General features: G+C 60.0%; 54 protein-coding genes and 2 pseudogenes (2 of these 56 only partly in view). 19 read left to right on the top strand and 37 right to left on the bottom strand.

Features of this window, described 5'->3' with window-relative positions; all coding sequences use genetic code 11:
- On the top strand, positions 1–551 hold the 3' portion of the coding sequence (locus ACZ5IU_RS13400; protein WP_464418145.1) for a SpoIIE family protein phosphatase. It extends 676 nt beyond the left edge of the window; the window shows 551 of its 1227 coding nt (coding positions 677–1227); its start codon lies off the left edge, out of view; it ends in the stop codon at positions 549–551.
- 22 nt (positions 552–573) lie between these two features.
- Here the strand turns inward: ACZ5IU_RS13400 and ACZ5IU_RS13395 are convergent, their stop codons facing one another.
- The 6 genes from ACZ5IU_RS13395 to ACZ5IU_RS13370 all read right to left on the bottom strand — a co-directional run bounded on the left by ACZ5IU_RS13395 (position 574) and on the right by ACZ5IU_RS13370 (position 6899).
- On the bottom strand, positions 574–1401 hold the full coding sequence (locus ACZ5IU_RS13395; protein WP_464418143.1) for a formate/nitrite transporter family protein: 828 nt from the start codon (positions 1399–1401) through the stop codon (positions 574–576).
- 136 nt (positions 1402–1537) lie between these two features.
- Entirely contained in the window at positions 1538–2818 is a 1281-nt protein-coding gene (locus ACZ5IU_RS13390) for a TRAP transporter large permease (RefSeq protein ID WP_464418141.1), read from the bottom strand.
- A complete protein-coding gene (locus ACZ5IU_RS13385) occupies positions 2815–3291 on the bottom strand; it encodes a TRAP transporter small permease (protein WP_464418139.1) in 477 nt (158 codons plus the stop codon). Before ACZ5IU_RS13385 ends, ACZ5IU_RS13390 begins: the two co-directional genes overlap by 4 nt.
- A gap of 81 nt (positions 3292–3372) precedes the next feature.
- Positions 3373–4347: a TRAP transporter substrate-binding protein gene (locus ACZ5IU_RS13380; protein WP_464418137.1), complete on the bottom strand. Its 975-nt coding sequence runs from the start codon at positions 4345–4347 to the stop codon at positions 3373–3375.
- A 213-nt stretch (positions 4348–4560) separates the two neighbouring features.
- Positions 4561–5286: a response regulator gene (locus ACZ5IU_RS13375; protein WP_464418135.1), complete on the bottom strand. Its 726-nt coding sequence runs from the start codon at positions 5284–5286 to the stop codon at positions 4561–4563.
- Entirely contained in the window at positions 5283–6899 is a 1617-nt protein-coding gene (locus ACZ5IU_RS13370) for an ATP-binding protein (protein WP_464418133.1), read from the bottom strand. The genes ACZ5IU_RS13375 and ACZ5IU_RS13370 overlap by 4 nt, the downstream gene beginning before the upstream one ends.
- A 160-nt stretch (positions 6900–7059) precedes the next feature.
- Between ACZ5IU_RS13370 and ACZ5IU_RS13365 the strand changes: the two genes are divergently transcribed.
- Positions 7060–8787 carry a [Fe-Fe] hydrogenase large subunit C-terminal domain-containing protein gene (locus ACZ5IU_RS13365; RefSeq protein ID WP_464418131.1) on the top strand — a complete coding sequence of 576 codons (1728 nt, stop codon included), beginning with the start codon at positions 7060–7062 and terminating at the stop codon, positions 8785–8787.
- Positions 8788–8834: 47 nt separating this feature from the next.
- Here the strand turns inward: ACZ5IU_RS13365 and ACZ5IU_RS13360 are convergent, their stop codons facing one another.
- The 4 genes from ACZ5IU_RS13360 to ACZ5IU_RS13345 all read right to left on the bottom strand — a co-directional run bounded on the left by ACZ5IU_RS13360 (position 8835) and on the right by ACZ5IU_RS13345 (position 13852).
- Positions 8835–11003: a Tex family protein gene (locus ACZ5IU_RS13360; RefSeq protein WP_464418129.1), complete on the bottom strand. Its 2169-nt coding sequence runs from the start codon at positions 11001–11003 to the stop codon at positions 8835–8837.
- Between the two features lie 132 nt (positions 11004–11135).
- Positions 11136–12410 (bottom strand): TRAP transporter large permease, encoded by a 1275-nt coding sequence (locus ACZ5IU_RS13355; RefSeq protein WP_464418127.1) that lies wholly within the window; start codon positions 12408–12410, stop codon positions 11136–11138.
- Complete coding sequence (locus ACZ5IU_RS13350; protein ID WP_464418125.1) at positions 12407–12874, bottom strand: TRAP transporter small permease; 468 nt, start codon at positions 12872–12874, stop codon at positions 12407–12409. The genes ACZ5IU_RS13355 and ACZ5IU_RS13350 overlap by 4 nt, the downstream gene beginning before the upstream one ends.
- 3 nt (positions 12875–12877) lie before the next feature.
- On the bottom strand, positions 12878–13852 hold the full coding sequence (locus ACZ5IU_RS13345; protein ID WP_464418123.1) for a TRAP transporter substrate-binding protein: 975 nt from the start codon (positions 13850–13852) through the stop codon (positions 12878–12880).
- Between the two features lie 295 nt (positions 13853–14147).
- On the opposite strand from ACZ5IU_RS13345, the gene ACZ5IU_RS13340 reads away from it, so the two are divergent.
- Positions 14148–14576 carry an FKBP-type peptidyl-prolyl cis-trans isomerase gene (locus ACZ5IU_RS13340; RefSeq protein ID WP_464418121.1) on the top strand — a complete coding sequence of 143 codons (429 nt, stop codon included), beginning with the start codon at positions 14148–14150 and terminating at the stop codon, positions 14574–14576.
- 85 nt (positions 14577–14661) lie between these two features.
- Here ACZ5IU_RS13340 and ACZ5IU_RS13335 read toward each other — a convergent pair whose 3' ends face one another.
- The 3 genes from ACZ5IU_RS13335 to ACZ5IU_RS13325 all read right to left on the bottom strand — a co-directional run bounded on the left by ACZ5IU_RS13335 (position 14662) and on the right by ACZ5IU_RS13325 (position 17646).
- Positions 14662–16131, bottom strand: coding sequence for a tripartite tricarboxylate transporter permease (locus ACZ5IU_RS13335; protein WP_464418119.1), 1470 nt, complete (start codon positions 16129–16131; stop codon positions 14662–14664).
- A gap of 14 nt (positions 16132–16145) precedes the next feature.
- Positions 16146–16613, bottom strand: a complete 468-nt coding sequence (locus tag ACZ5IU_RS13330; RefSeq protein WP_464418117.1) for a tripartite tricarboxylate transporter TctB family protein — start codon at positions 16611–16613, stop codon at positions 16146–16148.
- An 85-nt stretch (positions 16614–16698) separates the two neighbouring features.
- Entirely contained in the window at positions 16699–17646 is a 948-nt protein-coding gene (locus ACZ5IU_RS13325) for a tripartite tricarboxylate transporter substrate binding protein (RefSeq protein WP_464418115.1), read from the bottom strand.
- 269 nt (positions 17647–17915) lie between these two features.
- Between ACZ5IU_RS13325 and ACZ5IU_RS13320 the strand changes: the two genes are divergently transcribed.
- Positions 17916–19103: an IS110 family RNA-guided transposase gene (locus tag ACZ5IU_RS13320; RefSeq protein WP_464416206.1), complete on the top strand. Its 1188-nt coding sequence runs from the start codon at positions 17916–17918 to the stop codon at positions 19101–19103.
- A 298-nt stretch (positions 19104–19401) separates the two neighbouring features.
- On the opposite strand, the gene kduD is transcribed toward ACZ5IU_RS13320, so the two are convergent.
- From kduD to ACZ5IU_RS13295, 5 genes are read right to left on the bottom strand one after another with little or no spacing between them, the layout of a single operon-like run.
- Positions 19402–20163 carry a 2-dehydro-3-deoxy-D-gluconate 5-dehydrogenase KduD gene (kduD, locus tag ACZ5IU_RS13315; RefSeq protein WP_464418113.1) on the bottom strand — a complete coding sequence of 254 codons (762 nt, stop codon included), beginning with the start codon at positions 20161–20163 and terminating at the stop codon, positions 19402–19404.
- Between the two features lie 47 nt (positions 20164–20210).
- Positions 20211–20903 (bottom strand): RraA family protein, encoded by a 693-nt coding sequence (locus ACZ5IU_RS13310; RefSeq protein WP_464418111.1) that lies wholly within the window; start codon positions 20901–20903, stop codon positions 20211–20213.
- A gap of 36 nt (positions 20904–20939) precedes the next feature.
- Positions 20940–21068 (bottom strand): hypothetical protein, encoded by a 129-nt coding sequence (locus ACZ5IU_RS13305; protein ID WP_464418109.1) that lies wholly within the window; start codon positions 21066–21068, stop codon positions 20940–20942.
- The gene (locus ACZ5IU_RS13300) at positions 21065–21367 is read right to left on the bottom strand and encodes a hypothetical protein (protein WP_464421992.1); all 303 of its coding nucleotides are present in this window, start codon (positions 21365–21367) and stop codon (positions 21065–21067) included. Before ACZ5IU_RS13300 ends, ACZ5IU_RS13305 begins: the two co-directional genes overlap by 4 nt.
- On the bottom strand, positions 21289–21921 hold the full coding sequence (locus ACZ5IU_RS13295; protein ID WP_464418107.1) for an IclR family transcriptional regulator: 633 nt from the start codon (positions 21919–21921) through the stop codon (positions 21289–21291). The genes ACZ5IU_RS13300 and ACZ5IU_RS13295 overlap by 79 nt, the downstream gene beginning before the upstream one ends.
- A gap of 328 nt (positions 21922–22249) precedes the next feature.
- On the opposite strand from ACZ5IU_RS13295, the gene ACZ5IU_RS13290 reads away from it, so the two are divergent.
- Complete coding sequence (locus tag ACZ5IU_RS13290; protein ID WP_464418105.1) at positions 22250–23737, top strand: UxaA family hydrolase; 1488 nt, start codon at positions 22250–22252, stop codon at positions 23735–23737.
- A gap of 41 nt (positions 23738–23778) precedes the next feature.
- Complete coding sequence (locus ACZ5IU_RS13285; protein ID WP_464418103.1) at positions 23779–25080, top strand: mannitol dehydrogenase family protein; 1302 nt, start codon at positions 23779–23781, stop codon at positions 25078–25080.
- A 282-nt stretch (positions 25081–25362) separates the two neighbouring features.
- Here ACZ5IU_RS13285 and ACZ5IU_RS13280 read toward each other — a convergent pair.
- The 9 genes and pseudogenes from ACZ5IU_RS13280 to ACZ5IU_RS13240 form a co-directional block, all read right to left on the bottom strand.
- A pseudogene (locus ACZ5IU_RS13280) lies at positions 25363–25959 on the bottom strand (TRAP transporter large permease subunit); the annotation flags it as partial.
- Entirely contained in the window at positions 25952–26473 is a 522-nt protein-coding gene (locus ACZ5IU_RS13275) for a TRAP transporter small permease (RefSeq protein WP_464418101.1), read from the bottom strand. The gene ACZ5IU_RS13275 and the pseudogene ACZ5IU_RS13280, both read right to left, overlap by 8 nt.
- Positions 26474–26542: 69 nt before the next feature.
- The gene (locus ACZ5IU_RS13270; protein WP_464418099.1) at positions 26543–26695 is read right to left on the bottom strand and encodes a hypothetical protein; all 153 of its coding nucleotides are present in this window, start codon (positions 26693–26695) and stop codon (positions 26543–26545) included.
- Complete coding sequence (gene dctP, locus ACZ5IU_RS13265; RefSeq protein ID WP_464418097.1) at positions 26647–27177, bottom strand: TRAP transporter substrate-binding protein DctP; 531 nt, start codon at positions 27175–27177, stop codon at positions 26647–26649. Before dctP ends, ACZ5IU_RS13270 begins: the two co-directional genes overlap by 49 nt.
- A 140-nt stretch (positions 27178–27317) precedes the next feature.
- Positions 27318–27533, bottom strand: a complete 216-nt coding sequence (locus ACZ5IU_RS13260; protein ID WP_464418095.1) for a hypothetical protein — start codon at positions 27531–27533, stop codon at positions 27318–27320.
- Positions 27534–27647: 114 nt separating this feature from the next.
- A pseudogene (uxaC, locus tag ACZ5IU_RS13255) lies at positions 27648–29047 on the bottom strand (glucuronate isomerase).
- Positions 29048–29283: 236 nt separating this feature from the next.
- A complete protein-coding gene (locus tag ACZ5IU_RS13250; RefSeq protein WP_464418093.1) occupies positions 29284–29691 on the bottom strand; it encodes a DUF2000 domain-containing protein in 408 nt (135 codons plus the stop codon).
- 72 nt (positions 29692–29763) lie between these two features.
- The gene (locus ACZ5IU_RS13245) at positions 29764–30567 is read right to left on the bottom strand and encodes a helix-turn-helix domain-containing protein (protein WP_464418091.1); all 804 of its coding nucleotides are present in this window, start codon (positions 30565–30567) and stop codon (positions 29764–29766) included.
- A gap of 24 nt (positions 30568–30591) precedes the next feature.
- The gene (locus ACZ5IU_RS13240; RefSeq protein WP_464418089.1) at positions 30592–31521 is read right to left on the bottom strand and encodes a ribokinase; all 930 of its coding nucleotides are present in this window, start codon (positions 31519–31521) and stop codon (positions 30592–30594) included.
- A gap of 116 nt (positions 31522–31637) precedes the next feature.
- Here ACZ5IU_RS13240 and ACZ5IU_RS13235 point away from each other — a divergent pair, with 116 nt between their 5' ends.
- From ACZ5IU_RS13235 to ACZ5IU_RS13220, 4 genes are all read left to right on the top strand, one after another.
- Positions 31638–32657, top strand: a complete 1020-nt coding sequence (locus tag ACZ5IU_RS13235; protein WP_464421925.1) for a LacI family DNA-binding transcriptional regulator — start codon at positions 31638–31640, stop codon at positions 32655–32657.
- A 155-nt stretch (positions 32658–32812) separates the two neighbouring features.
- Positions 32813–33751: a substrate-binding domain-containing protein gene (locus tag ACZ5IU_RS13230; protein ID WP_464418087.1), complete on the top strand. Its 939-nt coding sequence runs from the start codon at positions 32813–32815 to the stop codon at positions 33749–33751.
- Positions 33752–33882: 131 nt separating this feature from the next.
- Entirely contained in the window at positions 33883–35415 is a 1533-nt protein-coding gene (locus ACZ5IU_RS13225; RefSeq protein ID WP_464418085.1) for a sugar ABC transporter ATP-binding protein, read from the top strand.
- Between the two features lie 20 nt (positions 35416–35435).
- Complete coding sequence (locus ACZ5IU_RS13220; protein ID WP_464418083.1) at positions 35436–36476, top strand: ABC transporter permease; 1041 nt, start codon at positions 35436–35438, stop codon at positions 36474–36476.
- A 17-nt stretch (positions 36477–36493) separates the two neighbouring features.
- On the opposite strand, the gene preA is transcribed toward ACZ5IU_RS13220, so the two are convergent.
- A complete protein-coding gene (gene preA, locus ACZ5IU_RS13215) occupies positions 36494–37687 on the bottom strand; it encodes an NAD-dependent dihydropyrimidine dehydrogenase subunit PreA (RefSeq protein ID WP_464418081.1) in 1194 nt (397 codons plus the stop codon).
- 231 nt (positions 37688–37918) lie between these two features.
- Here preA and ACZ5IU_RS13210 point away from each other — a divergent pair, with 231 nt between their 5' ends.
- Positions 37919–38635 carry a hypothetical protein gene (locus tag ACZ5IU_RS13210; RefSeq protein ID WP_464418079.1) on the top strand — a complete coding sequence of 239 codons (717 nt, stop codon included), beginning with the start codon at positions 37919–37921 and terminating at the stop codon, positions 38633–38635.
- Here ACZ5IU_RS13210 and ACZ5IU_RS13205 read toward each other — a convergent pair.
- Complete coding sequence (locus ACZ5IU_RS13205; RefSeq protein WP_464418077.1) at positions 38604–39284, bottom strand: EamA family transporter; 681 nt, start codon at positions 39282–39284, stop codon at positions 38604–38606. The two genes, ACZ5IU_RS13210 and ACZ5IU_RS13205, sit on opposite strands and share 32 nt — an antisense overlap.
- A gap of 78 nt (positions 39285–39362) precedes the next feature.
- On the opposite strand from ACZ5IU_RS13205, the gene ACZ5IU_RS13200 reads away from it, so the two are divergent.
- Genes ACZ5IU_RS13200 through ACZ5IU_RS13180 form a run of 5 tightly spaced genes read left to right on the top strand, consistent with a single transcriptional unit; the run spans position 39363 to position 43922 of the window.
- Entirely contained in the window at positions 39363–39995 is a 633-nt protein-coding gene (locus ACZ5IU_RS13200) for an NAD(P)H-dependent oxidoreductase (protein ID WP_464418075.1), read from the top strand.
- Between the two features lie 27 nt (positions 39996–40022).
- Positions 40023–40739: a glycerophosphodiester phosphodiesterase gene (locus ACZ5IU_RS13195; RefSeq protein WP_464418073.1), complete on the top strand. Its 717-nt coding sequence runs from the start codon at positions 40023–40025 to the stop codon at positions 40737–40739.
- Positions 40740–40795: 56 nt separating this feature from the next.
- Positions 40796–42280, top strand: a complete 1485-nt coding sequence (locus ACZ5IU_RS13190) for an FAD-dependent oxidoreductase (RefSeq protein WP_464418071.1) — start codon at positions 40796–40798, stop codon at positions 42278–42280.
- Positions 42277–43533, top strand: a complete 1257-nt coding sequence (locus ACZ5IU_RS13185; RefSeq protein ID WP_464418069.1) for an NAD(P)/FAD-dependent oxidoreductase — start codon at positions 42277–42279, stop codon at positions 43531–43533. The genes ACZ5IU_RS13190 and ACZ5IU_RS13185 overlap by 4 nt, the downstream gene beginning before the upstream one ends.
- 5 nt (positions 43534–43538) lie before the next feature.
- Complete coding sequence (locus tag ACZ5IU_RS13180) at positions 43539–43922, top strand: DUF1667 domain-containing protein (RefSeq protein WP_464418067.1); 384 nt, start codon at positions 43539–43541, stop codon at positions 43920–43922.
- A 27-nt stretch (positions 43923–43949) separates the two neighbouring features.
- Here the strand turns inward: ACZ5IU_RS13180 and ACZ5IU_RS13175 are convergent, their stop codons facing one another.
- The 6 genes from ACZ5IU_RS13175 to ACZ5IU_RS13150 all read right to left on the bottom strand — a co-directional run bounded on the left by ACZ5IU_RS13175 (position 43950) and on the right by ACZ5IU_RS13150 (position 51913).
- A complete protein-coding gene (locus tag ACZ5IU_RS13175; RefSeq protein ID WP_464418065.1) occupies positions 43950–44807 on the bottom strand; it encodes an ABC transporter permease in 858 nt (285 codons plus the stop codon).
- A complete protein-coding gene (locus ACZ5IU_RS13170; protein WP_464418063.1) occupies positions 44804–45658 on the bottom strand; it encodes an ABC transporter permease in 855 nt (284 codons plus the stop codon). The genes ACZ5IU_RS13175 and ACZ5IU_RS13170 overlap by 4 nt, the downstream gene beginning before the upstream one ends.
- Positions 45648–46760, bottom strand: a complete 1113-nt coding sequence (locus ACZ5IU_RS13165) for an ABC transporter ATP-binding protein (protein ID WP_464418061.1) — start codon at positions 46758–46760, stop codon at positions 45648–45650. The genes ACZ5IU_RS13170 and ACZ5IU_RS13165 overlap by 11 nt, the downstream gene beginning before the upstream one ends.
- 92 nt (positions 46761–46852) lie before the next feature.
- A complete protein-coding gene (locus tag ACZ5IU_RS13160; protein WP_464418059.1) occupies positions 46853–47935 on the bottom strand; it encodes an extracellular solute-binding protein in 1083 nt (360 codons plus the stop codon).
- A gap of 121 nt (positions 47936–48056) precedes the next feature.
- On the bottom strand, positions 48057–50831 hold the full coding sequence (locus ACZ5IU_RS13155) for an AAA family ATPase (RefSeq protein ID WP_464418057.1): 2775 nt from the start codon (positions 50829–50831) through the stop codon (positions 48057–48059).
- Positions 50828–51913, bottom strand: coding sequence for a metallophosphoesterase family protein (locus tag ACZ5IU_RS13150; protein ID WP_464418055.1), 1086 nt, complete (start codon positions 51911–51913; stop codon positions 50828–50830). The genes ACZ5IU_RS13155 and ACZ5IU_RS13150 overlap by 4 nt, the downstream gene beginning before the upstream one ends.
- Positions 51914–52242: 329 nt before the next feature.
- Here ACZ5IU_RS13150 and ACZ5IU_RS13145 point away from each other — a divergent pair, with 329 nt between their 5' ends.
- The 3 genes from ACZ5IU_RS13145 to ACZ5IU_RS13135 are packed head-to-tail and all read left to right on the top strand — an operon-like array spanning position 52243 to position 55081.
- On the top strand, positions 52243–52365 hold the full coding sequence (locus ACZ5IU_RS13145; protein WP_464418053.1) for a hypothetical protein: 123 nt from the start codon (positions 52243–52245) through the stop codon (positions 52363–52365).
- A gap of 12 nt (positions 52366–52377) precedes the next feature.
- Positions 52378–54321, top strand: a complete 1944-nt coding sequence (locus tag ACZ5IU_RS13140) for an oxidoreductase (protein ID WP_464418051.1) — start codon at positions 52378–52380, stop codon at positions 54319–54321.
- A 13-nt stretch (positions 54322–54334) separates the two neighbouring features.
- Entirely contained in the window at positions 54335–55081 is a 747-nt protein-coding gene (locus ACZ5IU_RS13135) for a cyclase family protein (protein ID WP_464418049.1), read from the top strand.
- Between the two features lie 813 nt (positions 55082–55894).
- On the opposite strand, the gene ACZ5IU_RS13130 is transcribed toward ACZ5IU_RS13135, so the two are convergent.
- Both ACZ5IU_RS13130 and ACZ5IU_RS13125 read right to left on the bottom strand, forming a co-directional pair.
- Complete coding sequence (locus ACZ5IU_RS13130) at positions 55895–56419, bottom strand: hypothetical protein (RefSeq protein ID WP_464418047.1); 525 nt, start codon at positions 56417–56419, stop codon at positions 55895–55897.
- Positions 56420–56451: 32 nt separating this feature from the next.
- On the bottom strand, positions 56452–57129 hold the end of the coding sequence (locus ACZ5IU_RS13125) for an ATP-dependent helicase (protein ID WP_464418045.1). It continues 1242 nt past the right edge of the window; the window shows 678 of its 1920 coding nt (coding positions 1243–1920); its start codon lies beyond the right edge, outside the window; the stop codon is at positions 56452–56454.

The raw sequence follows: 57129 nt of genomic DNA, 5'->3' as shown, positions 1-57129 counted from the left end.
CGCTTCTGCACGAGCCGCACGGTCTGCCCGGCGACGACATGACCTGTGCCGTCATGTTCTTCCGACGTCCGAGACGTCTCCTTCTTCTCTCCGGGCCTCCCTACGACAAGGGGAAAGACGCCGAATACGCGATGATTCTCGGCGGTTTCAAAGGGAAAAAGGTCATCTGTGGCGGAACGACCGCGGATATTGTCGCGCGCGAACTGAAACGAACGATCCGCATGGACCTCCGGAGCGCGCGGAGGGGATATCCACCCGAATCATCCATGGACGGTGTCGATCTCGTAACGGAGGGAATTCTGACCCTGACGCGCGCGTGCAAGATCATCGAACGCTTGGAGGATGGAGCACCGGTCGATCCGGCATCGCGTCTCGTCGAACTCTTCATGGAGAGCGACCGGATAACGTTCGTCGTCGGGACGCGCATCAACGAGGCGCACCAGGATCCATCCCTTCCCGTGGAACTCGAGATCAGGCGGAATATCGTCCGGAATCTGGCGCATCTCCTCGAGACGCGTCACCTCAAGGAAACTGAAATCCGGTACATCTGAAAGGACGGGGAGCCCCCTTCCGCTATTCGATCTTTCCGGGATTCGGGCGATACGCGAGAAAATAGAGGCACGCGACGAAAAACATGCCGCCGACGATATTCCCGAGCGTTACCGGGATGATGTTCCCGAAATATCCCCCGATCGTAACGTTGTTCATAAGCGCGGGATCGATCTTCGCGGCCTCGGTGACGGCGTTGTTCCCACTGACGAGGAGTCCGATCTCGAGAAAGAACATATTCGCTATGCTGTGCTCGAACCCGCACGCAACGAACGTCATTATCAGGAAAAACGCTGAAAAGAGCTTTCCGGTGACGTCGAGAGCGGCCATACTCATCCAGACGGCGAGGACGACGATCCAGTTGCAGAGGATCCCCCGGACGAACGCCTCCCAGAACGGAATGCTCATCTTCGTCGCCGCGATCCGCAACGCGTTGACACCCACGGCCCCCCTCCAGAGCCCCGATTCGTAGACCAGAAACGCGACGATCAGCGTTCCGAGAAGATTCGCGATGTACACCCAGAACCAGTTCCGGAGAACACCTTTCCACGGTGCGCAACCGGCCAGCGTCCCGAGCGGCATCATGCAGTTCCCCGTGAACAGTTCCGCTCCGGCAACGACGACGATCATCAATCCTATCGAGAAGACCGCTCCGCCGATGAGTTTCGTGAAGCCGACTCCCATATGCTGTGCCATGTCCTGCGTCACGACGATGTTGAGATATCCGCCGAATGAGATGTACGCTCCGGCGAGCGTTCCGAGAACCATCATCTCACGGATCGTCAGGGTACTCTTGATTTTTGCGGATACGCATGCTGCCTTTGCCAGTTCCAACGGGGTCCTGAAGTTCATGAAGCACATTACCTCCCTGATACCAGGCTTTCCGGCACGCCATCCGCAAAAACACTTCGGACCGGACGACGGAACCGGTCCGGAGTATTATATCCAAAGTCCTCATCATTTGTCGCCACGCTCACGTCCTTTCCGTTTATCCCCCGAGCGACCGCGGAATGACGAGGATGATATCCTGGAAGTACGTGATGACGAGAAGGTCCGCGAGAAGCGCCAGAAGATATGGCGTGACCTCCCTCGTGACCGTCTCGATCGGGATCTTCGTGATCGCCGACACGACGAAGAGGTCGAGACCGACCGGCGGCGTAATGCATCCTATCGCGAGGTTCACGACCATCATGACGCCGAAGAAGAGCGGGTCGATTCCCATCGAGAGCGCGACCGGCAGAAGGATCGGTGTCAGGATGACGACGGCCGCGGACGCGTTGATCAGCGTCCCGATGAACAGAAGCAGCAGGTTCACGAGCATCAGGAACACGAGCGGATTCGTCGTGAGGCCCGCGAAGTATTGGCCAAGCCTGTGCGGAACCTGCGCGTTCGTGAGGATCCAGCCGAACAGATTCGCTCCGCCGACGACGAACATGATCATCGTCGAGTTGACCGCCGCCTCGAGGATGACCTTCGGCAGGTCCGTGACGCGAAGTTCCCTGTAGACGAACAGTCCGATGAAAAGTCCGTATACGGCCGCGACGGCCGCGGCTTCCGTCGGCGTGAAAACCCCGCCGTAGATGCCGCCGATGATGATGACGGGCATCAGGAGCGCCCAGAAACACTCCCGGAACGTCTTCAGTATCTTAGCGAACGAGATGGAGCCGATACCTTCGTAGTGGCGCTTCTTCGCTATGAAATAGCTCACGAAGCACATCGAGACGCCCATGAGAATTCCGGGAAGGAAGCCTCCGAGGAACATATCGCCGATCGAGACCGAGGCGATCGAGCCGTAGACGACCATCGTGATGCTCGGCGGGATGACGATGCCGACCGTTCCGCCCGCCGCCACCACCGCTGCGGCGAATGACTTGTGGTACCCTCGCCGCTCCATTTCCTCGATCATGGCGGTCCCGATGGCCGCCGTCGTCGCTGCCGAGGAGCCGGAAATCGCCGCGAAGAACATCCCCGTGACGCAGACCACCAGCGCGAGCCCTCCAGCCAGGGCGCCAACGAGCGCGTGGGCGAAGTTGACGAGGCGTTTCGTCACGCCGCCATAGGACATGAACGCGCCTGCGAGCATGAAAAACGGCACGGCGATGAACGAGAACGAGTCGACGGACGTGAACATCCGCTGCGCTACGACGATGAGCGGGATTTTCATGATCGCGAAGAGGACGATCGCGGAAGACGCGCCGAGCGCGATCCCTATCGGCGCTCCGAGGATCAGGATTCCGAGAAAGCCGAAGAACACCGTCCAGAGGATCATGCGGATTCTCCCTTCCCGCGAAGGAGCCCGACGAGATCCGCAATCATCCTGACGGCCATGAAGAAGCACCCGATGGGAATCGCGAGGTAAACGAGGGACATGCGGATCTCCATAGCGGGCGAAAGCTGCTGGGATGTCCTCTCGACCATCCCGACGCCCTGAACGATCATCAGGATCATAAAGGCGATACTGACGACGTACGCCGCGACGGAGACGATCCGTGCGGCATGCCCCCTGAGCTTCCCGCTCACAGCCGTCACGGCCATGTGGCCGCCTCGCTTCGCGACGACGGGAAGCCCGAGGAAGACGGTCCAGACGAAGAGATACCGCGAGAGTTCCTCGGAGAACACGAGGGAACTCTGGAACAGGTACCGGGCGACAACCTGGATGAACGTAAAGAAAAGCATGAAGGCCATCGTCCCGATGACGATCTTTTGGAGAACGGAGTCGACGAAATCCAGAATACGCTGCACGCGCTCACCTCCCCGGAGACGGAAACGGCGGACGGACGTCTCCTCCCGGAAACGTCCCCCGCCGCTTTCCTCACTCCTGTTTTATTTCGTTGCGACGATCTTCTCGATGTTCTCCCTGCCGACCTTCTGCTCGAACTTCGTCCATACGCCGCGCGTCGCATCCGCGAAGGCCTTCATGTCGACATCACGGTTGATCTCGCTCTTGCCGCTCTCCTGGATCTTCTTCCAGTAGCCCTCTTCGAGCTGGCGGCACAGATCGCGCTGCCAGTCCCTCGATTCGTTCGCCGCTTCCTGGACCTTGTCCTGGAGGTCTTTCGGAAGCTTGTTCCATGCCGTGAGACTCACGAGCATGGGCTCGGCGGAATAGGTGTGTCCCGTTAGGGAGATATACTTCTGTACCTCGAAGAACCGCGCCGTGTAGATATGGGCCGCGGGATTCTCCTGCCCGTCGACGACGCCCTGCTGCAGCGCCGTGAAGAGCTCTCCGAACGCCATCGGCGTCGGGTTGGCCCCGAGGGCCTTCATCATCTCGATATAGATCGGCTGCTCCATGACCCTGATCTTGAGTCCTTTCATGTCTTCGGGCTTCCGGATCGGATGCTTGCTGTTGGTCATGTGACGAACGCCATTCTCGTAGTAGGCGAGAAGCTTCATTCCCTGCAGCTTCTGCGCGATCTCCATTCCGACCGTATCGAGCGCCTTGTACGCGTGCTGCACGTCGCGGAAGATGAACGGAAGATCGAAGACCGCGACCTGCGGAAGGAAGTTCCCGAGGACCGCGGTGCTCGTCATCGTGAAGTCGATCGTCCCGAACTGCGTCCCTTCGACGAGGTCGCGCTGATTGCCGAGCTGGCTGCTCGGGAAGACCTGGATCTCGACCTTTCCGCCCGTCTTTTCCTTGACGAGCTGGGCGAACTTTTCCGCGCCCTTCGCGTAGGGGTTCTCCGGATCGGCTATGTGTCCGAGCTTGAAGACGAAATCCGCAGCGTTCGCCGCGACCGCGATTCCGAGAACGAGGGCTCCCGCAAGAAACAGCAATCTCATTCCGCGTTTCATGGGTCTGTCACGCTCCTTCGTGAAAGTGAGGGTCTCGTCTCCCGGCGCGACCGCCGGGGCGACTCAATTATTGAATCTTTTTTCTGTTTTTGCAAAGTATTCGGACGTTCTGTCCGAATGAGAACAGTTTCGTTCAGTAGCGGAAACGGGGCGGGAATTCCGGAGTCGTCGCCGTCATGGCCCGGCAGCTTTCCGGAAAAAGACCGAAAGTGTTCAAAAAGCGGATGGTCCTTTCTCCTCTTCCTGCGCGATGAGCGAGTAGACGTGAACGGGGCGCCCTATTTCACGGTACTGGCGCTGGACATCCGCCCTGCCCGCCGCCACGAGATATTCGAGATACCTCCGTGCCGTCACCCGCGAGATTCCCGTCTGCGCCGCGACATCCTCGGAGGAAAGCGAAGTGGCCGACTCACCGAGGAAGGCCTCGATCCTCGCGAGCGTTCCCGCGTTGAGGCCCTTCGGCATCCCGGCCAGGATGTTCTTTCTGTTGCGGAGCAGGAAGAAGCGGTCGATATCCTCCTGGCTGCACTCGCCGCTTCCGGAGAGGATTTTCCGGCTCAGGTCCCGGTACGCCGTCAGCGCCGCCTTGAATCGCTCGAAGGTGAATGGCTTGAGAATATAGTCGAAAACGCCGAAACGAAGGACGTCCTTGACCATCGCCACCTCGTGGGCGGCGGAGACGATCACGACGTCCACGCTCCTTCGCAGGTCGCGGAGGCGTTCGAGCGTCGCGAGGCCGTCTTTCTCGGGCATATACAGGTCGAGGATGAGGAGATCGACGACGGAGCGTTCAAGGATCTCGAGCGCCTTCGTTCCGTTCGGCGCGGCGCCGACGACGCGGAATCCCGGAACGGCGTGGACGAACTGTTTCTGGATGTCCGTCACCATCGGGTCGTCCTCGGCGATCAGCACCCGGATCGGTTTCACGTCGGGTTTCATTCTCCTCCCTCCCCGTACGGAAGACAGACGACGAACTCGCATCCTTCCCCCGGAACACATGCGGCAGACACGTCGCCTCCGACGGATTCGACCGAATTCCTGAGGTTGAAGAGGCCGTAGCCCCGTTCGAGCCCTTTCGTCGAGAAGCCGGGTTCGAAGATCCGCCGCGTGACGTCCTCGGGGATTCCGACTCCCGTGTCTTTCACGGATATCAGGATTTTTCGCGATTCGTCGAACACGGAGAACTCCACCTTTCTCTCCGCCCCGTCCGTCCTCGCGATGACCGCTTCGACCGCGTTGTCGAGGAGATTTCCGACGACCGTCACAAGGATCTGGTCTCCCGGTTCCGAACGGGACTCGAGCATACTGTCGGGATCGATCTCGAACCGGATCCCGAGTTCGCGGCACCTGCTGTTTTTCCCGAGGAGAATTCCGCCGACCGCGGGATTCCTGATACGCCGCGCGATGAATGACAGCAGCGACTGGTGCGATTCGACGACGCTCGAGATGAATTCGACGGCGCGGCCGCTTTCACCGAGCTGGATCAGGCCGGAGATCGTCTGGAGCCGGTTGAGGAACTCGTGGTTCCGAGCCCGGAGAGCCTCCACGTAGCGTTTGACTCCCGTCAGTTCCTCGGCGAGCGAAAGGACGTCCGTCATATCTCGAAAGCTCGCGATCGCTCCGACGACCTTCCCGTCCGACAGGATCGGGACGCGGTTCGTGAGGACTCTCGATCCCCGGAGAAGCTGCTCCTGTTCGAGTTCCGCCTTTCCGGTCGCGAGGACGACCGGCAGCCTCGTGTTCGGAATGACATCCTCGACCGGTCTTCCGATCGGGTCCGACATGACGCTCAGGAGGTCTCTCGCCGCGCCGTTCATAAGGCTGACGCGTCCGCCGGAGTCAACCGAGACGATCCCCTCGGGAACGGATTCGATGATCCCGTCGAGCTCTCTGGTCACGCGGACGATCTCGTAGGGTTCCAGACCACCCATGACGCGCTTGATGCTCGATGCGAGGAACGCGACGCCGCAGGCCCCCACGAGAAGTCCGAGGATCAGGGCGGTCACGAGGAAGTGCTCGAGAACCCCGAGGCTCCGCCGGACATCGCTCAGCAGAATCCCGACCGCGACGGCGCCGACCTGCGTCCCGTCGCGGTAGATGGGGGTAAACGCACGCATCGACGGACCGAGTGTCCCGACGGCCTTGGAGACATACGTCTCTCCGTGAAGGACAAGCCCCTCGTCGCCTCCGACGAACGGTTTTCCGATGCGATCCGGAACGGGGTGCGAGTAGCGAATGCCGTTCATGTCGAACACGACGACGTATTCCGCTCCGGTCTTTTCCCGGATGCGTTCGGCTATCGGCAGGATGATCCGCTCTCCGCCCTTTTCGCCCACCGCGCGCTGGATGTCCGGAATTTCCGAGACAGACAGGGCGACGTTTTTCGCGTTCTCTCCGAGTCGCGTTTCGAACTGTCCCGTCATGGCCGGTCCGAGAAAAAAACCTGCGGCAAGAAGCCCCGCACACCAGAAGGCGATCCCCGCGAGGGCCATTTTGGTCCGGATCCGCATCGGAGAACATTCCTTCAGGAGCCGCCTCACGGAAGTCCACATTCGTCCGCGTATTCCCCCGCTTTCGCGTATTCTGTTGTGTAAGAATATCATATCGAATCGTACATCCGGGCCAACGTCCCCTGTTTGAACAGGCCGTTCCTTGACGAACCGGAACGCGTTTCGTATCGTATATCGCCGGATGAAGACGGAGGGGGATTCCATGACTTTTTCGGTCCATACGGTCGTCAACGACTGCCAGGATTGCTACAAGTGCGTCCGTGCGTGCCCCATGAAGGCCATCGAGGTCCGCAACGGTCATGCCCGCGTGATTCCCGAGAGCTGCGTCCTCTGCGGCAGGTGCGTCACCGTGTGCCCCGTGGGGGCCAAGAGGATCCGCGACGATCTCCGGCCCGTCCGCGAACTCGTCGCCTCCGGAAGGCCTGTCTATGCTTCCGTGGCCCCTTCATGGGTCGGAGTCTTTCCCGAGGTCTCTCCCTTCCATCTCGTAGCCGCTCTGCGTCGCCTCGGTTTCACGGCCGTCGGCGAAACGGCGCTCGGAGCCCAGGAGGTTTCCGCGCGCGTCTCGCAGATTCTGGAAACCGCGAAGCCCGGACTTTATCTCTCGACGGCGTGCCCGAGCTTCGTCCGCTATATCGTCACGCACCAGCCTCGGCTCGTCCCGTCGCTGACGTCCGTCTCGTCGCCGCTCGTCGCACACTGCCATCTTCTGAGACGCACCATCGAGACCGACGCCGCGATCGTCTTCATCGGCCCGTGTATCGCGAAAAAGTGGGAGGCGGAGATGCACCCCGAGGCTCTCGACGCGGCTCTAACCTTCGAAGACCTCCGGAAGTGGCTCGAAGAGGATTCCGTCGATCCGCTGACGTTTCCCGAAAGCGACGGAACTTTCTTTCCGTATTCGGCCGAAGAGGGGACACACTACCCCGCCGAGGGTGGCATGAACGATACGATCCGCGCGTCGGGTCGCTGCCGGGACGTCAGGTTCGTCACGCTCTCCGGGCTCGACACGATCCGTCTGGCTCTCGAGGATGTCCGTCCCGAACGGTTTGACGCCCCGGTCTTCGCGGAGTGCCTCGCCTGCACCGGAGGGTGCATCAACGGTCCCGCGTCCGCGTCTTCCCGTCCGGCGTTCGCGCGGTGGATGGACGTCAAAAAGCGTGCGGGGAATCTTTCGGAAGCCTCCGGAAGGACGAATCGGATCGATCCGGGAGAACACTTCGCGCCGGCGGCTCTTCCCGATGTTCCGGTCACCGAGGAAGAGATACTCGGCGCGCTCCGACTCGTCGGCAAGATCAGGAAGGAAGACGAGATGAACTGCGGCGGATGCGGCTACGACACCTGTCGGGAGTTCGCGAGGGCATTGCTTCGCGGAAGCGCCGAGGTTACGATGTGCGTCTCCTATATGCGCAAAAAAGCGCAGAAAAAAGCAAACGCCATCCTGCGATGCATGCCGTCCGGCGTGGCGATCGTCGACCAGAACCTCTCGATCGTCGAGTGCAACGAACGGTTCGCCGCCCTCATGGGCGAGGAGATCCGGGCGCTCTACCTGACGACCGACGGGTTGCGCGGCGCCGACATCGAAAAGCTCGCCCCTGCCATCGCGAATATCTTCCGGGGTGTCCTCGAAACCGACCGCGACATCCATTTCGATCATTTCGCGCTCGGGGAGCAGCTTTTCGAAATCACGATCTTTTCGATCGAACCACATCAGACTGTCGGCGCGGTCATTCTCGATGTCACGAGGCGCGAACTCCGCAGGGACCAGATCGCCCACAGGGCCGAAGAAGTCATCCGGAAAAATCTCGCCACCGTTCAGGAGATCGCCTGTCGTCTCGGCGAGAACATGGCCGAGACCGAGATTCTTCTGCGGGCCATCGCCGAAGGCTACGGAACGGAAAACGATCGCGCACCGCGGACGCCCGCCTGACGGGAAACCGGATCCCACGCTTTGAAAGGAGAACCCCGCCCGCGTTCTCAGCTCTTCATTTTCTGCGATTTCATCGATAGAGAGATTCGTCGCCGCCGAAGATCGACATCGAGGACGGTCACCTGGATACGCTGTCCGGCGCGAACGACATCGGCGGCATTCGAAACGAAGCGATCGGCAAGCTGACTCACGTGAACGAGGCCGTCCTGGTGGACGCCGATGTCGACAAAGGCTCCGAAGGCCGTGACGTTCGTGACGACACCCGTCAATACCATTCCCGCCGACAGGTCGGTGACCTCCCGGACATTTTCCGCGAACGGGATCGCCTCGAACGAAGCCCGGGGATCCCGTCCGGGCTTCGCCAACTCAGCGAGGATATCCCGCAGCGTCGGAATTCCAGCCTCGGGACAGACATACCGGTCGATGTCGATTTTGCTCCGCGTCGATTCGTCGCCGAGCAGGTCCGCAATCGTGCAGCCGAGATCCCCTGCCATTCGTTCGACGATCCCGTAGTTTTCCGGGTGGACGGCACTTGCATCGAGCGGGCGCTCTCCGGCGCGGATACGCAGAAATCCCGCGGACTGCTGGAACGCCTTTGGACCGAGTCGCGGGACCTTGCGAAGATCCGATCGCGTCCGAAACGGACCGTTTTCATGCCTGTAGGCCACGATGGCAGCAGCGAGCCCCGATCCCAGTCCGGACACCGACGCGAGCAGTTGTCTGCTCGCGGTGTTGACCTCGACGCCGACGCTGTTGACGCAGGAACTCACTACATCGTCGAGCGCCTGTTTCAGAAGCTTTGGATCTACATCGTGTTGATACTGTCCGACACCGATAGACTTCGGATCGATCTTCACGAGTTCCGCGAGCGGATCCTGGAGTCTGCGCCCGATCGACACGGCACCCCGTACCGTCAGATCCTGATCCGGGAATTCCTCCCTCGCCGCATCCGATGCCGAATAAACCGACGCGCCGCTCTCGTTCACCGATACAACGACGGGATTTCCAGGCAATGAAAGCTCCCTGAAGAATTTCTCCGTTTCACGTCCCGCCGTCCCGTTTCCAATCGCCACGGCCTCGGGATCGTATCGCTCCGCAAGTTCGCGAACCTTTCTGACCGCGTCCGAAATTTCGCGGTCTCCACGCTGCAGGTAAATCACATCCGTTGCGAGCAACGATCCCTGCGCATCGAGCATCGCGAGCTTGCACCCGGTCCGGACACCAGGATCGACCGCAAGAACGGGTTTTTGGCCGAGCGGCGCTTCCATCAGAACATCGCGGACGTTGCGCGCAAAGACGACGACGGCCTGTTCGTCCGCGATACGCTTGAGCACACCTCTGAGTTCGTTTTCCATCGAAGGAGCCGCAAGGCGCCCATAGCCGTCGCGCACGGCCTCGCGCACCTGCTCCGCGGCGCGCGAGGCTCCGGCTGTCCCCGGGACGAAGAAGCTCTCCATAATCAGGATCCCCTCCTCCTCCGCCGGCAGGAACGAGAGGGAAAGCGCCCCCTCGCGCTCCCCGCGGAACAATGCGAGAATCCTGTGGGACGGGACTGTGCGGACGGATTCGTTCCACTCGAAGTAGTCCCGGTACTTCGCCCCCTCCTCCTCTTTCCCCTTCACGACCTTCGATCGAAGCGTCGCGCGGCGGGCGAAGAGTTCCCTGAGCGACGCCCGTACTCTCGAATCCTCGCTCGCCCGTTCCGCGATGATATCCCGTGCCCCGGCAAGAGCCTCTCCCGGATCGCCTACTCCCTTTTCCCGATCGAGGAAACGTCGCGCTTCCGTCTCGGGATCGACGTCGGCTCTCTTTCCCGCAACAGCCTCCAGGAGAAGATCCGCAAGCGGCGCCAGCCCCTTCTCCGCAGCAATCGACGCCCGCGTCCGGCGCTTCGGCCGGAACGGGAGGTAGATATCTTCAAGCCGCGCAAGCGACTGCGCCTTCCCGACCGCCTCCCGGAGACCGTCCGACAGCAGTCCGCGCTCCTCAAGCGAGCGCAGCACCGCCTCCCGCCGCTTGTCAAGCTCGGCAAGCTGTCCGAGTCTGTCGCGGATGGTAACGATCGCGACCTCGTCGAGAGAGCCCGTCGCTTCCTTCCGGTACCGTGCGATGAACGGAACCGTGGAGCCTTCCTCAAGCAGTTCCGCCGCAGCGGCAACCTGTTCCCGCCCGATACCGATCTCCTTCGCGATGAGCAAGCAATGAAGCGTATTCAAATTCCGATGCCCCCCTGTTCCGTCACCCAACGGACAGTCTTCGAGAACCGCCCTATTGTACTATACGAGAAAAGAAAGGCGGCTCCCTGAAGGGAAGCCGCCCTCTCACGCCGCAATCGGATATTCTGTCCGTCACCGCACAAGGAGATTCGGCAGGTATGTCACGAGCCCCGGAAATGCGATGATGAGCATGAGCGCCGCAGCCATCGATCCGATAAACGGAAACACGAACGGGAATGAACTCTCGTAGCTCGTGTCCGTCACTTTACAGGCCGTGATCAGGTCCACGCCAAGCGGCGGGGAATTCGCGCCTATGGCCAGGTTGACGGCGATCATCACGCCGAGATGGATCGGGTCGACGCCGATCTGCTGCATGATCGGCATGAAGATCGGCACGATGATGATGACGACCGCAATGGTCTCCATGAACGTCCCGAGAATCAGCAGGAGAATGTTGAACATGATCAGGATTCCCCAGTAGCTCTTCGAGACGGAGAGGATGAACGTCGCCACCTTCTGCGGAATCTGGTCGGCAGCGAGGATCCATCCGAACAGCGACGCCGAGGAGATGATGAGGAGCACCGATGCACTCGTGATGCCTACGGAATAGCAGACGTCGAGAAACGCGCTCAGGGTCAGCTTCCGGTATACGAACGCCGAGAGGATCAACGCGTAGAGAGCCACGACCGCGCCGGTTTCGGTCGCCGTGAAAATGCCGCTCCGGAAGCCGGCAACGATCAGGAAGGGCGCTCCGAGAGGCAGCAGGGCTTCGCGAAACGCCGACTTCACTTCCTTCCACGTCGGACGCTCGCCCCGCGGATAGTTTTCCTTCCGCGCGAAATAATACGAAAGCGCCATCAGGAAAATTCCCAGAAGGATCCCAGGAACGATGCCCCCGATGAAGAGCTTTCCGATCGAAGCTCCCATGGTGACTCCCAGGATAACCATGACCATGCTCGGCGGAATGATCGTCCCGAGCGACCCGGCACAGCCGAGAAGCGCCGCCGTGAAAGGTCTTCGGTATCCCTGTCGGTTCATCATGGGGACGACGATCGATCCGATCGCGACGACATCCGCCACTCCTGACCCGGAAATCGCTCCGAACAGCATGCACGAGACGACGAGCACCATGGCGAGTCCTCCCGGGATCCACCCGACGAGGACGTACGCGAAACGCATGATCTTCGGCGTGATTTCTCCGGCCGCCATGAGCGCCCCGCCGAGAAGAAAGAGCGGAATCGCGAGCAGCGTGAAGGAATCGACGCCCACGACCATCCTCTGGGCGACGACCATGAGCGGGACCGCGTCCCCGATGATCAGGTACAACGTGGCCGACGCCCCTATCGCGAAGGCGATCGGGACACCGGAAACCATCATCGCGAGCATGGCTCCTACGAGCAGGATCATGACCCCTGGCCTCCGCCGTTCCTACCGGAAAGCGCCATGACGGCAAGCAGAAGGATCAGCGCCATCCCGAACGGCAACGCAAGATACATGATCCCCGCGGAAATCCCGAGCGACTGGGTCGTGTCCTCCCACGTCCGTTCGACAACCTGCCATCCCGACCGGCATGCGACCGCAACGAACGCCAGCGTGATCGTCGTGTTGATCGCCCGGAGCGCCGTCTTCGCCACCTTCGATCTCAAGGCGTCTCCGAACATATTGATTGCGATATGGTCGCCCTTCAGAAACGCGGCGGCAGCCCCGACGAACGTGAGCCAGACAAGAACGGTCTGCGAGAGTTCAGCCCCCCACGGGATCGGCGCTTTCAGCACGAAGCGACAGGAGACCTCGACGACGACTTCGACGAACATGACGATGATCGATAGAACGACAAACCATCGAAGCCCCCGCGAAAGAAAAGCCCTCATCGATTACTTTCCGGCCTCCTCGACGAGGTCGAGCAAATCCTTGCCGAAGACTGATTCATAGGCTTTCCAGACGCTCTTGACAGCCGCACGGAAGGCGGTCGTATCGACGGTCCGGACATCCACTCCCTTTTCCCTGATCTTCGCGACAAGTTCGTCGTCCGAGGCTCGGATCATCTTCCGCTCCTCGTCCCGCCACTTCGCTGCGCTTTCGAGAACGACCTTCCTGTCCGCGTCCGAAATCTTCTTCCAGATATCCTTGTTCACGCACAGGATCGCGGATGTCCAGATGTGGCTCGTCAGCGACAGATTTTTCTGAACTTCCGAGAACCCGTTCGAGAAGAAGATGGCGAGCGGATTTTCCTGCGCGTCGACGACCCCCTGCTGGAGTGCGGAGTAGAGTTCGCCGAACGGGATCGGCATCGGGGAGGCGCCGAGCGCGTTGAATGTGTCGAGGCGCATCTTGTTCGGCGTGACGCGGATCTTGAGCCCCTTGAGGTCCTCCGGAGCGAGGATCGGCTTTTTGCTGTTGGAAATGTGACGGAAGCCGTTCTCCCACCACGAGAGTCCGACAACTCCCTTTTTCCCGAGAATATCGAACAGCGCTTCGCCGAGTTTCCCGTCGAACGCCTTGTACGCCTGTTCGTGGTTCGCAAAAGCGTAAGGCAACTCCTCGATGCCGAATTTCGGGTCGAGGCTCTGGAAAGACGATCCTCCGATAAGGCCGCCATCGACGGTCCCCATGCGGAGCCCCTCGATAAGATCCTTCTCGTTGCCGAGCTGTGAACTCGGGAAGATCTTGACGAGCACACGGCCTCCGGTCGCCTTTTCGACATCCTGCGCGAAGCCGTTCAGTGCGACGTTCCACGGATGATCCGGATTCAGGACGTTGCCGATCTTCACCGTCACGGAATCGGCGGCGAATGCGACTGTTGCGAGAAAAACGGAAATTGCCAGCATCAAAACGACTTTTTTCTTCATGGTTGTGCTCCCTCCTTGGGATACCGAGAAAGATTCGATTCTGTCCGCAAACAACTGACATGCCGGGTAATCGACGCTTTCGCCTGAGGGGCATCACCTCTTTTCATGAATTCTATCGTTGAGGCATTGTATCACGGAACAACGGTAACGATATCATGGAAAGATGTCCCTTCGTACACTTTTTATCTCTCTTCGCAATTTGCGATCGCAGGTCTTTCCCCGTACAATACTTTCATAATCCATTGTTTTTCCGCAGCATTGAAAGCGGCGGATTCTTCCGAGAGGGGTATGTCTCATGCGTGTGAAAAGGGGACACTGCATTCGTGTCCATTATACCGGGAAATTGACGGACGGTTCAGTCTTCGATTCTTCGGCGGGGAGAGAACCTCTGGAGTTCGTTGTCGGTACCGGGCAGATGATTCCAGGCTTCGATTCGGGAGTCGTCGGAATGGAGGTCGGCGAAGTGAAAACGCTGCGGCTTCCGCCCGAAGAGGCGTACGGGGTCCGGGACGAAGACATGCTCTTCCGGCTCCCTCGTTCTCTGCTTCCGAAGGGATACACGCCCGTCGTCGGAGAAGTTCTGCAGATGTCATCCCGCGACGGAGTTCCGATGCGCGTCTCCATCAGGGAAATCGAAGGAGACCAAATCCTGCTCGACGCGAATCACTTTCTCGCCGGCAAATCGCTGATTTTCGACGTGACACTCGTCGAAATCGTGAAATAGCGACGTGAATCCAGAAAGCGCGGGCCGCTTCCGGTTTCCTCCGGAAGCGGCCCGCGCTTTTATCGTATGGCGTCACGACACTCGTTCAGCTGTGGGCCCTGCGATATGACGAATAGAGCGACAGCGCGGCCAGCACGAGAAAGACGACGCCTATCGGTCGCGTCCACAGGAACGAATAGCTCCCCTGGTACATGAGAACCGCGCGCCGCAGGTTGCTCTCCGCCATCGGACCGAGAATGACCGCAAGGATGATCGGAGAGGACGGCATATCGACCTTCTGCATAAGGTATCCGATGACGCCGAACCCGATACAGACCCATACGTCGAAGATGCTGTTGTTCATCGAATACGCCCCCACGATCGAAAGCGTTATGATCGTCGGAATGATGATCCGTTTGGACAGTTCGACGACCCGGCAGAAGAGCCTGACACAGAGAAGTCCCAGTGCGAGCATGAGAATATTCCCGACAAGAAGCGAAGAAAAAAGCCCATATACGATGTCCGCGTTTTTCGTGAAGAGCAGCGGTCCCGGCTGCAACCCCTGGATGATCAGGGCGCCGAGCAGGATCGCCGTCACGGCGTCGCCGGGAACACCGAGCGTCAGCAACGGAACCATCGCTCCGCCCGTTACGCCGTTGTTTCCGGCTTCTGGGGCCGCAACGCCCTCGAGACACCCCGTGCCGAATTCCTTTCCCCGCTTCGAGGAACGCCGGGCCTCGTTGTAGCTCACGAAGGCGGCGATGTCGGCTCCGGCGCCCGGAATGGCGCCGATGAACGTTCCGATGAGCGCCGACTTGATCATCGTCGGCAAGAGTGCGAGCGTTTCTTTCAGAGAGACCATCCCACGTTTGAAATTCGTGTCGATCGTCTGCGACCCTTCGAAGATCTTCTCCATCTGGACGAACGCCTCGGCGAGCGCGAAGAGCCCTATCAGAACGGGAATGATGGCGAAACCGTTGTACAGGTTGATCTGTCCGAACGTGAAACGCGGAAAGCTCGTCACGGGGTCGAGGCCGACCGTCGAGATCAGCAGGCCGAACATTCCCGAAAGAAGTCCTTTGACGGGACTTTTTCCGGAGATACTCGCGATGATGCTCAGGCCGAAAACGGCGAGCGCGAAGTATTCCGGAGCGCCGAAGCGGAGCGCGAATCCCGCGAGGATCGGAGAAATCGTGATGAGCATTATCGTGCTCACCATGCCGCCGATAAACGAAGCGATCGCCGAAACGGAAAGCGCCTTCGCGGCTTCGCCCTTTCGCGCGAGTTCGTATCCGTCGAGCACCGTCGCGGCGGCGGCGGGCGTCCCGGGTGTCTTCAGCAGGATCGCCGAGATGGACCCGCCGTAGATGGCACCTATGTAGATCCCGCACAGCATCACGAGCGCCTTCGTCGCCTCCATGCCGAACGTGAACGGCAGGAGGACGGCCACCCCCATGGTAGCCGTCAGTCCGGGCAACGCACCGATGACGATGCCTCCGGTGACCCCGATTACGAGAAACGGGAAGATCGCGAACGAAAACGTCGTCTGGAGACCGCTCCAGAGCAGGGATAGCATCGACGACTCCCTCCCTAAAAGTAGAATAGCCCCTCGGGGAGGGGAACGACGAGAATTTTGCAGAAAACGATATAGACGAGGAGCGAGATTGTCACAGGGAACACGCTCAGCGTCGGCAGGCCGCGTACGCCGAACAGGAAAAGCAGAACGATATTGAGAGCGATCGTGGCCAGAATGAAGCCGAGAGGTTCCAGAAGAAGCACGTACGCGCAGAGAACGACGAGACCGATCAACGGCATCCGGACTTCCCTCGGAAAAAGATCCGAAAGTGTTCGTCCGTCTTCGGGAAACTTGTTCCCGTAATTCAGCCATGCAAGCAGCAGGGCGAGAGCAACCGTCCCCCACACGAGGATTTCGGGGAAGAACGCCGCGCCGACGTAATCGTCGGAGATCAGCGTCTGCTGAAAGCCTGCGATCTGATACAGAACGAAAGCGCTCAGAAGAAGAAAAACAACTGAGATAAGATAATTGGCTGTTTTCACGGCATATCTCCTCACGGAAAAAAGAGGCGGCACCTACGGCCGCCCCCGATCTCTTGCCGAACGGCGGAGTTTCCCTTAAGTTCGGTTATTTCTGTTGCAGTTTCTTCACTTCCTCGACGATCTGAGTCAGCGACGTGACGTCGTTATCGACAAAGGTCCTGAAGTCTTTCGCGTTCATGAAACGAATTCCAAGGGTCCGCCCTTTCATGAACGATACGAAGTCGGGTTCCGCGACGGCTTTCTCGAACGCTGCGCCGAGGATCGTCCTGACAGCGTCGGGAGTCCCCTTCGGAACGGCGAGTCCGCGCCATGTCCCCGTCACGATCGGGTATCCGAGTTCGGTCATCGTCGGAACGTCCGGAAGACCGGCCATGCGTTTGTCGGAGCAGACGCCAAGGGGCTTGAGCTGTCCGGACGTGATCTGGGAAATCGCTTCGCCGGGGTTGACCATCGAGAACTCCACGTGGCCGCCCATCAGCGCAGGAATCGCTTCCGCGGCGCCATTATACGGGATCTGGTTGAACTTGACCTTCTGGTTCAGCTCGAGGGCGAGAAGGTAGAAATTCGGCTTCGCCGTGCTTCCGAATTTAACGGTTCCCGGACCCGCCTTCGCCGCCTCTATGACATCCTTGACGGATGCGAACTTCGATCCGGGCTGGACGAGCACGATCGCCGGATCTTCGTTCACGAGCGCGATGAGATCGAAGTTCCCCGGCGTGATCTGGGCGAGCCCCATCTGCGGAAGCCACGCGATCTCGCGCGTGACCATCGTCACGGTGTAGCCGTCCGCCTTCGACGTCGCGCCTTCGGTCATTCCGACCGCTCCCGAACCGCCGGCTTTGTTCACCACGACAACCGGCTGGCCGAGATGCTTTTCCGCCGCACTCGCAAGGGCGCGCGCCACCGCATCCGTTCCGCCGCCCGCGGCGAACGGAACCAGGAGTTTGATATTCTTCGTCGGAAAGTCCGCCGCGAACGCCGTGCAACCGAGAACACCCAGAACGAGAGCCAGCGCGAGAGCAAGTTTCTTCATCGTACATCCTCCTAGAATAAAGTAGTTGCAACTGGGACAGCAAAGAGCCCGAAGAGTTGCGACGATAATAGAGGTATGCAGGGTGAGAGTCGCCGTTTCATCCCTTGGGATGCAAGTCTCGTAAAGGAGTTTGGCGCCTCGCCTCTTGCGGCGTTGCACGAATGAGCTGGATGTTGGGGCCGCCTGCGGCCGTCTCCGTCTGTCCAAGGAGGTTGTGCGCCGCAGGAGCGTGAGGATGTCCTGCAAATTCACCGTATGGAGTGTGCGTCATGCTGTATCTTGGAATCGATATCGGGAAAAACAATCACGAAGCCGGGCTCGTCGACGAGGATGGCGCTCGCCGGGGAAAATCCCTTCGGTTCTTCAACGATCAGGAAGGTTTTTCCTCGCTGCCGCAGTTCCTCGAACAGAAAGTCGGAGAGAACGAGGATCTGTGCGTCGGAATGGAAGCCACGGGGCACTACTGGCTTGCCCTGTATTCCTTCCCGCACGGAAAGGGCTTCAGGCTTCATGTCATCAATCCGATTCAATCCGACAGTTTTCGGAACTTTCACATCCGACAGGTGAAAACGGACTCGGTCGACTGTTTTCTCATCGCCGAGGTCATGCGATTCGGCAAGTTTTCCGAGACCCGTCCGGCCGACGAGGATGTTCTCGCGCTCCGCAATCCGGCCCGTTTCCGCGAATCGCTCAAGGACAGCTGCGCCGACTACAAGCGTCAGGTCGTCACCGTTCTGGACCAGGTCTTTCCCGAGTACGACTCGCTCTTTTCCGATATGTTCGGTGAAGGCTCCAAGGCCTTTCTCAAAACCTGCGGAACGCCTGAACAGGCATTGGAACTCGATACGAAGTCTCTGGCCGCGTTGTTGCGAAAGGCGAGCAGAGGGCGACACGGCGCGAAAAAGGCCGACGAGATCAATTCGCTTGCGGGACGTTCCGTCGGAATGACTCTCTGTCGGGACGCCTTCGCTTTCCGGCTGAAGATCCTCATCGAGCGGATCGAGTTCACCGAAAGGCAGATCGGCGAGATCGACGAAAAGCTCGCCCGACAACTGAAGAAGCTGAACTCGGTCGTTCTCTCCATTCCGGGCGTCGGCCCCGCAACGGGAGCGATCATCCTGGGCGAGATCGGAGACATCAACCGCTTCGAGAATCCCAAAAAGCTCGTCGCTTTCGCGGGCATCGATCCCACTGTGATGCAGTCCGGCAATTTCTCCGGAACTCACAACCGGTTCTCGAAAAGGGGATCGCCTCATCTGAGGAGAGCCCTCTGGATGTCCGCTGTTGTCGCCGCCCGCTTCGATCCCGTATTCAAGGCCTTCTACGAAAAGAAACGAAGCGAGGGGAAAGCCTACGGCACAGCTATCGGCGCCGTCGCCAGAAAGCTCACCTACGCCATTTTCGCGATTCTGAAGGCGAACAGACCCTATGAGGTCCGAATGATTCCCGAAGCCTGATCCCGAGCCGACAGAATTTCCCGCCGCTTCCCGCTCCCCTTCAGGAACGGGATGGTTTCGCTTGCTCTTTTTCCGGGCTCTATTTTGCTGTCAAGGTGCAATGCCGCATCATGTTCGAAAAAAATCCCCTATCTCCTTCAACATGAGCGCGGCCGCGAATGCCGCGGCTCTCAAGCTGCATCATGTTCGAAAAAAATCCCCTACCTCCTTCTTGCTGCTCTTCCTAACCTGATCCCTTGACTTTTGATAGCTGGTCTCCTTGGATATGTGACGTATATTCCGGACACCTTCGGCGATACTACCTCGAAAGCCAGCCTCCGTCGACCGCAACGACATACCCCGTCACGTAACCGGAGGCCTTCGACGAGAGGAAGACGGCAGCCCCCTTGAGGTCGTCCGGGGTTCCCCAGCGCCCCGCGGGGATCCGTCCGAGGATCTCGTCGTGACGTTTGGGATCATTCCGCAATGCTTCCGTATTATCCGTCGCCATATAGCCTGGAGCGATCGCGTTCACCTGGATGCCGTACTTCGCGAGATCGTTCGCGAGGAGCTTCGTCAATCCCGCGACGGCACTCTTGCTCGCGGTGTACGAGGGAACCCGGATGCCCCCCTGGAATGAAAGCATCGACGCGACGTTGACGATCTTCCCGCCGCGTCCCTGTTCGGCCATGCGCCTCGCGACCGCCTGCGAGAGGAAGAAGAGGCTCTTGAGGTTGACGTTGATCACGTCATCCCAGTCCTGTTCGCCGAATTCGAGGATATCGGCGCGCCGGATGATTCCCGCGTTGTTCACGAGAATATCGACGCCACCCATCGCCGAAACGGTATCGGAGACAATCGCCGGAATGCGCTCCTGACTTGCGAGATCCGCCTTTACGAACAGAAATTTCCGCCCGAGTTCCCGTACGCGCGATTCGAGCTCGGGCATTTCGATCGGCCCGACCCCGACGATGTCCGCCCCAGCTTCCGCCAGCCCTTCAGCCATCCCGTATCCGAGCCCCTTCCGGGCTCCCGTAACGATGGCAATCTTTCCGTCGAGTCTGAAAAGATCGAGAATCATATCGTTCGTCGCCGTCCTTTCGTCCAATCCGGCACCTGGTTCAGCCGCTACATTATGCCGAAGGTTGCGAACGCCTCGACGGTGGACATCCCCCGGGATATCGCCTTCGCGACCAGATTTTCCCCCTCCGCCTTTTCGAGGGCTTTCGCCACGGCTTCTTTTTCGGCGACCCGCTGAATGACGACGACCCCTCCGATATCGCCGAAAAGGAGATCACCGTTCTCTACGCGTACGCCGTTCGGGAACTCGATCGCACAACGGTAGTCGACGACGCGGCCTCGCGGTCCCTGGTCCTGCGCGTAGGTCCCCCACGAGAAAACCGGGAACGGATACGAGCACATCTGGTGCGTATCCCTGGAATATCCGTGCATCACGGCACCCGCGGCTTTCAGGTACACCGCCCGCATCGTCATCAGTCCGCCCCAGTGCGCATAATCGGGCGCCCCTCCCGCGCAGATGTACACTTCGTCCTCCCTGAGGTCGTCGAGCGCTTCGAACATGAGGCCGAAGGGAGCTTTCTTCCCTGCCGAACTGATTTCGACTCCGCAGCAGTCCGCCTCGAGGACGGTCATCGCCCGGCCGGCCAGAATCATATCCGGTTTCAGCGGCTGGATCTCCGGCGGCAGGAACTGCCTCACGAACCCCATCGTATCGAGAACGTCTCCGACAAGCGCCGTAAAGAGCGACCGGCGCGTGAGGGACAAGAGCTCCCGGTCAGTACTCCACAATTCCGTCGTCATCCACTCCTCCTCGCAAAAGACCTCCGGCCCGGACGCCTATTTCAGCGTTGCCATCGGGACGGCGTCAATATCGGAGAACGTCTGATTTTCCCCGGCCATCCCCCAGACGAACGTGTAACTGCAGGTTCCGACGCCGGAATGGATGGACCAGCTCGGAGAAATCACCGCCTGACCGTTCCGAACGACGATGTGCCTGCCCGGACAGTTCCTGAACCGCCGATATTGAGAACCGCCATTTCCCGGCGCTGAAGGAAAAGGTCCACGCCGAGCTCGGGACCGCATTCGAGAGCGAGCTGTCTCGAAACGGGATACGCCGACGCCGTGATCATTCTGTCCACATGCGAATACACCATCGGAATTTCGTCAGGCGCGAAGAGCCCTTCGATCAGAAATTCCTTCCTGAGGGCGTCCGTACCGTAATGCCTTTTAATGTCTTCAGGGTTCGCCGAGTTGCGAATGTCCATATCCGACGCCCCCTTGTCGTCCGGTTGTCTCCATCCATCCCCAGGCACTGTCTTGACCGTCGCTTTCCGTACACCAGCTCGCGAGAGATCTCCAGCGCGGTGTCGCGGACGCGGATACCGAGCGAACGCGACTGTTCGTCGCTGAATCGGCAGGAGGGAGAACTCACGCTCACCGCCCCGACAGGATATCCGCGAAGATCGAGGATCGCCGCTCCGACACATCGGATTCCCTCTTCATTCTCTTCTTTCTCCTCGCAGAATCCTCGGTTTCCGCAACGGACGAGAATATCCTCCAGACACCGCCGCTCCGTAACCGTTCGATCCGTGTGCGCCCGCATTTCCGTCTTGTCGAGATACTCATTCCGTTCCGTTTCCGGAAGGACCGACAATACTGAACGTCCGGCAGACGTACTGTAAAGATCCCTCCTCGCACCGATCCGCGAACGCGTGCCGACGGGATGAGGGCTGTCGATCTTATCCAGGTAAAAGATCTCTCCGCTTTCGTACACAAAAAGACGGACCGTCTCCCGGCAAATATCCCACAGTTTGCGCAAGAACGGACGCGCGATCTCCGCAAGCCCCGTTTTTCTTCCGGTATGCCTCGGCCCAGAGAAGGACCGTAGGTCCGACCGCTTTTTTCATAATATTCCACCTGATAGAATAGTGATTCTAAGGATGAAACATAAATACCTTACGATACCGTCCGACCTCTGTCAACACTCTATTCAAACAGATCTTCCTGAATTTTTACGAAATGAATCGGCAGGAACCACTTTCCATGACGAAACGGGAAAACTTCCGTGGAACGTTTTACCGGACAGGAATCCGTTACAATGAGCGAGACGGCATCATGGAAAACGAAAACGGAGGGAGAGCGGCCCCATGGAGTATGCAACTGTGCCTCCAGCGCGATGCATCATCCTGGACGAGCGAGACAATGTCGCGATCCTCCCCGACGGCGGTGTCGGAGGGACGTATGCGGCATGTCTTCCCGGACGGCTGGCCGGGGATATCCCCAGGGGGCACAAGGTCGCCGTCAGAGACATCGGGGCGGGAGAGGCGATCGTCAAATATGGCCGCCGGATCGGACAGGCCACCCGGCCGATCGTGCCGGGGGAGTGGATTCACACCCACAACGCCGAATCGGCTCTCCGGGCGGAATGGGACATGACATGGTCCCGGACGGATGAAACGGCCGAAGTCCGTACCCAACCCCCTCCCTCGTTCATGGGGTTTCCCCGCAATGAAGGGGTTCCCGGAATCAGAAACGATCTTTGGATCATTCCGGCGGTCGGCTGCGTCAACGACTACCTCAGATTTCTCGTGAAGGACTACGTCCGTGATCCATGGATTACGGACGTCAGGGTTCTTGCGCATCCGTACGGCTGCTCGCAGCTCGGCGAGGATCTCGAGAGGACGATCGCCATCCTCGCCGGACTCGCACGGAACCCCTGCGCCGCTGGCGTCGTCACCGCCGGGCTCGGATGCGAAAACCTCCGGAGGATCTTTCTCGAAACGCGTCTGCACGACGTGAAAAAGGTTCGATTCCTCTTCCTTCAGGAGGTCGAAGACGACCGTTCGGTCATGCTCTCGCTCCTCGACGAACTCGCGGACGCCGCGCCGCGGGAACGTCTTCCGTTTCCGCTTTCCGACGTGGTGATCGGCGTGAAGTGCGGCGGCAGCGACGGTTTTTCCGGCCTTTCGGCAAACCCGCTCTCGGGACGCGTCTCGGACGCAGTCTGCACCTGGGGCGGACGCGTCCTGGCAACCGAAATCCCGGAGATGTTCGGCGCAGAGAGTGTCGTCGCTTCCCGGATCGCCGAAAGGAGCGTCTTCGACGCTTTCGTCGGAACAGTCAGGTGGTTCCGCGACTACTACGCCTCGCACGGACAACCTGTCTACGAAAACCCATCTCCGGGAAACAGGGACGGCGGCATTACGACGCTCGAGGAGAAATCCCTCGGAGCGGTCATGAAATTCGGTTCCAGTCCCGTCACGGATGTCCTTTCGATGGGGATTCACGGAACGAAGAGCGGCGTCAATATCGTTTTCGGCCCCGGGAACGACCTCGTCTCAAGCACGGTCATCGCGGCCGGCGGCGCACAGATCGTCCTCTTCACGACGGGACGGGGGACCCCGTTCTCGACCGTCGTCCCAACGATCAAGATTTCGTCGAACACGGCTCTTTCGAAGCGCAAGCCTCTCTGGATCGACTTCGACGCCGGACCATTGCTCGAAGGGGAGAATCCGCCCGCGATGGCCCGGTCCCTGATCGGACTGCTCGCCGAGACGGCTTCGGGACGACTTACGAAAAGCGAACGGAACGCCTGCGCTGAAATCGCGATTTTCAAGGACGGCGTCACGCTGTAACGTTCTCGATCGACCGGAAACCGACAGGAGGGAGACAATTTATGAAGGACTACACGGTACTGCAGTTCGGCGAGGGAAATTTCATCCGTGCGTTTTTCGACTGGATGCTCGAACGGATTTCCGCCGCGACCGGGGAAAACCATTCCGTTTTCCTCGTGCAGCCCATTCCGCAGGGACGTGTCGCGGAGATCGTCGCCACGCGGGACTATTCCGTGCTGCTGCGTGGGTACCGAAACGGAGTTTACGAGGAGACGCTCGAATCCGTCGGCGTCATAGCCGGAGGGTGCAACCCGTTCGAAGAGGACGGAATGGAGCGGATGCTCAGCGCCGCGCTCAGCCCGACGCTCAAGGCCGTCACGTCGAACACGACAGAAGCAGGCATCTTTTTCGAAGAACACCACAAACCGCACAACTATGCGTCGCTCCTCGCTGCTGCGCTCCACGCCCGTTCCGCGAAAGGCCTGCCGCCTCTTTCGATCCTGCCGCTCGAACTCATCGAGAATAACGGACAGACGCTCAAAAAGTGTGTCGAGCGTTACGGTCGCCTCTGGAAGTATGACGATGCTTTTTTCGCGTATCTGGACGAATGCCGCTTCTACGATACGCTCGTCGACCGGATCGTGCCAGGATTCCCCGCAAAAGACGCTCCAAAGATCTACAGGCGGCTCGGGCGCGAGGATCCGAATATCACATCCGGAGAACTATTCCATCTGTTCGTCGTTCAGGGCGACAAAAGGATCCTCGACATCCTCCCCTTCCACAAGGCGGACCTGAACGTCATTGTCACCGACGAGAGACTGGGCTTCTACCGCGACAGGAAAGTCCGTATTCTGAACGGTGTTCACACGGCATCCGTCCCGGTTGCGCTGCTGAACGGCGTCGAATACGTCCGGGACTTCGTCGAGGATCCGCGCTTCGAGCCGGATCTTCGACGTCTCGTTCACGACGAGATCGTCCCTGCATTCTCGGATGACCCGGAGACGCACAAGTACGGAGACAACGTTCTCGAACGCTTCCGGAATCCTGCGCTCGAACACGCGTTTCGCTCGATCGCGCTCAACTCCGTCGCGAAGTGCAACACGCGCCTCCGCCCGACACTCGAGGGATACTTTTCAAAGTTCGTCGAGCTTCCTCCCGTTCTCACGAACTGCATCGCCGCGATGACGGACCTGTACTACTGCGATGGAGTCCGCGAACTTCCCGGAGGTCCGTTCGTTCTCCAGGATTTCGGCCAGCTCAGGGGACGTTCCGTTGCCGACATGACCGACAGCTTCTTTCCGAATCTGAGCGCACCGCTCCGGAAAGAACTTGTCGAAGTACTCGAACGGCACCGATGCAGATAGAAGATGCAACAATACGGCGGGAGGGGGCGAGCTCCCTTCCGCTGCGCCCGAGCACTTCATGATTTCTCTTACTGCGGTATGACGAGATTCGGAACGAACATCACGATCTGCGGAACAAAGGTTATGAAAAACAGTACGACGACCATGGTGACATAGAACGGAATCATCGCCCTCGTCGCCTCTTCGATCGATATCTTCCCTACCGCGCACCCGACGAACAGCGCGCGATCCCACCGGCGGAGTGCAGAGCCCGATGCAGAGATTGAGCGTCATCATGATTCCGAACTGTACCGGGGCCATCCCGAGCGTCTTCACGACGACCGGATACAGGATCGGCGTAGTGATCAGGATGAGCGACGCCATGTCCATGATGCAACCGAGCCCGAGCAGCAACAGGAGAACGACCGGGTTGTCGGAAATCGTCAGCAATGCATTCGTCGCCATCGCCGGGATTTTCAGATAGGCGAGCAGCCAGCCGAAAGCCTTCGCGGTGGCGATGAGACTCATGACCATCGCCAGAGTCTTGAGCGACGAGTACAGAATCTTGTTCATCCTGCTCAGCGGGATTTCCCTGTAGATGAAGAAGGTCACGATGAAGGCATACACGTACGCGACCGCCGCCGACTCCGTCGCGGTGAATACCCCGGAGATGACGCCGCCCATGATGATGACGGCGATGATGAAGAATGGAATGGCCAGGAGCGAAAACGAGTTCACCCCCTGAACCATTTGCTGCAAAATGACCATGAGAGGGATCTTGAGATACATCGCGGTCGCGATCGACGAAACCGCAAGCGAGAACGTGATCGGAACCTTGAGTACGAGCAGTGCTGCAAAGGAGCCGAGGAGGATCCAGGAAGCGAGCGTCAGGTCAGGCATCGCCCGAGCACCTCCCGCCGGAAAGCGTCCGGTCGAGATTCTCGTCCCCCTTGTCGAAGCCAAAGAGATTCATGAGGGATTCGTACGTCACGAGAATACCCGCCAACACAAGCGGAAAGTACATGACCGCCGCCGGGAACTCTGAGGCGGGAAGGATTGACGTGCTCGTGAACCCGACGAGGATCCATCCGTAGTGGATCATGACGTACCCAAGAAACAGCGTGACGAGATCCGAAAGCTTCGGGAGCAGAAAATCCATGGTCGGCGTCAGATCCTTCGGAAAGAGGCAAAGGCTGATATGAAGTCGCTGCTTTACCCCGAGAACCATGGAAATGAACGTGAACCATACGACGATGACGAGCGATATTTCCTCGGACCATCCGATTCCCGAGTTCATGACGTAACGCATAAAGACGTTCACCGACGTCAGGATCACCATCGCCGCGAGGAGAACTTTCGCGGACATCACCAGAATGAAATGAATGAAGCGAAGTAAGGCCGTCAGTGCCTTCACACGCATTCCCCCTTCGGAGACAAAAAGGGGGGGGGAGCCGCGGCTTGCGACGTCCCCCCTCGAAGGTCTCTACTTCACTTCCTGGATCTTCTTCACGATTTCCTTCAACTCTGGTTTCAGCTGATCGTACATCGGCTGCATGGCCTTCTGGAAACCGGCCTGGGCTTCGGGAGTCAACGTCGTGATGAGGCACCCCTTCGCGCGGACTTTGTCTTCGGCCACCTTCTCGAACTCCTTCCAGAGCTTGATCTGATAGGATATCGAGTCCTTTCAGCTTTCTTGATCATCTCCTGATCTTCCTTGGAAAGCTTGTCCATAACGATCTTGCTCGCAATCGTGATTTCGGGGACCCGCGTATGTCCGTCGAGTGTGAAATACTTCGCGACTTCGTAGTGGCTCGTCGAGAAATAACTCGGCCAGTTATTTTCCGCACCTTCGATAACGCCGGTCTGAAGCGCGCTGTAAAACTCCCCGAAAGGCATCGGGGTCGGAACCGCGCCGAGGGCGGAAACGAGCCCCATCATGAGTTTGCTTTCCTGGACTCTGATTTTCATTCCCTTGAGATCGGCGACGGTCTTGATTTCCCTCTTCGAATTGTAGAAGTCCCGGGCGCCGGAATCGTACCAGCAGAGTCCGACGAAATTCGCCGGTTCGAGGCTCTTGAGGAAGTCTTCGCCGATCTGCCCGTTCAAAACCTTCCACATATGCGTTTCGTCACGATAGAGATATGGCACTGCATGGCATCGAACATCGGTGCGAAGGCAGCGAGCGGGGAGATGCTCACGCGGGTGAAATCGATCGCGCCGAACTGACCTTCTTCGATGACCGCCTTTTCTTCTCCGAGCTACTTGCTGTGATAGACTTCGATCTTGATTCGTTCACCGGTACGCCCCTCGACGAGACGAGCGAATTCCATGTCGCCATTCGCCGTAGGGTAGTCCGCGACATGGGTTTCACCAAGACGAAGCACTATCTGCGGCGCGGCCGATGCTTGAGATCCGAAAGGGAGAATCATTGAGACGACTGCGAAGACCGCGAGGACACACACCAACTTCTTCATGACTTCTCCTCCTTATGGATCAAGAATTATGAGTCTTCGATACCCATTCCAGACGAATTCATTCGTAGTTTCAACTCACTATTGCGCAAATCTCTCCTCTTTCTTGGATATGTTTCATTGAATAGAACTTAAATGAAAATAATTGCGCGTATTGTTAAAACTAATATCCTGAACAATTCCACCGAGCAGATCGTAATCTTCGGGAAGTTCCCCTCGCTGTCTCTCGTTTCCGAAGGTGTTGCAGAGAATGCGCCGGAAGTATTCATGCCGCGGGTACGACAGGAAGAAACGCGAATCCGTCAACATTCCGACGAATCTGGAGAGCACGCCAACCGAGGAAAGCGCTTCTACCTGCCGTGTCATACCGTCCTTCTGATCCGTGAACCACCACGCCGATCCATCTGCATCCTTCCCGGGGCGGATCCATCCTGGAAGCATCCCAGGATCGAGGGAATCATCTCGTTATCCCGTGGACTCAGCGAATAGACGATCGTCTTTCCAAGGTGTCCCGCCCGCTCGAGTCGGTCGAGCAGACGCGCGAGAAGGACCCCCTGTTCCCAGTCGCCGATCGCGTCGTAGCCGATATTCGCCCCGATCTTCCCGAACACGCGCGTATTGGCGTTCCGAAGAGCTCCGAGGTGGAGTTGCTGCACTCACCCCTGATCGTGATCCATTACGAGCAGTTCATACAGCACGGCAGAGCGGAATTTCAGCAATATTTCGCTCGAAAGAGCCCGTCCGCTCCTGAGGAATGCGTACGTCTGCTCGACTTCAGGGGTCGTCCAGTCTGAGGCGTACGGTATCTCGATGCCGTAATCCGAAAGACGGCCCTTCTGTTCGTGGAAGAACCGGTGGCGCCGCTTCAGCCCCTCGATGAACCACCCGAACGAGTCGGCGCGAACGCCCGAAGCGACTTCGAGCCGATCCCTCCATTCGTTGAACACCTTCGGAAGATGCGCGTCAAGAACTCTGTCCGGACGGAATGTCGGAGCCACGAGCGTCTCGAACCCGCTTTCGCGGATCGTCCTGTGATGCTCGAGCGAATCGACCGGATCGTCCGTAGTGCAGAGAGCGTCGACGTTATATTTTCTGATAATCGACCTGACCGAAAACTCCCGCGTCCGGAGAAGCTTCGAGCAATGCTCGTAGATTCCGGCGGCCGTCTCGGGGCGGAGAAGTCCGTCGACACCGAATGTCCGTCGGAGTTCCATATGCGTCCAGCGGTAGAGGTGATTTCTCACGACCTGCGGAACGACCCCGGCCTATGCCGCGAACTTCTCCTCATCGGAAGCGTCGCCCGTTATGAAGCGTTCATCTATGCCGCATGCGCGCATGGCGCGCCATTTGTAATGGTCGCCTCCGAGCCACACTTGCGTCAGGTTTTCGAAGTTTCTGTCGTTCGCGATATCTTCGGTGGGGATATGACAGTGGTAGTCGATGATCGGCATCTGAGCCGCATATTCGTGATAAAGCCGCTGCGCGGACTTCGAATCCAAAAGGAAATCCTCGTCCATAAACGGTTTCGGTCGTTCGGAACACGATGACGCGTTCATGAGCTTCCGCCTTCTTATCAGCGTTGCAGTTCCATTTTACGGAAATCAATTTTACAGTATGATGAAAATTTCGATTTTCTTTTGTTCCGAAAATTCAACATCTCTTCCAAAAAACAAAAAAAGGAAGTTCGCGGGCTGATTCACCCCGAACTTCCCGACCTCTCGGGAATCCGACTTCCGAAGATCTCTCTCGGGCGCTATTTCAGAACCGGCAACGATCCTGTCAGACGCGAGACCTTTTTGTGATCTCCATGAACGCATATTCCGGAGAACCCAAGCTCAGGCGTATGCGTCTCATTCATCCGGTCCCTGTAGATGTCGTAGCTCTTGCAGCTCTGGGCAAGCCTGCTGAATCCGATGACGGCGACATCCGGATCCTTCGCGGAAACAATCGCCGAAAAAAGATCCGTCAATTCTCCGGACGAAGCCATCAGGACCGGAAGGTTCACCTTCGTAATCCCCCGATGCACCACTCCGTCCGCGTCCGCCACGTCCGGTCCGATCAACCCGTCGACCTGTGCGCCGAGGCTCATCCCGAGCGCCGCAGCCGCGTTCGCCGCGAGTCCCGGCGGCAAATCCCTGTCGATGACGATGACACACTTCACGTTCATGCCTCCCCTTCGATTCGTTGGAGACATTGTCTCTCCCGCCCCGTCGGAATTATAGGAAGAAATTGCTCAGCGGTGGCGTTCGGAGGCGATATAGCGGGCGGGGGTATCTCCGCATATCTCGCGAAAGACGCGCGTGAAGTGGCTTTGATCGCAGAATCCTTCCGCGAGCGCGATGTCCGAGATCGCGACCCCTTCGCGCAGGAGTCGTTTCGAGTCGTCGATCCGGAGGGTCATGAGGTAGGCGTGCGGTGTCATGTCAAAGGACCTGCGGAACGCCCGGACGAGGTGAAATCTGCTCAGGCCCGAAACTTCCGCAAGACGCTTGAGGGGAATTTCCTCGTGGCGATATTCCCGCAAGAAGGCGGCAGTCCGCACGATCGACTCCGGGATGGGGGCATTCGCGGCTCCCGTTTCTCCCGAGATTACGAACCTTTCGGCTGCAAGTTCGAGAAGGAGAAACAGCGTCTCTTCCTTCTCTTCCGGCCCACCGTCGCCAGAGAGAACTTCGAAGGCTTTTCCGATCCTCTCCCTGAACTCCCGGTCCATCCGGATGATCCGTGGAGCTGGGCCGCTGAAGCACTCCCGTTCCTCCCGCGGAAGAATGTCCGGAGGGACGAAGAGCATCCGGAAGGCCCAGTTGTCCGGGGTTCTCGGGTTGCAGGAATGAACGACGCCCGGAGGAAAGACGACGAGCGTATCCGGTTCCGCGAGAAACGGCCCCGCGGCGCATTCGACGAGGCTCGTCCCGCATCCGATGAGCGCGATCGCGATCTCGTCGTGAAAGTGCCCGCGGCTCGAGTGCAGCTCCGCACGGCAGCTCTTGATCTCGTAGAGAGGAACGGAAGAGTCGCGATAAAACCCGACGGACACGGTTCTTATCTTTCGCGGCGTCCGTCAGCGCCGCGACGCTCCCGTCCGAAAGACGTTTTCCCGAAGAAGGTCGTCGACCTCCGCACGCGAAGGCAGTCCTTCCCTCGCGCCGAGACGGATGCAGGCGAGAGCGCCCGCACAGACCGCCATTTCGACCGCATCCCGGGGAGACTTCTCCTCCGCGAGTGCCACGGCGAACGCCGCGACGAACGCGTCTCCCGCCCCCGTACTGTCGACGGCGTCGATGGCGGGAGCCTTCACGAGAAGCGGTTCGGCATCGGCGAAGATCCACGCCCCTTCCTTCCCCACGGTCACGACGATCCCGGACGCGCCCCTGCTCCGAAGCGCCGAAGCTCCTTCAGCAAGCCCGGATATTCCCGAGAACTGCTCCAGTTCGATGCGATTCGGAATGAAGAAGTCCGCGAGCGCGAACACCTCGTCCGGAAGGGACGCGAACGGCGCCGGGTTGAGGATCGTTCGTACCCCCACCCGTTTTGCGAGCCGCAAGCCGTCCAGAACTGTTTCCACGGGAATCTCGAGCTGAAAGAGCGCACACGAGGCGCCATAAAAAAGCGGCGCGGCGGTTCTGATATCCCATGGGGAGAGCATGCCGTTCGCCCCCGGAGCGATGAGGATTCCGTTATCTCCGTCGACGACGACGATCGACGCGACTCCCGTGGAACACTCCCTCGTCGTGAGAACCGCAGACGCGTCGACTCCCTCGCGTTCCAGCGATTCGCGGAGTCCGGCGCCGAACGCGTCGTCGCCGACCCGCCCGATCATCGCAACGGACGCTCCGAGCCGGGCGCATGCGACAGCCTGATTCGCCCCCTTCCCTCCGTGGGACGTGACGAACGGCCCCGCCGGAATCGTCTCGCCGAGAACCGGAGTCCTGGGCGACCGCATGACGAGATCCATATTCAGGGAACCTGTTACGACGATACGGGGCATCATCCTCCACACCTTTCCCGGACGTGACGATTCTCCTTTGACGGATTGTTGAAATGAGTGTACCATATTCGCAAACGATTGCGCAAACGATTGCGGAGGAGGCGTCCGGCTTGGCGACCATGAAAGACGTCGCAACGCTCGCGGGGGTTTCGGTCACAACCGTTTCCCACGTCCTGAACGACAGCCGCGTCGTTCGTCCCGAGGTTCGGGAACGGGTCCTCACGGCGATGGACGAACTCGAGTACAAACGGAACGCGCTCGCGCGGAGCCTCCGTCAGAAGCACTCCCACACGATCGGCCTGATTCTTCCCGACGCGACCAATCCCTTCTTCGCGGAAATCGCCCGGAGCATTTCCGACGAGAGCGCCCTGCGGGGATATTCCATGATCATCTGCAACACCGACGGCGATCCGAAGAAGGAAGACGACTACTTCCACGTCCTCGCCGAGAAACGCGTTGACGGCATCGTCCTCATCGAGGCCTCGTCTCCGAGGGGGGACGCGTCCTCCCTCGGGAAGTTCGGCATTCCGGCCGTGATGATGGATCGCTATTCGGTCCTCAGGGGAGTCGATACGATCCGGATCGACAATTCCGGCGGAGGACGGTGCGCGACGGAACACCTTCTTTCGCTCGGACACGCGAGGATCGCGTGCATCGCCGGGCCGTCGGAGATCACGCCGAGTGCGGAGCGCGTGTCGGGGTACCGTTCGGCGCTCTCCGAAAGCGGAATCCCCTTCCGCGAGGAATACGTCCTCAGAGGCGATTTCCATCCCGAGAGCGGGCACGAGACCGCGACGCGCCTTCTCCGCCTTCCCGACCGGCCGACCGCCATCTTCGCGTGCAACGACCTCATGGCCTTCGGCGCGATCCGCGCTGCCTGCGAGATGGGGCTCTCGGTCCCGAACGACATCTCCGTGGTCGGCTTCGACGATATCCGCCTCGCCGCGTTCTTCAACCCTCCGCTGACAACCGTCGCGCAGCCGCACAGAGATATGGGGCGCATCGCGGTCGCCCTTCTCGCCGAACGGATCCGTGAACCGGAACTCCCGGTCCGGAGTCCGCTGCTGCCGACGGAACTCGTCAGACGTTCCTCGACGGCGGCGATCTCGTCCGGGCGGGATCGGAAGAAACGGCGGTGACATCATGCAGGGGGGTGAGGCACCATGAACATGCGGGAGTCGGCTCCGGACCGCTCTCCGAGACCGGGCGACTCCGCGGGACGACACAGGCGCAATCCGCGGCGAAGTGAGCTGTCGTGTGCACTTCCGAGACGATCCGAAAGGGAGGTTCTGTCATGAAAGCACGTTCCGGAATGCTTCTGGTTCTGTTCCTTGCAGCGGTCCTGTCATTCTCGTCCGTCGCTCTCGCGGCGGGCAAACCCGTCGTGGGACTCGTGATGAAATCCCTGGCCAACGAATTCTTCAAGACGATGGAAGAGGGTGCGCGCAATTTCGCGGCCGCCGACGGCACGTTCGAGCTGATCCCCGTCGGGATGAATTCGGAAACGGATATCGACACGCAGATCTCCGCCATGGAAAACTTCGTCGCGAAGAAGGTCGACATGATCGTCCTCGCCCCCGCCGATTCCGTCGGGCTCGTGTCCTCGGTGAAGAAGGCGCTCGACGCGGGAATCATCGTCGTCAACTTCGACGTCACGCTCGACAAGAAGGCGCTCGTCGAGGCGGGGCTTCCGAAGGACTTCCTCTTCGTCGGTCCGGACAACGCCGAAGGCGCGAAGCTCGCCGGAGATTTCCTCGGGGAGACGCTCGGAAAAAAGGCGAAGGTCATCATCATCGAAGGGAACCCCGGCGCTGACAACGCGAAGCAGCGCAAGGAAGGGTTCATGGAATCCGTGAAGAAATACGAGATGAACCTGCTGAGTTCGACGACGGCGCACTGGGAGACCGAAGAGGCCAACACCGTGATGACGAACCTTCTTACGCGGCATCCCGATGTCCAGGGCGTCATGTGCGCGAACGACTCCATGGCGCTCGGCGTCGTGAAGGCCATCGAGGCCGCCGGCATGGCCGGAAAGATCAAGGTCGTCGGTTTCGACAACATCGGCGCGGTCCAGCCGCTCATCAAAGAGGGCAAGATGCTCGCGACGGTCGATCAGTTCGGGCCCGAGATGGCCGCAAACGCCATAAAGGTCGGAATGAAGATCCGCGCCGGCGAAAAGCTCTCCGGCTGGCAGAAGACGCCCGTCAAACTCGTGACGGTGAAGGATCTGTAGGCGATTCATTGGGGGAGCGTCCCTTCGGGCGCACGCTCCCCCCTTCCTGTTTTCCGGCGCCGCGGGCTCTTTGCGCGGGACCCCGCGGCGCCTTTCCGATACACACGTCAGCCGGAAACGGAGATGAGCGCGTGAGGGACGCCACGACCGCTTTCAGGAACGATTCCACGCTCCTCGACATTCGGGGCGTTTCGAAATCATTTCCCGGAGTCATGGCCCTGAAGGATGTCGATCTCAGGGTGCTCCGTGGAGAGATCCACATTCTCGTGGGCGAGAACGGCGCCGGGAAATCGACCCTCGTCAGGACGCTCTGCGGCGTTCATTCTCCCGACGGCGGAAGCATGACGCTCGACGGGGTTCCCTATCGCCCGCGCCATCCCCTTGACGCGATCCGCGCCGGAGTGCGGGTCGTGCATCAGGAATTCAACCTGCTCCGCCACCTGTCCGTCGGGGAGAATATCTTCTTCGAGCGGCTTCCGACGTCCTTCCCCGGTATCGTGGACTTCCACAGGCTTTTCGAGGATACGGAGCGCATCCTTTCCCGACTGGGGCTCGCGATCTCCCCGGAGACCCCCGTCGATCGTCTCGGAATCGCCCAGATGCAGCTCGTGGAGATCGCGAAGGCCCTTTCGGGACGAAGCCGACTCCTGATTCTCGACGAACCCACGGCGACGCTGACGAGCAGGGAGATCGGCCGTCTCTTCGACATCCTGCGCACGCTCCGCGATGAGGGCGTCACGCTGATGTACATCTCGCACCGGCTTCAGGAAGTCTCCGAGATCGGCGACCGGATCACGGTCCTGCGCAACGGTTCGCGGATCGCGACGCTCCCCGTGTGCGACGTGACCGTTCCGGGACTTGTATCGCTGATGGTCGGGAGAAGCGTCGAGAACGGATCGTCGGTCGGGGAGCCCGATACCTTGGGAGCGCCCCTGCTCGAGATCCGGGATCTCCGCGTGACGCGCTCTTCCCCACCGGTGTCGTTCTCGGTCCGGGAGGGGGAGATTCTCGGAATCGCCGGCCTCGTGGGATCCGGGCGGACGGAAACCCTCCGCGCGATCTTCGGAGCGGATCCGAAGGTCTCCGGAAGCATCCTCCTGAACGGAGACGAAGTTTCCGTCGCGTCTCCCGTCGACGCCGTCACGGCGGGAATCTGTCTCCTGACGGAAGACCGCAAGGGTCAGGGGCTCATTCTCGACATGCCCTGCGCCGCGAACATCACGATCACGAATCTCGGAGCGGTTTCCGAACGGGGATTCCTCGATGTCGCGAAGGAGAAAATCGAGGCCGCGAGGTTCGTCCGCGATCTCGAAATCCGGACCCCCTCCGTAGAACGATGCGTACGATACCTTTCCGGAGGGACGCAACAGAAGGTCGTCCTCGCGAAGTGGCTCTTCAGGAACGCGAGGGTCCTGATGCTCGACGAACCGACGCGCGGGGTCGACGTCGGCGCGAAGTACGAGCTGTACAGACTCCTCCGGATTCTCGCGCGCGAACGGAAGGGGATCGTCGTCGTCTCGTCCGATCTGCCGGAACTCGTGGAACTGTGCCACCGGATCGTCGTCTTTTCCGACGGACGAATCACGGGGAGCTTCGAGCGGAGCGGGTTCGACCAGGAAGCGATTCTATCGAAGGCATACGAAGCCTATATTACCGGCGTGTAATCCGAGAGGAGAGGACGGACATGGGACATTCCGGAATTACGGGGGGGCGCGTCGAACACGGGAGGAGAGAGACCGGAACGGTCGTCCTCGGGTTCTTCATGCGGGAGGCCGGGATCGGGGCCGCCCTGCTGCTTCTCTGCGTCCTCTTCGCGGTCTTCGTCCCGCAGTTCGCCACCCGGATCAACGTCTCGAACATCCTGACGCAGATCAGCATCAACACGGCGATTTCGGTCGGCATGACCTTCGTGATCCTTCTCGGAGGAATCGATCTTTCAGTCGGTTCGGTCATCTCGTTCTGCTCGATAGCGGGAGGGCTCATTCTCGCGAAGGGAAGCGTCATCGGAACGCCTTCCGCGATCGCGTGCGCCGTTGCCGCGTCGATCGCCGCGGGACTCGCGTGCGGCCTCTTCAACGGATGGGTGTCCGTCCGGTGGAACATCCACCCCTTCATCGTCACGCTCGGGATGCTCAACATCGCCCGGGGGGCCGCGCTCCAGATCTCCGGAAGCCGGACCCTCTTCTCGTTCCCGGCGGCGTTCAACCAGTTCGGCAGCCAGACGATGTTCGGCCTTCCGATCATATTCATCATCGCCGCCGCTCTCGTCGCAATGGGGCACATCGTCCTTTCACGGACGGTCTTCGGCCGTCTGATCTACGCAATCGGCAACAACGAGGAGTCCGTCCGTCTCTCGGGACACAACACGCGGTTCTACAAGGTCGCCGCGTTCGTCCTCTGCGGGGCGATGGTCGGGATCGCCGCGATCCTCTACATGCTCCGCCTCAATATCGCATCCCCGATCCTCGGCGTCGGGTTCGAACTGAACGCGATCGCGGCCGTCGTCATCGGCGGAACGAGCATGAGCGGCGGAAAGGGATCGATGATCGGAACATTCTTCGGCGCCTGCATCATGGGCGTCCTGAACAACGGACTGCTCCTTCTGGGAATGGGCGACTTCGCCCGGCAGATCGTCACCGGCTTCGTCATCGTCATCGCCGTCATTCTGGATACATACAGAAACAAGCTCTCTCTGGCGCTCGCCAGGAAGCCCGACGCCGAATAACGGAGAGATGGAGGTCCTCAGCGGACATCCATCTCCATGCATCCCTCCGGGCAGACGCCCGCACAGAGGCCGCAGCCGTCGCAGGCGTTCGCGTCCACGCGGGGAAAGCCTCCCGGACTCCAGATGATCGCCTGATATCCCGCGTCGCGGCAACTCACGGAACACGCACCGCACCGAACGCACCGGTCTTCCCGGCACGCTGCGACGGATCGGGTCGTCCGCGAAAGCGCCGAATGCTGCACGATATGCGGCAGCGCCCTTCCGACGAGGTCCGCCGGAGACGCGAGCCCCCTGGTCCCGAGATACGCGAGGAGCCCCTCGCAGAGGTCGCGGACGATGCCGTACCCGCGCTCCATGACGGCCGAGCACACCTGGAGGCTCGACGCCCCCGCCAGGAGAAACTCCGCCGCGTCGTGCCAGTCGTAGATTCCCCCCATCCCGGATACGGGAATATTCTGCGACGCAGCGAGCGCGACGCAGCGCAACGCGACGGGCTTCAGTGCCCGGCCCGAAAGGCCGCAGAACGCGCTCTCCCCAGCTACCGACGGTACCGGGCGCCATGTCTCGAGGTCGATCCCACTCAGCGAATTCAGCGTATTGATGAGCGCGACAGCATCGGCTCCCGCCTCTCGGGCCGCGCGCGTTCCCGCCTCTATGTCGCTGAACGCCGGGAGTTTCACGACGATCGGCAGACTCGACGATTCCCGGACCCACCCCACGACTTTCCGGATCGCGTCCGGCCTCGTTCCGATGGCGAACTCCCCTCCATCCTCCGCCCCGCCGTGAGGACAGGAGAGGTTCAGTTCGAGCCAGCAGGCTCCGGCATCCTCGCATTGCGCCGCGACGTCCCGCCACTGGCGTTCGTCCGGCGTCCCCCCGTAGAGAAGACTCGCACCGATCGCCCGGTCGGGATACTCCCGCCTGAGGGCGGCCACATCGGCAAGCCAGTCCGCCGTCGGCTGCATCGACGCGAGCTCCATATTCGTGAACCCGAGAATCCGCCTGCCGTCGCGAACCGACCTGATGCGCGGCGACACATTCGTTCGCGCCGGATGCTCCATCTGCGTCAGCGTCTTGATGACGGCGCCGGCCCAACCCGCGTCGAAGGCCCGCGCGATCATCTCCCGGCTTCTAGCCGGCGGAGCCGACGAAAGCAGAAACGGGTTCCTGAGCGTCACTCCGCAAAACGTCGTCCGCAACGTTGCGTTCATAGACCATAGCCTCCCGAATTTCATTTCTATCCGGCAAATCTCTTTATTCCGGATTCGATGCAAATAGCATAGCAGAAAGTGCGATATCCATTTCCCGGGCTCAACGGAGGGTCGTCGTTGTACAATCGAAAACGGCTGGATTCAAAAGAAACGGTCAGTGTTCGTCAGTCCTTTGAAGCGCATTCATCCTCACATCCGGAGGTCAGCCGCCCCGGGGACGGCAACCGCGCGGTGCGCAAGGAAATCGACAGGAAACATACCGCGCAGGCGTCTCCGAGAGCGAAAACCGTCAAGCTCACGGATCTCGTCGACAACTGCGGGGATATCTGCCGCAACGACCCGAAGTTCGGGCGCGTCTTCATCCGGGAGATGGCGCTTCTTCTGGAAATTCTTCACGAGGGGGATTCCCGCCTCTACGCCATGGCGGAGAAAAAGATGCGTTCGTGCGAGGCGCTGCTCGCGAAAGAGGCGGCTGCGGAGACCGACGACGAAGACGACGAACAGGAACTGTTGCGCCTTCTGTCCCGGAGAATCTCCCCGGGACGGCGCGGCATCAAGCTCTTCACGGGAGCCTTCGCGGCCCGGAATATCCAGGAACCTCTTCTCTCGATCGACGTCGAATCGCTCGCGAGCGCGGCCTTCACGTCGGACGCGTTTTCCGCGCCCGTCTTCGGCGTTCGCCGCAAAGGGGTCGTCACGGACTACCTCGCCCGGGAGGATATCGGAGGAAGCGACGCGCCGCCGGATTCGCGACCGCGTCAGCCGCGAAGAGCGCGTCCGTCGACCTCGAATCCCTGCGCAACGACCTCGCCCACGGCCAGGATATCTCACGGCACGACTGGCCCCCGATCGTCCGGCTCGCGAGACGCGTGGAACAGGTTTTCGGCGGGTAGCTCGGGACGTCGTACTGGCCGCCTCACGCCTCCCCGGTTCTTCGAGAGAAGGTAATGAGGACGACGGAAAGGACCACGACAGCCGCAGCGGCGATCATCGGCGCGGTCAGCTGCTCGTCTGCGAACGCCCACCCGAGGACAACTGCGACGACCGGGTTGACGAACCCGTGAGTGGCGACGCGAGACGCCGGCTCCACGCGAAGCAGCCAGGCGAATGCCGAGAACGCGATCAGGGAGCCGAACGTAATGAGGTATCCGAGTGCGAGCCATGACCGGACGCTGACCGTTTGTGCCGAAAAACGGCCCCATTCCCCGAAGAGAAGGCTCAACGCCAGCATCAGGATTCCGACCGCGATCATCTGCATCGCGATCCCGAGCGACGGAGATCGGGAAATCCGGATCCTGCGCGACAGCAGCGACCCGAAGACCCACCCGAGGCTGCTCATGAAGACGACGATCATTCCGGTTCTGTACCCCGGAATGGCTTCGAAGCTCACGGCTCCTTGCCCGAACGCGAGATAGAACGTCCCGGCGAGGCCGAGCGTCAATCCGATCCATTCGAGGAGGTTCGGCCGCACCGCCCGGAAGAACAGCCAGTCCATCACGAAGAACCAGAGCGGTTCGACCGAGAGAATCAGCGACGTGACGCCGGAAGGGACAATCTGCTGCGTCCACATCGCTCCGCCGTACCCGAGAAGAATCATGACGAATCCGAGCTTCGCCGTGTCGCGTCATGCTGTCCCGTATGACCTTCATCCCCCGCAGGTGCTATACTTTCCCCGGTGAAAATCAGGGAAACCGGCGTTCGGTCGCGGGGAGATGATTCCATCAACATCCTGTTCATCGACGGTTCAATACGACCGCCTGATATTTCGAGAACCCATCGCGTTTGTTCCCGATTTCTCGCGGAATACCGCCGCCGCAATCCCGACGCGCGCGTATCTGTTCTTCCGCTCAGGGATGAGCCCCTTGCGCCGCTTTCCTTCGAACGGATCACGAAGCGGGACGCCCTGCTCGCCGAAGGGGCGATGACGAACGACATGTTCGTCCACGCGATCCGGTTCGCCGAAGCCGACAGGATCCTCGTCGGAGCGCCGTACTGGGATCTCATGTTTCCGTCTCTTCTCAAGATCTACCTTGAGAACGTCTCCGTCTGCGGAATCACCTTCCGATACTCGGAGACCGGCCCGAGAGGACTTTGCAGGGCGGAGAAGCTGCTCTACGTGACGACGGCCGGGGGGGTCATCGGAGCGTTCGACTTCGGTTCGGAATATCTCCGGGGGTTGTGCACCCTGTTCGGAATAGCGGATTTTCAGTCGTTCCCTGTGGAAGAGCTCGATATCCGCCGGGATGCCGCGGACGACATTCTCGAAGAGGCGCTCGGATCCGTCGAGCGTCTTGCGGCCCGGTGGTAATCACTCGACGAAAGAAGGCGCCTGATCATGCTCGTTTTCGGTCATCGCGGGGCGTCGGGACACGCTCCCGAAAATACGCTCGCGGCGTTCTCCCTCGCCATCCGCCAGGGGTGCGCGGGCTTCGAATGCGACGCCCAGCTGACGGCCGACGGAGCGGTCGTGATTCATCACGACTGGTCCGCCGGACGAACCACGAACGGACGGGGCGACATCCGGGACCTCACGCTTCCGGAAATCCGTGCGTTCGACGCGGGGCGCTGGTTCTCGGGCGATTTCGCCGGGGAGAAGGTTCCCACGCTCGAAGAGGTTCTCGAGCTCCTGCCCAGGAACCTGACGCTGAACCTCGAACTCAAGAGCCGGGCCGACGACCGGCCGGGGCTCGAGGAACGTGTCGCCGCGATCCTGCAGCGGAACGGAGACTGCGGAAACATCATCGTCTCGTCGTTCAACCACGAATGTCTCCGGAGGATCGCCGCGCTCGTCCCGTCGGTCCGGCTCGGAATGCTCTACGAAGCCCTCCTCCTCGATCCCGCGGGTTACGCCGACGCCCACAGCCTCGGACTGTACAGTCTCCACCCCGCGCACGAGTACGTCTCTCCCGAAATGATCCGCGACGCCCACGGGCACGGCCTGAAGGTCGCCTGCTGGACCGTCAATACGAAAGAACGCGCCGGAGAACTTCGGTCGGCCGGCGTCGACATCGTCATCACGAACTACCCGGACAGATGTCTCGCTGACGCGTGAGCGTGATCTGTCCTGTCAACGAGCAATGCGAGGCTCCAAACGGGGGTGTTCCGTGAATGTCCGAAACGGTCTATGACGTTCTCATCGTAGGCGCTGGAATCATCGGAGCGACGCTCGCGAGGGAATTGTCGGCATACGCGATGAAGGTCGCCGTCATCGACAGGGCCTCCGACATCCCGTCGGGCGCGAGCCGCGCGAACAGCGCCATGATCCACGCGGGGTTCGACGATCAGCCGGGGACGGTGAAATCCCGCTTCTGCGTCCCGGGCAACCGTCTCTACCACGAGCTCGCGGAACCGCTCGACATCACACTCCTCGAGTGCGGTTCGTATGTCTGCGGCTTTGGCGACGGAGACCTGAAAATCCTCCGGAACCTTCTCGACCAGGGGAAGCGCAACGGCGTTCCGGAGCTTTCGATCGTCGACGGCGACGCGCTCCGCTCGCGGGAGCCGAACGTCTCGCCCGGCGTCCGCTTCGCGCTGCACGCACCGACGGGTGCCATCGTCAACAACTTCGAAGCCGTTCTCGCCTTTATTGACAACGCCCAGCAGAACGGCGCGGAACTCTTCCTCGAAACGGAACTCCGCGGCATTCTTCTCTCCCCCGACGGATCGGAGGTCGAGGGCGTCGTGACCAACCGCGGGACGATGCGTGCGCGGACGATCGTCAACGCCGCAGGCGTCCATTCGGACACCGTCGCGAAAATGGCCGGAGACGATAGTTTTTCGATCACCCCGGTCAGGGGCGAATACTATCTCTTCGACAAGAACTCCGACGGACTCGTCCGGTCATTCCTCTTCGCCTGCCCGACCCCCGAGAAGGGAAAGGGCGTCACTGTCGCCCCGACGGCCGAGCGCAATCTCCTCATCGGCCCGACGTCGACCGTCCAGCAGAGCAGGGAGGACACGTCGACGACCGCGGCCGGACTCGCGGAAACGCTCGCCGACGCGCGACGTCTCGTCCCGGGAATTCCGCTCAACATGGCGATCACGACCTTCTCCGGGCTCCGCGCAAACGCTGACTCGCAGGACTTCATCCTCGACGTCGTCCGACGACCCCTCGGCTTCGTGAACGCAGCCGGGATCAAATCCCCCGGACTCACGAGCGCGCCCGCGATCGCCCGACATATCGTCGACCTCATGAAAGAAACGCTCGGTCGCCGCATCACGTTCGCGCCGAACACCGCATTCGTCCCGGAACGGAAACACATCCCCCGGTTCGAATCGCTCCCGTTCGGGGAGAAGGCGCGCCTCGCGGCGGACGATCCGCGCTATGCCCAGATCGTCTGCCGCTGCGAAATGGTGACCGAGGGGCAGGTCGTCGAGGCCATCCGCCGGGGAGCGCGGACCGTGGCGGGCATCAAGATCTGGACGCGCGCCGGAGCGGGGCGCTGCCAGGGAGGATTCTGCTGTCCGCGCGTCATCGACATCCTCGCCCGGGAGCTCGGCGTCTCCCCGGAGGAAATCACGCGGCACGGCGGACACTCCCGATACCTCGTCGGCAAGACGAAGGACTACTGGTTCAGGGAGGCATCCCGATGAACGACATCAGAGTCGACGTTGCGGTCATCGGCGCAGGTCCCGCGGGCGTCGCTGCGGCCATCGGTGCGAGAGAGGCGGGTGCGCGGGACGTCCTCGTCCTCGAACGGGACTGGGATCTCGGGGGCATCCTCCAGCAGTGCATCCATCCGGGATTCGGCCTCCATACGTTCAAGGAGGAGCTCACGGGACCGGAGTTCATGCACCGGTGGATCGGACGTGCCCATGACGCGGGCGTCCGCTTCATGACGAACTCGATGGTCTTCGGAATGAGATCCGACGGCAGTCTCGACGTCATGACTCCCGGACGCGGGGTCTTCCGGGTCATCCCGGGGGCGACCGTGCTCGCGATGGGGTGCCGCGAGCGCCCGATCGGGGCGATCAACATCCCGGGGAGCCGACCGGCCGGAATCTACACGGCGGGGACGGCGCAGCGATTCGTGAACATGGAGGGTTTCATGCCGGGACACAGGGCCGTCATCCTCGGTTCGGGCGACATCGGCCTCATCATGGCCCGCCGCCTCGTCTGGGAGGGAGCGCGCGTCGAAGGCGTCTTCGAACTCATGCCGTGGGCCGGCGGATTGCGGCGCAACATCGCCCAGTGCATCGACGACTACGGAATCCCCTTTTATCTGAAACACGCCGTCACCCGCGTCCACGGACAGGACCGCCTCGAAGGGGTCACCGTGTCGCAGGTCGACAACCGTCGCGCCCCCGTCGCGGGAACGGAGCGGTTCGTCCCCTGCGACACGCTGCTCCTCGCCGTCGGCCTCATCCCCGAGAACGAACTCTCCCGGATGGCGGGGATCGCCATCGATCCGGTCACGAACGGCCCGGTCATCGACGAGATGTACCAGACGTCGCTTCCGTCCGTTTTCGCGGCCGGGAATGTCGTCATCGTCTACGATCTCGCCGACTGGGTCAGCCAGGAAGGGTTCGCGGCGGGGCGCAACGCGGCGCTCTATGCCGCCGGATCGCTCCGGGCGCCCCGGCGGAGGATCGACATCCGGGGAAGCAGCATCGTCCGTCTCTTCTCGCCCCAGTTCATCACGGGAGAGGGCGACGTCACGGTCTACTTCCGCGTCGCGCGTCCGATCGAGCGGCACTGCCGCGTCGTCGCGGAGCACGGGCTTTTCTCCCAGACGCGCCGCTACGTCCGCCCCGGCGAGATGAACGAAATCCATCTGACCCGCGACGACCTCCGGAGGTTGCCGGAAAGCGTCACGAGCGTCACGATCGACGTCGTGGAGGCATGATTCCGATGGAACAGCGGGTTCTGAACATGATCTGCGTGGGGTGCCCGGTCGGATGCGACCTCAAGATCACCGTCGACGGGAAGGAACTAATATTGGTGGAAGGGAACGGGTGTCCCCGGGCGCTCGCGTTCGCAAAGGCTGAGATCGCGAACCCGGTCCGCGTCTTCGCGACGACGGTCCGCGTCTCGGGAGGGAAACTCCCGGTCTGCCCCGTGCGAAGCCGGGAGGCCGTTCCGAAGGGTCGTCTCTTCGACATCTCCCGCAAAATCGCGCGACTCGTCGTCCCAGCCCCCATCGTCGTCGGGCAGGTCATCGCGGCGGATGTCTGCGGCACAGGCGTCGACATCATCGCGTCGCGCACCCTCGAGGCGGCCGGAAACCCCGAGTGACCGGCCGCCCGCTGGGTTGGCCACGGTTCAGCTTGTCCTGTCCCGTTTCGCGTAGAGATTGACTACCGCGAAGATCGAAGTGCCCGTGATCAGGAGGAACGAGATCGCGTTGATCACGGGGGTCGATCCGTCGCGGACCTGCATATACATGTTGATCGGCAGCGTCGCCTGCGACCCCACCGTGAAGATGGTCGTGTTGAAGTTCTCGAACGACATCAGAAACGCGACCGCCGCCCCGCCGATGATCGACGGGCGGAGATACCGGAGCGTGATGAACCACAGAACCTCCGCCCGGTTCGCGCCGAGGTTGTAGGCCGCCTCCTCGAGCGTCCGGTCGAATTTTCTGAGCCGCGCGGAGACGACGAGCGCCATGATCGTCGAGATGAACGACGTCTGCCCGATGACAACGAGCCAGAAGCCCGGAACGAGCCACGTCACGTAGACGCCGAAGAGGTTCTCGATCGCGACTCCCACCGTATTCGCGAACATCAGGATCGAAATGCCGAGGATGACTCCGGGGATGACAAGCGGCGCGATCATGAGGAAATACAGCGCGCTCTTGAACCGAAAATTCTCCTGTTCGAACAGGAACGCGGCGCAGGTGCCGAAAAATGTCGAGAATACGGTCACGGCAAGCGCGACCCGGAATGACGTCGCGAGGCTGCGCAGGTTTGTCTCGTCGTGGAAGATGCCGTACTTCTGCGGACCGTCCCCGAAGAACCAGTCGAGCGTGAACCCCTCCCACGGCAATGACGGGAACATCGAGTCATTGAACGCCAGAACCATCGTCACGACGAGCGGCGCGAACAGGATGAGGAAATAGACGACGACGAAGAGATGGAACGAGCCCCTGTAGGCCTTCGACGACGGCAGCGAGCGGATCATTTGACCACCTCCCGCAGGCCCTGCCCCGTGAGCCTGAGCGCTCCCCAGATGATCAGCGAGGAAAGAACGAGCAACAGGAAACCGAACGCAGCTCCCTGATTCCAGTTGAAATAGAGGATGATCTGATTGTAGATCTGTTCGGTAAACCAAAGCGAGTTCTTGCCGCCCATCAGGTTCGGCGTGAGATAACTCCCGAGAACGAGCATGAAGACGATGATGCCGCCCGAAACCAGTCCCGGAGTGCAGTGAGGAATGATGATCGTCCGCCAGATCGCGGCCTTCGACGCTCCGAGATCACAGGCGGCTTCGATGAGCGAGTCGTCGAGCGCATCCATGACCCCGATGACCGGAACGACCATGAACAGCATACTCGTGTAGACGAGCCCCATGACCATCGCGACGTCGTTGTACAGCATCTCGACGGGCTGCCGCAGCAGGCCGGCGGAAACGAGCAACCTGCTGACCACGCCGCTTTCACGCAGCAGTATGATCCATCCGTACACGCGGATGAGCTCGCTCACCCAGAACGGAACGAGGACGAGAACCATCAGGAAGCCGCTCATCCGGACGTGGGCGACCTTCGTGATGTAGAACGCGACCGGAAGCGCGACCACCATTACGATGAAAGTGACCACAATCGAATACAGTGCCGTCCTGACGAACGTCAGCCAGTAGATCGGCTCGTTGAAAAAGGCCATGTAGTTGCCCAGCGTGAAACCTTCTCCCTGAGACGTCGTGAAGGAGAGCCGAAGGAGTTCCAGGTGCGGCAGGACGATCAGGAGCAGCAGCCAGAGCGCCACAGGCAGGAAGAAAAAAAGAAAGCCCCAGTTGAACCGACCGCTATTTCCCATCGTAGAGCTTCCAGTCGCCCTTCGCGAAACACAGGGCCGTGGATACGTCCCAGCCGATGCGAATATGGTCGCCGACGCCGATATGATCGTACTGTCGCGTCTGCGGCAGCATCACGACAAGCTCGTCATCCGTCCCTTCGGGCGATACCAGGAGACGGCTGTTCCCTCCGTCGAAGAGAATCGCCTTCACCTCGACCGGAAGCGAATTGAATCCCGACTGCGACTCGTCCGGATTGATCACCACGGCCTCCGGGCGGACGAACATCTCGCACGCGGCGCCCTCCTCTCCATGACAGCAGTCCCCGGAGAGACGGAAATCGAATCCCCCGGCGTACCGGGCGACCGGCGTTCCGTCCGGATCCCTGCGGAGCGTCACGCCGAGCCTGTTGTTGCTCCCGACGAACTGGGCGACGAACGATGACGTCGGATGATGATACAGCTCCTGCGGCGTCCCGATCTGTTCGAACGTCCCCCTGTTCATCACCGCGACCCGGTCGCTCATCACCATGGCCTCGGACTGATCGTGCGTGATATATACGAACGTCGTCCCGACCTTGGCCTGAAGCGTCTTGAGTTCGATCTTCATGTGTTCCCGCAGCTTCGCGTCGAGAGCGCCGAGCGGTTCGTCGAGCAGGAGAACCGTCGGTTCGAGCACGAGACACCGCGCGATCGCGATGCGTTGCTTCTGGCCTCCCGAGAGCTGAGCGATCTGCCTGGGACCGGAGTCCGGCAGTCCGACCCGTTCCAGAACATCCCGGACCTTGCGTTCGACGACGGCGCCCTTCTCTCCCCGCCTCCGCAGACCGAACGCGACATTTTCGAAGACATTCATCATCGGGAAGAGCGCGAGATTCTGAAATACCAGATTCACGGGACGCCGGTTCGGCGCCCTGTCGCCCATATCCTCGCCGTTGAAGAGGATCGTGCCGTGATCCTGCCTGTAGAAGCCCGCAATCATCCGCAACAGGGTCGTCTTGCCGCAGCCGGATGGACCCAGGATCGAAAAGAATCTTCCGTCCTCCACGTCGAACGAAACGTTGTCAACCGCCGTGAAGTCGGCGAATCGCTTCGTGAGGTTCTGTACGGAGAGTGCAATGCGCATTGACCGGTCACCTCAATCGAAACCACCGGCGATCATGGAAACGATTCGCCGGTGGTTGTGTTTGTGACGACTCTGTGACGGTTCTGTTTCCGCTATCTGGCTGCCTTGACCTTGTCGAGCGTCTTCCCTTCCATCTCCTCGACGCCGTCCGGAACGGTCGGATACCAGTTGATCTTCGCCAGAACCTCGGACGGAAGGCCGCGGGTGAAGTTGGCCTTGATGTCCGGGGTCAGGAAGTTCACCGCGTTCTTCGACGCCGTCCCGTAGGTCTCGCGGTTCGTGAAGAACGCCGCGTTCTCGGGCTTCAGCATGAAGTTGATGTACGCGTACGCGCCTTCGAGGTTCTCGGAACGCGCCGGAATCGCGAACGTGTCGACCCACCCGAGAGCGCCGCTCGTCGGGGCGATGTAATCGATGTCGGGGTTCTCGGCGTGAAGCTTCCACCCTGCCTGCTCCCACGCGGACGCGGCCCAGACCTCACCCGAACGGAGCAGCTGAAGCAGCTGGTCGCCGTTATCCCAGTAGGTCTTGACGATCGGTTTGCCGGCGATGAGCTTTTTTTCCATCTCGTCGAGGAACTTCTGGTACCCGACCTTGTCGCCATAGAGCGCGAAGGGGTTGTGTCCGAGCGAGAATCCGATACCGATGAGCGAGGGGCGCTTCAGTCTGTAGGAAACGCGGCCCGTATACTTCGAATCGAGGAGGTCCTTGAAATCCTTGATGTCGGGAGCCTTCGCCCTGTTGACGACGAGTCCCTCGGTGCCGTAGACGTGGGGAACCGCGTAAGACTTTCCGTCAACCAGAGTATTGGCCTTGACGGCCTTGAGAAGCGAGGGATCGATCTGTTTTTCGTCGATTTTCGAGTAATCGACCGGCTGGTAGATCTTGTACTGTTTCACGACCGAGGATATACGGTCCTGCGAGGGTTGCGCGAGGTCGAATCCGCCGCCGCGGGTCGCGCGGAGCTTGCTGATCATCTCTTCGTTGTTGCTCAGCGTCACCTCGACCTTGTACCCCGTCTCCTTCGTGAACTTGTCGAGAAGCTCCTGCGGCGCGTACCCCGACCAGGTGATGACGCGAAGGACAGGGTTTTTCGGCGCGGCGTCCGACGCCTGAACGGACATCGTGCACGTCAGCGCAGTGAGGACAAACAGTACGAGCAGAAATCTCTTCACTTTCTATCCCTCCCCAGGATTTTGGCGATAGATCGCACTTTCTGTCGTTCCTTGTTCCGGACTTTGGACCGTATATCGTTGACCCCACGATTTCAGATTCTAGTGTCAACCGATGATCGCGTCAACAAAGCCGCCTTCCGGAAGCGTATCGCGTACGTAACGATATCCCGTCGCGCAACGACTCCGTCGCCCCGGCACTTGCACTCCCGAGGTCGAAACGGACTGCCGCCTCCAGACTTCCGAAACGTTCCGGATGACATGTGAGGATCAGAATCTGCATGTTCGCGGCAGCATCTTCGATGATTCCGAGAATGCGCGAGAAACGGACCGAGTCCGTCGCCATGAAGGTATCGTCGAGCACGAGGAGCTGTCTCCCGTCGCCCCCAAGGCATGACGCGAGCGCCATCCGGACCGCGAATCCGAGCTGTTCCCGCTCCCCTCCCGAAAGGGCGTCGAGTTCCACCTCGTTTCCCGACTCCGAAGGGACGAATGCCGCCGGAGCCAGGGATTCTCCGAGAATCAGCGCCCCGGACGGAGCCCCGCAGATACGCGAATAGATCTCAGTGGCCCGAGAGCTTGCTGCCCGAGTCACGACGCCGACCATTTCGGACCGGCAGGATTCGAATGCGTCATGAAGCAGGCGAATCGAAGCCATCGTCCGTGCGTCGCTCCTTTTTTTCTCTTCAAGCCGTTCGAGTCTCTCCGCCATGCCGGCAAGAGCGGAATACAGCCCTCGCGCGGAGAGTCCGTCGAGTTTCGCGCTTTCCCGGATCAGCTCTTCGTTCGCCGCCCGACAGGCGCTCTCCATCGCGCGAAGTCCTTCCCTCTTCGCGCGAAGCGAATTCACGGGATTCTCTGCGAACCCGCCGAGCCTGTTGCGGAACACTTCCACCCGCGCCCGCGCAGCATCCCACGCCATCAGGAACCGTGACAGCTCCGATTCCCGCTCGTCATGTGTCTTGCCGTCGCTCTCGAGCTCCGCGAGGCGTTTTTCGCCATCTTCGAGTCGTTCCCGGTCGTTTTTTATCCTTTCCAGAGATGTCGCCAGAAGAGATTCGGCCTCCATGAACAGCGTCTTCGCGCCATCCCGGCGCTTCAGAGCCTCCGAGGCCCGATCCGAGGCGGCCAGCTTCCCGGAACGCGTCTCCTGGAGATTCGATCCGAAGTCGGACGACGCTTCGTTCCACCCTTCCGTGCCGCCGTATCGCCCTCGGATCTCGTCCATGTCCGATTCGAGCCGCGAGCGCCGACTCCTGAGCCCATCGAGCGACTCGCCCGCGAGAATCGCGTCGAGCGCCGCGCCGTCTCGCTCGATGTCCCTTTCGATCGATGCCCCTTTCTCGAAAAGTTCCTCAAGGTCCGCGAGTTTCATCGTTCCATAAGGGCTGACAAGCTCTCGAAGCAGCAGCTCCGTCTTCCGAACATCCAGGCGGGCTTCATCCGCGGAGTCACAGGGACCGAACGCGCGAATGCTCCCGAAAGACGGAACGGTCACACGAACCTCGGGCGCCCCACGCAGCACCGAAAGCGCCCCTGCCCTGAACGTGACAGGACCGGTCCCGTCACCGGCCTCGACATTTCCCGGGACATCTCCGACGGGGGTTATTTCGAGCGTGATCAGGGACGACTCGAACCGGAACATCGCCTTCTCATAGGCGCCGAATGCCTCTCTGATCCGTTTCATATCGACAGCTGACGGGAATACCTCCTCCGTCATATCCCTTCTGTGAACTTCCAGAGACGCAGCGGCTGTCGCGGCCGTCCCGATGCGACCGTCGAGGGAAGCGAGCCGTTCCTTCAAATCGCGAAACATCGTCGCATCCATCGCGCGATGTTCGAGGGCCTCGGCCCTTCGGAGGTCCTCCCTCGCGGATCCCAGGCTGGTCTCCGCGGCGGCGAGGTCTCCGGCGAGACGCTCCCGGTCCGCCTCCAGTTCCGGAATCCGGCTCAGCTGGGCAGATATCCTCTCCCGCAGCGAATCCCTCTCTCTGCGCGCTGCCGAAATGCCGTCAACGTGTGCCTTGAGACGCCTGTACTCGGACTCCGCCATCTTCGCTTCCGCGGTCTTCCTCTCGAGTTCCAGCCCGAGTTCCTCATATTCTCTCGCCTTCGACTCGAGGGCTGCCACATCGTCACGCGCCATCCGAATCTCGCTCTCCCGGCGCTCCAGCGACTCCGCGAGCCGTCGAACCGTCTCCGATGCCCTTTCCACGTCGGCATACTCCGCCCTCGCCAGTTCCAGATCGCTCCTTGCGACCGCTATGGCATCGTCACAGGACAAGACCGGAGATCCCGACCTGATCCTGCCCGTCGGCGTGAAATACGTCTCATAGAGCTTTTGCAGCTTTTCTCCGACACCTCTCGTCCGACTATCGATCACCTGCTCCGAAAGAGACTGCCGAATATCGTCGATGATGTTCCCGGAAAGCGCCCCAGGGTCCGGCCGTCCCTGCGGAGCCCACAGAACCTGAAGCACTCCCCAGTGCTCCGGGCGCGACAGTCCTTTTTTCGGGGCATCCCGCGTAAAGAGTCCGCGCGTCATTACGTCGGCCTTTGGTCCTTCGGCAATCGGTCGAAAGGTTCCACTTTCAAGTCGTTCGAGAATCGACTCCGGTCTGTCGAGGAAAGTTTTCCTGACCCGGTATCGCTGCCCTCCGACGCTGAACTCGACCTCCACCCGCGGAGACAGGTCACGCCCCCAGGGGCGCAACCGCGAGACATCCTCGCCCTTCGTATTGTGGTTGTCCATCAGCGCACATCGCAGTGCCTCGAACAACGTCGATTTTCCCGTCGCGTTGGGGGCATGGAGAATATTCAGACCATCCGAGAAGGGACCGACTTCGTTCTCTCCAAGAAAACAGCGCCAATTGCCGACCCGGATCGAATGAAGAATCATCCGTTCGCCTCCGCGACGAGCGCATACAGCTCCACGAGGGCCCTCATTCTCACTTCCCGGGCCTCACCCGAATCCCTGATACGCCGCGCGACTTCGCGAAGCACCCCGGGAGGAAGTTCCTCGATCCACAGGTCGTCCCCGGGCGCCGGCGCTAGCTCCGAGTCGTCGATACGGTTCCAGAGGAACCGTGACGTCGCGATGTTCGAGATGTGTTCCATTTCTTCCCTTCCGGCGGGCGTGAGATATCCGGAAAGACGCACGAAGAGGAGAGTTCTGTCCGTGTCGCCGAGCGCCTCGACTCGCGCGCGGAGGGCCCGGAGATCCTCGGGCGACGCGATGCGTTCGTCGAAAGACGCCCATTCGAGCCCTCCCGTGCGGACCGGAGTGACTACCGGAGGTCGTCCGGGACCTTCGATATCGACAATGAGGACATTGCCGCTATCCCGCTCCCCGAAGGCCGTCTGTTCGTGAGTTCCGGAATAGGCGGTTCTCGAATCGCCGATCACTCCGAAGGAATGCCAGTGGCCGAGGGCGAGATACTCGAGTCCCGAGCGCGTTGCCGCATTTCTCGGGATCGGGTGGTCCCACTCGCCGATGGGGGCGCCTTCGACCGAACCATGCGCGACTCCGATACGCACTCGTCCGTCGTTTTCCGCATGAATCCAGGCGGTCGGGTCCTGCGAGGAATTTTTCTCGCGAAGCGGGCAGGGAAAGATCGACGCCTGAGGCAATTCGAACGGGGCGCTCTCCGTCATGATGGTCACATTGGACGCGGCTTTCCAGGAACGATGTTCCCACACCGACCCCGGAACGAGAGGGTCGTGATTTCCGGGAACGACATACACGGGACAGTGGGCGCTTCCGAGGACATCGGCCACCTTCTGGACCAGCGAGCGGTCGACCGCGTTGTCCTCGAAGAGGTCTCCGGCTACGAGAATGAAGTCCGTTTCGTGCTCGCGGGCCGTTGCGATGACCCGTCGGGCGGCGGCGATACGCTCGTCGCGTATTCGTTCGCTTTTTTCGCCGAACCCCGAGAGTTTCATCCCCATCTGCCAGTCGGCCGTGTGAAGCAATCGAACCATGCGACTCCCTCCTGACATTTCCGCGACAGTCCCGTCGTAGGAACGCGCGCATCCCGGAACATCGCATTTGTGACTATATCACCCGAAGAGGTTCTTCGACCAATGGGTTTCGGCAATTTTCGCACGAAGTCCGACGAATTCCTCCCGATCTTCCCTCACCAACATGCATTCGAGAAACATCTTGTGATTAAAATGAGAACATATACATAACCCCGAATAAGAGGTAAAAATACAATCCGGATAGCGTTGCGTGTGTCTCGCGGCAATGTATGACCCAACGGGCGCCGGAAAGGCGCTCCGGGGATTTTTCATTCAGGGAGGTCCCGTTCATGAGTCTGGAGTTCGACGAGCAACTTTCGCACCTTCAAAAGCCTTCGCGCGATTATACGAACCGGTGGGTGAGCACGATCGAGCCCGTGTCCAACCCCGGCCACTACAGCCACAACCGCTGAGAGGCGGGAGCGATGCCCTACGAACGATTGTTTCAGAAAGGCAGGATCGGAAACCTGACAATCCGGAACAGGGCGGTCATGACCGCTATGGCCACCGACTTCGCCATGCCCGACGGCGCGGCGTCGATGCGCCTGATCCGTTATTACCAGGAACGGGCCAAAGGCGGCATCGGGCTCATCATCAACGAATACACCGGAGTCGACCATGTCACCAGCATCCCCGCCCTCTTTCATCTGAGAGCGTCCTCGGACGTCCATGTCGCGGGGCTGGAAATCCTCGTCGACGCCGTCCACGCCTGTGGAGCCTGTATCTTCGCCCAGCTCCACCACGCGGGAAGCACATCGAAAGCGGCGTTGACCGGCATGCAGGCGCTCAGCGCAAGCGACGTCCCCATCGCTCCCGGGGCACCGGCTCCGCGAGCGATGACCGCCGAGGAGATCCGGGATGTGCAACAGAAGTTCGTCGACGCCGCAGTCCGTTGCCGGAAGGCGGGATACGACGGCGTCGAACTTCACGGCGCCCATTCCTACCTGATCGGGCAGTTCTTCAGCCCCTACTACAACAAGAGAACCGACGAGTACGGCGGCAGCTTCGAAAACCGGATGCGGTTCATCTCGGAAATCATCGACGGGATCCGGGCAAAACTCGGGGGGCGCTTCCCTATCTCCGTGCGGATCAACGGCGACGAGATGACGCCCGATGTCCCCGCGACTCTGAACCTCGATGACGGGCTCAAGATCGGCCTGTTCCTGCAGAACAAGGGAATCGACGTCCTGAACGTCAGCAACGGCAGCGGACTCAACCCGAACGCGAACTGCGACCCGTACTCCTACAAGCCCGGCTGGAAGAAGCACGTCGCGAAAGCCTTCAAGCAAGCGCTGAAGATCCCGATCATCGCAACCAATACGATCAAGGACCCCGACTTCGCCGAGCAGCTTCTCGAAGAGGGCGTCTGCGACTTCGTCGGGCTCGGACGCTCCCAGTTCGCGGACCCGGAGTTCATGAACAAGGCGAAAGCGGGCCGGGCGGACGAGATCCGTCCGTGCATCGGCTGCATGGTTTGCAGGGAGCGCCTGATCGCCCAAGGGATGACGGTGGTGTGCGCGGTCAATCCGAGGATGGGACGCGAGCACCTGTACTCGGACTTCAAAAGAAACGGAGCGAACCGCGCGATCTGCGTCGTCGGCGGCGGCCCCGCCGGCATGGAAGCCGCCCGCGTCCTCGCAGAGCGCAGGTTCCGCGTGACGCTTCTCGAAAAACAACCCGTACTGGGAGGCGTCCTGAACCTTGCGGACAAGCCGCCCCACAAGGAACTCATCACCCGGCTCACCCAAGCCATGATCCGGCAGATCGAGGTCCTCGGCGTCGATATCCGATGCGGTGTCGAGGCGACTCCCGAAATGCTCAGGAATCTCGCTCCTGAAGCCGTGTTCGTCGCCACGGGCGCGAAGCCGATCGTTCCGAGACTCCCCGGGATCGAACGGACGAACGTCCATCTCGCGGACGACATCGTTTCGGGCAAGGCGAAGGCGGACGGGAGGGTCGCCGTCATCGGCACTGGGATGACCGGACTCGAGACCGCGGAAATGCTTGGAGCAATGGGGTGCAAGCTGACGCTCGTCGAAATGCTGCCGGAGATCGGACCGGGGATATTCCCGGTGATCCGAAACGACATCCTCGGCAGGATCATGGCCTTCAAGCCCGACTTTTTCGCAGGCCAGAGACTCGTGGAGGTCCTTCCCGGGTCCATCAGGATGCGGAAATCGGACGGCTCCGTGATGGAAACGCAGGTCGACCACGTGGTCCTGTCGCTGGGCATTGCACCTGACCCCGCGCTCGTTGAGTTCTTTGAATCCATCTGCGGCCGCGTCGTTCCTATCGGAGACGCGGCGCAGGCCGGACGCATCTACGAAGCGACCAAAGACGCCTTCGACAAGGCGTACTGTTTCGATTAGGGGGGGTGTTTTCATGGTTGACACGACATTGTGGAGAATTCTTTCGGAATGGAAGTCACCCAGATACAAGTGGGTGGACCTGACTCACGAACTGTCCCCGGAGACTCCCCACTGGTACGGCTTCCAGCCTCTCGGCGTCCGGAACCTGTTCGATTTCGACCAGGCCTCGATGAAGGTTTTCGAGTACACCGTTCCCGGCCAGTACGGGACGCATGTCGACGTTCCGTCGCATTTCGACCCGAACGGCCGGACGCAAAGCGAAATCCGGGTGGACGAGTTCGCCTACCCGCTCTGCGTCATCGACAAATCCGCGGAATGCGCGGCGAACAACGACTACGCGCTCACAATAGACAATGTTCGTGAATGGGAGAAGGCCTACGGCGTCATCCCGGAAGGCTCGTTCGTCGCCTTCCGTTCGGACTGGTACAAGCGCCCGGCCGCCGAGTTCGAAAACAAGGATGCGGACGGGTGCGCCCATTACCCCGGCTGGGATCTCGAAACCGTCAGGTGGCTCTGTGCGGAAAGGAAAATCGGGGCGATGGGGCACGAAACGCCGGACAGCGATCCCGCCTGTCGACAGGCGCAGACCGGCTTCGCCGCGGAGGACTACATCCTGAGACAGGACAAGATCCAGATCGAACTCCTGTGCAACCTTGACAGGGTTCCTCCGGTCGGCGCCGTGATCTTCTGTACCTTCCCGAAACTCAGGGGAGGGACCGGCTTCCCCGCCCGCTGCTTCGCCATCTGCCCGGCGGAATAACACCGGAATGACAACGCGAAAAGGGACGAACGTGAACCGCTCGTCCCTTTTTTCTGTTTTTCTACCACGGCGGATTGGCCGTTTTTTCGAGGAAAAACCGCTTGTGCCTTCGTGCTTCAAAGCATCTTGCCGGTGCGGTCCCTGACTGGTTCTGGTGCCGGAGGGGAGACTCGAACTCCCACAGGGTCGCCCCCGGCGGATTTTGAGCCCTTGGCATCGGCGCAAAACGCTTTAAACACTTGCAAACACTGGATTTTCACGTATTTCCCGTCTTCGTATTCCGAGCGGATTTTTTGTAAAAGTAATCCGAATGGATTACTGAAGATCATTTTAGCTCGCTGGGAGTATTCTTGTCAAGGTTTACATTCTCATAAATATGCAAGCGAAAGTTCGTTGCTTCTTGAATACTTCCTGCCGTTTCACTGCTGTCCAAAATATCCTTGAATCGAAAACGGCATCCGGAGTTTGCAACGGTTTGAAAGTCCGATTTGAACGGATTTGAAGCGGTACCCCAAAGCCTTTTGTCTCTTGACAAAAATCGGCCGTCCGAATCAACCCATATTCAGCAAGAGCCGTTCCGGCCTCGGAATCAACGGCGGCGTATCATACGGTTCGTCCGGCCAGGCCGCAGATCCCGGAAGGCTAAACAGCGGAAAAGACTCTGAAAGGATTTGACCGAAAAGACTTGATGCCTTTTTCGTCATGACGCCCCCGTTTTCCGGGATGTTGTTGCGTTGGCCGACATGATGATATCCCAGAATCCGGGGGCATTTCATGCACTCAAAAGGCTATTTTGGACAAAAGTGCTAAATTTTATTTTTTTCCTTTTCTACTCGACATAAAAAACACAAAAATCAAAATAGCAATTCCCAAGACAAATGTTATTGCAAAATAACCATAAACAATGCAATACATTACTTTAAGTGCTCCGTTTACTTCAATAAAAAATAGATTTTTTGCAACCATAAACCCTAATATTAAAACTACAAACGATGCGATCCAATGCCACTTTGAATTAAACGACTGCACCCACCATGAACGGTATTCCATTTGCTCGGCGTAACTATAAATTGCATAATTTTTGCGAGTGTTAGGATTTATAAGCAACATTGAACTAATTTGAGGTAATACATATCCTATAATTTTGAATGTAGAATCTGAATAAAGTTCATAAATGCCTTGTTCGTGCATTTTTGTATATTCTTCAGGAGTCATTCTATATCTGATTTTACACATAAAATCAACATGCCTACCAACATAATAAATATTAAAAGTCAAAATTATCAAAAGAACATAAAACAAGAACGTATATCTGCGCGTCTCCCTTTCCGCATTCATCAAAATCCCCCCTCGATATGTGATTACGCCGATTATTCCTGTTCCGGTATCCCGGTATCGCAGAGTCCTGCCGGGACCTTCATCAGAAAATAGTGTTCCTCCGGCGGGTACAATGTCGCGCGGGTAAGAACGAGCCGGTCTTTCGCGCGCGTCATCGCGACGTACAGGACGCGTCGCTCCTCTTCGACGTCATCGTCGTCGTTGCAGCTTTTCGAGTGGGGGAAAAGCCCCGGTTCGGCTCCGATGATGTAGCAGACATTCGCTTCGGTTCCTTTCGCGCTATGGACGGTGATCAGCGTCAGAACATCGTCTCCGGCGTTTTCGATCTGCGTCGTCGTGATCGGATCGAGCGTATAGCGTTCGAGAAAGCTCTCTATATCCGCATACCGTTCCGCGACCGTTGCGAGAAGTTCGAGATCACGTTTCCGCATTTCCCAGTTGTCGTAGACGCTCGACAAGACGCCTTCGAGTTTTTCTATCGCTGTTCTCATGGCTTTCGCGGGAGCGTCACGCAGCTTGCGGATGTCCGTCACGTTTTCCGCGATGCCGAGGTTGCGGGCGGACAACGGAATGTTCTCCGGCAGTACGCGGAGCGCTTCCTCGACATCCGCGGCTTTGCTGACCGCCTTGAACGCACGCGCAGCCCACTGCTCCCCGATTCCCTTCCAGAGCATCAGGTAGCGGAGCCATGCGAGTCGGTCCGTGTTCGA

The organism is Lactivibrio alcoholicus (assembly GCF_055390895.1).
The sequence above is the reverse complement of the archived record's forward strand: the minus strand, read 5'-3'. Positions and strand labels throughout refer to the sequence as shown.

What these genes read in the sequence shown, in the direction of transcription:
- ACZ5IU_RS13395 (WP_464418143.1), bottom strand. Translation starts at nt 1,401, where the DNA reads ATGAACTTCAGGACCCCGTTGGAACTGGCAAAGGCAGCATGCGTATCC.
- ACZ5IU_RS13390 (WP_464418141.1), bottom strand. Translation starts at nt 2,818, where the DNA reads ATGATCCTCTGGACGGTGTTCTTCGGCTTTCTCGGAATCCTGATCCTC.
- ACZ5IU_RS13380 (WP_464418137.1), bottom strand. Translation starts at nt 4,347, where the DNA reads ATGAAACGCGGAATGAGATTGCTGTTTCTTGCGGGAGCCCTCGTTCTC.
- ACZ5IU_RS13375 (WP_464418135.1), bottom strand. Translation starts at nt 5,286, where the DNA reads ATGAAACCCGACGTGAAACCGATCCGGGTGCTGATCGCCGAGGACGAC.
- ACZ5IU_RS13370 (WP_464418133.1), bottom strand. Translation starts at nt 6,899, where the DNA reads ATGTGGACTTCCGTGAGGCGGCTCCTGAAGGAATGTTCTCCGATGCGG.
- ACZ5IU_RS13365 (WP_464418131.1), top strand. Translation starts at nt 7,060, where the DNA reads ATGACTTTTTCGGTCCATACGGTCGTCAACGACTGCCAGGATTGCTAC.
- ACZ5IU_RS13355 (WP_464418127.1), bottom strand. Translation starts at nt 12,410, where the DNA reads ATGATCCTGCTCGTAGGAGCCATGCTCGCGATGATGGTTTCCGGTGTC.
- ACZ5IU_RS13350 (WP_464418125.1), bottom strand. Translation starts at nt 12,874, where the DNA reads ATGAGGGCTTTTCTTTCGCGGGGGCTTCGATGGTTTGTCGTTCTATCG.
- ACZ5IU_RS13345 (WP_464418123.1), bottom strand. Translation starts at nt 13,852, where the DNA reads ATGAAGAAAAAAGTCGTTTTGATGCTGGCAATTTCCGTTTTTCTCGCA.
- ACZ5IU_RS13340 (WP_464418121.1), top strand. Translation starts at nt 14,148, where the DNA reads ATGCGTGTGAAAAGGGGACACTGCATTCGTGTCCATTATACCGGGAAA.
- ACZ5IU_RS13335 (WP_464418119.1), bottom strand. Translation starts at nt 16,131, where the DNA reads ATGCTATCCCTGCTCTGGAGCGGTCTCCAGACGACGTTTTCGTTCGCG.
- ACZ5IU_RS13325 (WP_464418115.1), bottom strand. Translation starts at nt 17,646, where the DNA reads ATGAAGAAACTTGCTCTCGCGCTGGCTCTCGTTCTGGGTGTTCTCGGT.
- ACZ5IU_RS13320 (WP_464416206.1), top strand. Translation starts at nt 17,916, where the DNA reads ATGCTGTATCTTGGAATCGATATCGGGAAAAACAATCACGAAGCCGGG.
- kduD (WP_464418113.1), bottom strand. Translation starts at nt 20,163, where the DNA reads ATGATTCTCGATCTTTTCAGACTCGACGGAAAGATTGCCATCGTTACG.
- ACZ5IU_RS13310 (WP_464418111.1), bottom strand. Translation starts at nt 20,903, where the DNA reads ATGACGACGGAATTGTGGAGTACTGACCGGGAGCTCTTGTCCCTCACG.
- ACZ5IU_RS13300 (WP_464421992.1), bottom strand. Translation starts at nt 21,367, where the DNA reads ATGGACATTCGCAACTCGGCGAACCCTGAAGACATTAAAAGGCATTAC.
- ACZ5IU_RS13290 (WP_464418105.1), top strand. Translation starts at nt 22,250, where the DNA reads ATGGAGTATGCAACTGTGCCTCCAGCGCGATGCATCATCCTGGACGAG.
- ACZ5IU_RS13285 (WP_464418103.1), top strand. Translation starts at nt 23,779, where the DNA reads ATGAAGGACTACACGGTACTGCAGTTCGGCGAGGGAAATTTCATCCGT.
- dctP (WP_464418097.1), bottom strand. Translation starts at nt 27,177, where the DNA reads ATGTGGAAGGTTTTGAACGGGCAGATCGGCGAAGACTTCCTCAAGAGC.
- ACZ5IU_RS13260 (WP_464418095.1), bottom strand. Translation starts at nt 27,533, where the DNA reads ATGAAGAAGTTGGTGTGTGTCCTCGCGGTCTTCGCAGTCGTCTCAATG.
- ACZ5IU_RS13240 (WP_464418089.1), bottom strand. Translation starts at nt 31,521, where the DNA reads ATGATGCCCCGTATCGTCGTAACAGGTTCCCTGAATATGGATCTCGTC.
- ACZ5IU_RS13235 (WP_464421925.1), top strand. Translation starts at nt 31,638, where the DNA reads ATGAAAGACGTCGCAACGCTCGCGGGGGTTTCGGTCACAACCGTTTCC.
- ACZ5IU_RS13230 (WP_464418087.1), top strand. Translation starts at nt 32,813, where the DNA reads ATGAAAGCACGTTCCGGAATGCTTCTGGTTCTGTTCCTTGCAGCGGTC.
- ACZ5IU_RS13220 (WP_464418083.1), top strand. Translation starts at nt 35,436, where the DNA reads ATGGGACATTCCGGAATTACGGGGGGGCGCGTCGAACACGGGAGGAGA.
- preA (WP_464418081.1), bottom strand. Translation starts at nt 37,687, where the DNA reads ATGAACGCAACGTTGCGGACGACGTTTTGCGGAGTGACGCTCAGGAAC.
- ACZ5IU_RS13205 (WP_464418077.1), bottom strand. Translation starts at nt 39,284, where the DNA reads ATGATTCTTCTCGGGTACGGCGGAGCGATGTGGACGCAGCAGATTGTC.
- ACZ5IU_RS13195 (WP_464418073.1), top strand. Translation starts at nt 40,023, where the DNA reads ATGCTCGTTTTCGGTCATCGCGGGGCGTCGGGACACGCTCCCGAAAAT.
- ACZ5IU_RS13190 (WP_464418071.1), top strand. Translation starts at nt 40,796, where the DNA reads ATGTCCGAAACGGTCTATGACGTTCTCATCGTAGGCGCTGGAATCATC.
- ACZ5IU_RS13185 (WP_464418069.1), top strand. Translation starts at nt 42,277, where the DNA reads ATGAACGACATCAGAGTCGACGTTGCGGTCATCGGCGCAGGTCCCGCG.
- ACZ5IU_RS13180 (WP_464418067.1), top strand. Translation starts at nt 43,539, where the DNA reads ATGGAACAGCGGGTTCTGAACATGATCTGCGTGGGGTGCCCGGTCGGA.
- ACZ5IU_RS13175 (WP_464418065.1), bottom strand. Translation starts at nt 44,807, where the DNA reads ATGATCCGCTCGCTGCCGTCGTCGAAGGCCTACAGGGGCTCGTTCCAT.
- ACZ5IU_RS13170 (WP_464418063.1), bottom strand. Translation starts at nt 45,658, where the DNA reads ATGGGAAATAGCGGTCGGTTCAACTGGGGCTTTCTTTTTTTCTTCCTG.
- ACZ5IU_RS13165 (WP_464418061.1), bottom strand. Translation starts at nt 46,760, where the DNA reads ATGCGCATTGCACTCTCCGTACAGAACCTCACGAAGCGATTCGCCGAC.
- ACZ5IU_RS13155 (WP_464418057.1), bottom strand. Translation starts at nt 50,831, where the DNA reads ATGATTCTTCATTCGATCCGGGTCGGCAATTGGCGCTGTTTTCTTGGA.
- ACZ5IU_RS13150 (WP_464418055.1), bottom strand. Translation starts at nt 51,913, where the DNA reads ATGGTTCGATTGCTTCACACGGCCGACTGGCAGATGGGGATGAAACTC.
- ACZ5IU_RS13145 (WP_464418053.1), top strand. Translation starts at nt 52,243, where the DNA reads ATGAGTCTGGAGTTCGACGAGCAACTTTCGCACCTTCAAAAGCCTTCG.
- ACZ5IU_RS13140 (WP_464418051.1), top strand. Translation starts at nt 52,378, where the DNA reads ATGCCCTACGAACGATTGTTTCAGAAAGGCAGGATCGGAAACCTGACA.
- ACZ5IU_RS13135 (WP_464418049.1), top strand. Translation starts at nt 54,335, where the DNA reads ATGGTTGACACGACATTGTGGAGAATTCTTTCGGAATGGAAGTCACCC.
- ACZ5IU_RS13130 (WP_464418047.1), bottom strand. Translation starts at nt 56,419, where the DNA reads ATGAATGCGGAAAGGGAGACGCGCAGATATACGTTCTTGTTTTATGTT.